General features: G+C 64.3%; 50 protein-coding genes, 3 tRNA genes and 1 pseudogene (1 of these 54 cut by a window edge). 30 read left to right on the forward strand and 24 right to left on the reverse strand.

Going from position 1 to position 56,845, the window contains the following annotated elements; all coding sequences use genetic code 11:
- Positions 1-560: 560 nt before the first annotated feature.
- From AC2FLM_RS11690 to AC2FLM_RS11705, 4 genes are all read right to left on the reverse strand, one after another.
- Complete coding sequence (locus AC2FLM_RS11690) at positions 561-3,536, reverse strand: hypothetical protein (protein ID WP_496858078.1); 2,976 nt, start codon at positions 3,534-3,536, stop codon at positions 561-563.
- A gap of 152 nt (positions 3,537-3,688) precedes the next feature.
- Entirely contained in the window at positions 3,689-3,949 is a 261-nt protein-coding gene (locus AC2FLM_RS11695) for a helix-turn-helix transcriptional regulator (RefSeq protein ID WP_496858080.1), read from the reverse strand.
- 150 nt (positions 3,950-4,099) lie between these two features.
- Positions 4,100-5,308 carry a tyrosine-type recombinase/integrase gene (locus AC2FLM_RS11700; RefSeq protein WP_496858082.1) on the reverse strand — a complete coding sequence of 403 codons (1,209 nt, stop codon included), beginning with the start codon at positions 5,306-5,308 and terminating at the stop codon, positions 4,100-4,102.
- Positions 5,309-5,840: 532 nt separating this feature from the next.
- A complete protein-coding gene (locus AC2FLM_RS11705; protein WP_496858084.1) occupies positions 5,841-9,485 on the reverse strand; it encodes a vitamin B12-dependent ribonucleotide reductase in 3,645 nt (1,214 codons plus the stop codon).
- A 548-nt stretch (positions 9,486-10,033) separates the two neighbouring features.
- Here AC2FLM_RS11705 and AC2FLM_RS11710 point away from each other — a divergent pair.
- Positions 10,034-10,477, forward strand: coding sequence for a hypothetical protein (locus AC2FLM_RS11710; protein WP_234217957.1), 444 nt, complete (start codon positions 10,034-10,036; stop codon positions 10,475-10,477).
- 10 nt (positions 10,478-10,487) lie between these two features.
- Here AC2FLM_RS11710 and AC2FLM_RS11715 read toward each other — a convergent pair.
- From AC2FLM_RS11715 to pdxH, 4 genes are all read right to left on the reverse strand, one after another.
- Positions 10,488-10,564: transfer RNA gene (locus tag AC2FLM_RS11715), tRNA-Pro, on the reverse strand.
- Positions 10,565-10,607: 43 nt separating this feature from the next.
- Positions 10,608-11,075, reverse strand: coding sequence for a DUF192 domain-containing protein (locus AC2FLM_RS11720; protein ID WP_234217956.1), 468 nt, complete (start codon positions 11,073-11,075; stop codon positions 10,608-10,610).
- 10 nt (positions 11,076-11,085) lie between these two features.
- The gene (locus AC2FLM_RS11725) at positions 11,086-11,613 is read right to left on the reverse strand and encodes a cold-shock protein (RefSeq protein WP_234217955.1); all 528 of its coding nucleotides are present in this window, start codon (positions 11,611-11,613) and stop codon (positions 11,086-11,088) included.
- Between the two features lie 119 nt (positions 11,614-11,732).
- The gene (pdxH, locus tag AC2FLM_RS11730; RefSeq protein WP_496858087.1) at positions 11,733-12,338 is read right to left on the reverse strand and encodes a pyridoxamine 5'-phosphate oxidase; all 606 of its coding nucleotides are present in this window, start codon (positions 12,336-12,338) and stop codon (positions 11,733-11,735) included.
- Between the two features lie 134 nt (positions 12,339-12,472).
- Between pdxH and fabI the strand changes: the two genes are divergently transcribed.
- The 6 genes from fabI (at position 12,473) to AC2FLM_RS11760 (ending at position 19,041) form a co-directional block, all read left to right on the forward strand.
- Positions 12,473-13,279, forward strand: a complete 807-nt coding sequence (fabI, locus tag AC2FLM_RS11735) for an enoyl-ACP reductase FabI (RefSeq protein WP_234145196.1) — start codon at positions 12,473-12,475, stop codon at positions 13,277-13,279.
- A gap of 17 nt (positions 13,280-13,296) precedes the next feature.
- Complete coding sequence (gene gpt / locus AC2FLM_RS11740) at positions 13,297-13,812, forward strand: xanthine phosphoribosyltransferase (protein WP_011047866.1); 516 nt, start codon at positions 13,297-13,299, stop codon at positions 13,810-13,812.
- A gap of 72 nt (positions 13,813-13,884) precedes the next feature.
- Positions 13,885-15,060, forward strand: a complete 1,176-nt coding sequence (locus AC2FLM_RS11745; protein WP_496858089.1) for an aminotransferase — start codon at positions 13,885-13,887, stop codon at positions 15,058-15,060.
- A gap of 91 nt (positions 15,061-15,151) precedes the next feature.
- Positions 15,152-16,996 carry a peptidylprolyl isomerase gene (locus AC2FLM_RS11750; RefSeq protein ID WP_496858091.1) on the forward strand — a complete coding sequence of 615 codons (1,845 nt, stop codon included), beginning with the start codon at positions 15,152-15,154 and terminating at the stop codon, positions 16,994-16,996.
- A 9-nt stretch (positions 16,997-17,005) separates the two neighbouring features.
- Positions 17,006-18,517, forward strand: coding sequence for an anthranilate synthase component I (trpE, locus tag AC2FLM_RS11755; protein WP_234136809.1), 1,512 nt, complete (start codon positions 17,006-17,008; stop codon positions 18,515-18,517).
- Positions 18,517-19,041, forward strand: coding sequence for a HutD/Ves family protein (locus AC2FLM_RS11760; protein ID WP_496858093.1), 525 nt, complete (start codon positions 18,517-18,519; stop codon positions 19,039-19,041). The genes trpE and AC2FLM_RS11760 overlap by 1 nt, the downstream gene beginning before the upstream one ends.
- Positions 19,042-19,129: 88 nt before the next feature.
- On the opposite strand, the gene AC2FLM_RS11765 is transcribed toward AC2FLM_RS11760, so the two are convergent.
- A complete protein-coding gene (locus AC2FLM_RS11765; protein ID WP_496858095.1) occupies positions 19,130-20,572 on the reverse strand; it encodes a divergent polysaccharide deacetylase family protein in 1,443 nt (480 codons plus the stop codon).
- Between the two features lie 160 nt (positions 20,573-20,732).
- Between AC2FLM_RS11765 and AC2FLM_RS11770 the strand changes: the two genes are divergently transcribed.
- The 6 genes from AC2FLM_RS11770 to lexA all read left to right on the forward strand — a co-directional run bounded on the left by AC2FLM_RS11770 (position 20,733) and on the right by lexA (position 25,553).
- On the forward strand, positions 20,733-21,314 hold the full coding sequence (locus tag AC2FLM_RS11770) for an anthranilate synthase component II (protein ID WP_496858097.1): 582 nt from the start codon (positions 20,733-20,735) through the stop codon (positions 21,312-21,314).
- A complete protein-coding gene (gene trpD, locus AC2FLM_RS11775; RefSeq protein WP_234136813.1) occupies positions 21,311-22,330 on the forward strand; it encodes an anthranilate phosphoribosyltransferase in 1,020 nt (339 codons plus the stop codon). Before AC2FLM_RS11770 ends, trpD begins: the two co-directional genes overlap by 4 nt.
- Positions 22,327-23,139, forward strand: coding sequence for an indole-3-glycerol phosphate synthase TrpC (gene trpC, locus AC2FLM_RS11780; protein WP_496858099.1), 813 nt, complete (start codon positions 22,327-22,329; stop codon positions 23,137-23,139). The genes trpD and trpC overlap by 4 nt, the downstream gene beginning before the upstream one ends.
- The gene (gene moaC / locus AC2FLM_RS11785; RefSeq protein ID WP_496858101.1) at positions 23,139-23,612 is read left to right on the forward strand and encodes a cyclic pyranopterin monophosphate synthase MoaC; all 474 of its coding nucleotides are present in this window, start codon (positions 23,139-23,141) and stop codon (positions 23,610-23,612) included. Before trpC ends, moaC begins: the two co-directional genes overlap by 1 nt.
- Entirely contained in the window at positions 23,609-24,778 is a 1,170-nt protein-coding gene (locus tag AC2FLM_RS11790) for a molybdopterin molybdotransferase MoeA (RefSeq protein ID WP_496858103.1), read from the forward strand. The genes moaC and AC2FLM_RS11790 overlap by 4 nt, the downstream gene beginning before the upstream one ends.
- Before the next feature lie 79 nt (positions 24,779-24,857).
- Positions 24,858-25,553 carry a transcriptional repressor LexA gene (gene lexA, locus AC2FLM_RS11795; protein WP_496858105.1) on the forward strand — a complete coding sequence of 232 codons (696 nt, stop codon included), beginning with the start codon at positions 24,858-24,860 and terminating at the stop codon, positions 25,551-25,553.
- Here the strand turns inward: lexA and AC2FLM_RS11800 are convergent.
- Positions 25,547-27,589 (reverse strand): ComEC/Rec2 family competence protein, encoded by a 2,043-nt coding sequence (locus tag AC2FLM_RS11800; protein ID WP_496858107.1) that lies wholly within the window; start codon positions 27,587-27,589, stop codon positions 25,547-25,549. The two genes, lexA and AC2FLM_RS11800, sit on opposite strands and share 7 nt — an antisense overlap.
- Before the next feature lie 81 nt (positions 27,590-27,670).
- Here AC2FLM_RS11800 and gltX point away from each other — a divergent pair, with 81 nt between their 5' ends.
- From gltX to AC2FLM_RS11815, 3 genes are all read left to right on the forward strand, one after another.
- Entirely contained in the window at positions 27,671-29,077 is a 1,407-nt protein-coding gene (gene gltX, locus AC2FLM_RS11805) for a glutamate--tRNA ligase (protein WP_496858109.1), read from the forward strand.
- Between the two features lie 123 nt (positions 29,078-29,200).
- Positions 29,201-30,496 (forward strand): citrate synthase, encoded by a 1,296-nt coding sequence (locus AC2FLM_RS11810; RefSeq protein WP_234217940.1) that lies wholly within the window; start codon positions 29,201-29,203, stop codon positions 30,494-30,496.
- A 337-nt stretch (positions 30,497-30,833) separates the two neighbouring features.
- Entirely contained in the window at positions 30,834-32,015 is a 1,182-nt protein-coding gene (locus AC2FLM_RS11815; RefSeq protein ID WP_496858111.1) for a hypothetical protein, read from the forward strand.
- 13 nt (positions 32,016-32,028) lie between these two features.
- Here the strand turns inward: AC2FLM_RS11815 and AC2FLM_RS11820 are convergent, their stop codons facing one another.
- Positions 32,029-33,117, reverse strand: coding sequence for a PA0069 family radical SAM protein (locus AC2FLM_RS11820; protein WP_496858113.1), 1,089 nt, complete (start codon positions 33,115-33,117; stop codon positions 32,029-32,031).
- Between the two features lie 268 nt (positions 33,118-33,385).
- Between AC2FLM_RS11820 and AC2FLM_RS11825 the strand changes: the two genes are divergently transcribed.
- From AC2FLM_RS11825 to AC2FLM_RS11835, 3 genes are all read left to right on the forward strand, one after another.
- Positions 33,386-34,084, forward strand: coding sequence for a corrinoid protein (locus tag AC2FLM_RS11825; protein WP_496858115.1), 699 nt, complete (start codon positions 33,386-33,388; stop codon positions 34,082-34,084).
- A 175-nt stretch (positions 34,085-34,259) separates the two neighbouring features.
- On the forward strand, positions 34,260-35,300 hold the full coding sequence (locus AC2FLM_RS11830) for a Hint domain-containing protein (RefSeq protein WP_496858117.1): 1,041 nt from the start codon (positions 34,260-34,262) through the stop codon (positions 35,298-35,300).
- Between the two features lie 82 nt (positions 35,301-35,382).
- A complete protein-coding gene (locus AC2FLM_RS11835; protein ID WP_496858119.1) occupies positions 35,383-36,048 on the forward strand; it encodes a DUF1638 domain-containing protein in 666 nt (221 codons plus the stop codon).
- A gap of 17 nt (positions 36,049-36,065) precedes the next feature.
- On the opposite strand, the gene AC2FLM_RS11840 is transcribed toward AC2FLM_RS11835, so the two are convergent.
- Positions 36,066-36,695: a glutathione S-transferase family protein gene (locus tag AC2FLM_RS11840; RefSeq protein WP_496858121.1), complete on the reverse strand. Its 630-nt coding sequence runs from the start codon at positions 36,693-36,695 to the stop codon at positions 36,066-36,068.
- A 94-nt stretch (positions 36,696-36,789) separates the two neighbouring features.
- On the opposite strand from AC2FLM_RS11840, the gene AC2FLM_RS11845 reads away from it, so the two are divergent.
- Positions 36,790-37,500: a helix-turn-helix transcriptional regulator gene (locus tag AC2FLM_RS11845; RefSeq protein ID WP_496858123.1), complete on the forward strand. Its 711-nt coding sequence runs from the start codon at positions 36,790-36,792 to the stop codon at positions 37,498-37,500.
- A gap of 6 nt (positions 37,501-37,506) precedes the next feature.
- Here AC2FLM_RS11845 and AC2FLM_RS11850 read toward each other — a convergent pair whose 3' ends face one another.
- A complete protein-coding gene (locus tag AC2FLM_RS11850) occupies positions 37,507-37,917 on the reverse strand; it encodes a SufE family protein (protein ID WP_496858125.1) in 411 nt (136 codons plus the stop codon).
- A 145-nt stretch (positions 37,918-38,062) separates the two neighbouring features.
- On the opposite strand from AC2FLM_RS11850, the gene AC2FLM_RS11855 reads away from it, so the two are divergent.
- Entirely contained in the window at positions 38,063-38,587 is a 525-nt protein-coding gene (locus AC2FLM_RS11855; protein WP_234136829.1) for a hypothetical protein, read from the forward strand.
- Positions 38,588-38,647: 60 nt separating this feature from the next.
- On the opposite strand, the gene rnd is transcribed toward AC2FLM_RS11855, so the two are convergent.
- The 3 genes from rnd to purM all read right to left on the reverse strand — a co-directional run bounded on the left by rnd (position 38,648) and on the right by purM (position 41,565).
- Positions 38,648-39,805 (reverse strand): ribonuclease D, encoded by a 1,158-nt coding sequence (gene rnd, locus AC2FLM_RS11860; protein WP_496858127.1) that lies wholly within the window; start codon positions 39,803-39,805, stop codon positions 38,648-38,650.
- Between the two features lie 120 nt (positions 39,806-39,925).
- Entirely contained in the window at positions 39,926-40,522 is a 597-nt protein-coding gene (gene purN, locus AC2FLM_RS11865) for a phosphoribosylglycinamide formyltransferase (protein WP_496858129.1), read from the reverse strand.
- A complete protein-coding gene (gene purM / locus AC2FLM_RS11870) occupies positions 40,519-41,565 on the reverse strand; it encodes a phosphoribosylformylglycinamidine cyclo-ligase (RefSeq protein ID WP_496858131.1) in 1,047 nt (348 codons plus the stop codon). Before purM ends, purN begins: the two co-directional genes overlap by 4 nt.
- Before the next feature lie 106 nt (positions 41,566-41,671).
- Here purM and AC2FLM_RS11875 point away from each other — a divergent pair.
- Positions 41,672-41,747 (forward strand) — tRNA-Ile (locus tag AC2FLM_RS11875).
- Positions 41,748-41,767: 20 nt separating this feature from the next.
- Here AC2FLM_RS11875 and AC2FLM_RS11880 read toward each other — a convergent pair.
- Positions 41,768-43,093: an ATP-binding protein gene (locus AC2FLM_RS11880; RefSeq protein ID WP_496858133.1), complete on the reverse strand. Its 1,326-nt coding sequence runs from the start codon at positions 43,091-43,093 to the stop codon at positions 41,768-41,770.
- A 41-nt stretch (positions 43,094-43,134) separates the two neighbouring features.
- Between AC2FLM_RS11880 and AC2FLM_RS11885 the strand changes: the two genes are divergently transcribed.
- Positions 43,135-44,052 (forward strand): MBL fold metallo-hydrolase, encoded by a 918-nt coding sequence (locus AC2FLM_RS11885; RefSeq protein WP_496858135.1) that lies wholly within the window; start codon positions 43,135-43,137, stop codon positions 44,050-44,052.
- Between the two features lie 78 nt (positions 44,053-44,130).
- Positions 44,131-44,205 (forward strand) — tRNA-Asn (locus tag AC2FLM_RS11890).
- 159 nt (positions 44,206-44,364) lie between these two features.
- Here the strand turns inward: AC2FLM_RS11890 and AC2FLM_RS11895 are convergent.
- A complete protein-coding gene (locus tag AC2FLM_RS11895; RefSeq protein ID WP_234220130.1) occupies positions 44,365-44,895 on the reverse strand; it encodes a GNAT family N-acetyltransferase in 531 nt (176 codons plus the stop codon).
- 204 nt (positions 44,896-45,099) lie between these two features.
- Here AC2FLM_RS11895 and AC2FLM_RS11900 point away from each other — a divergent pair, with 204 nt between their 5' ends.
- Positions 45,100-45,579 (forward strand): MarR family winged helix-turn-helix transcriptional regulator, encoded by a 480-nt coding sequence (locus tag AC2FLM_RS11900; protein ID WP_496858138.1) that lies wholly within the window; start codon positions 45,100-45,102, stop codon positions 45,577-45,579.
- A 10-nt stretch (positions 45,580-45,589) separates the two neighbouring features.
- On the opposite strand, the gene AC2FLM_RS11905 is transcribed toward AC2FLM_RS11900, so the two are convergent.
- The 5 genes and pseudogenes from AC2FLM_RS11905 to AC2FLM_RS11925 all read right to left on the reverse strand — a co-directional run bounded on the left by AC2FLM_RS11905 (position 45,590) and on the right by AC2FLM_RS11925 (position 51,015).
- Complete coding sequence (locus AC2FLM_RS11905) at positions 45,590-46,417, reverse strand: polyphosphate kinase 2 family protein (protein ID WP_496858140.1); 828 nt, start codon at positions 46,415-46,417, stop codon at positions 45,590-45,592.
- 137 nt (positions 46,418-46,554) lie between these two features.
- Positions 46,555-47,616, reverse strand: a complete 1,062-nt coding sequence (locus AC2FLM_RS11910) for a methyltetrahydrofolate cobalamin methyltransferase (RefSeq protein ID WP_234136763.1) — start codon at positions 47,614-47,616, stop codon at positions 46,555-46,557.
- 10 nt (positions 47,617-47,626) lie between these two features.
- Positions 47,627-48,556 (reverse strand): methylenetetrahydrofolate reductase, encoded by a 930-nt coding sequence (locus tag AC2FLM_RS11915; RefSeq protein WP_234166561.1) that lies wholly within the window; start codon positions 48,554-48,556, stop codon positions 47,627-47,629.
- 26 nt (positions 48,557-48,582) lie between these two features.
- Positions 48,583-48,879, reverse strand: a complete 297-nt coding sequence (locus AC2FLM_RS11920) for a virulence factor (RefSeq protein WP_011047594.1) — start codon at positions 48,877-48,879, stop codon at positions 48,583-48,585.
- 250 nt (positions 48,880-49,129) lie between these two features.
- A pseudogene (locus AC2FLM_RS11925) lies at positions 49,130-51,015 on the reverse strand (PhoX family protein).
- Between the two features lie 169 nt (positions 51,016-51,184).
- Here AC2FLM_RS11925 and AC2FLM_RS11930 point away from each other — a divergent pair.
- Complete coding sequence (locus AC2FLM_RS11930; RefSeq protein WP_496858142.1) at positions 51,185-52,297, forward strand: Ppx/GppA phosphatase family protein; 1,113 nt, start codon at positions 51,185-51,187, stop codon at positions 52,295-52,297.
- Positions 52,298-52,363: 66 nt separating this feature from the next.
- Positions 52,364-53,065 carry an RlmE family RNA methyltransferase gene (locus AC2FLM_RS11935; protein ID WP_234145165.1) on the forward strand — a complete coding sequence of 234 codons (702 nt, stop codon included), beginning with the start codon at positions 52,364-52,366 and terminating at the stop codon, positions 53,063-53,065.
- A gap of 353 nt (positions 53,066-53,418) precedes the next feature.
- Here the strand turns inward: AC2FLM_RS11935 and AC2FLM_RS11940 are convergent, their stop codons facing one another.
- Positions 53,419-54,273 (reverse strand): YihY/virulence factor BrkB family protein, encoded by an 855-nt coding sequence (locus tag AC2FLM_RS11940; protein ID WP_234220125.1) that lies wholly within the window; start codon positions 54,271-54,273, stop codon positions 53,419-53,421.
- Between the two features lie 152 nt (positions 54,274-54,425).
- Here AC2FLM_RS11940 and AC2FLM_RS11945 point away from each other — a divergent pair, with 152 nt between their 5' ends.
- The 3 genes in view from AC2FLM_RS11945 to cls are tightly spaced (at most 50 nt apart) and all read left to right on the forward strand, a layout consistent with a single transcriptional unit that may run on beyond the window.
- Positions 54,426-55,517, forward strand: a complete 1,092-nt coding sequence (locus AC2FLM_RS11945; RefSeq protein ID WP_496858145.1) for an AI-2E family transporter — start codon at positions 54,426-54,428, stop codon at positions 55,515-55,517.
- Positions 55,514-56,644 (forward strand): acetoin utilization protein AcuC, encoded by a 1,131-nt coding sequence (locus tag AC2FLM_RS11950; RefSeq protein ID WP_496858147.1) that lies wholly within the window; start codon positions 55,514-55,516, stop codon positions 56,642-56,644. The genes AC2FLM_RS11945 and AC2FLM_RS11950 overlap by 4 nt, the downstream gene beginning before the upstream one ends.
- Before the next feature lie 50 nt (positions 56,645-56,694).
- On the forward strand, positions 56,695-56,845 hold the start of the coding sequence (cls, locus tag AC2FLM_RS11955; RefSeq protein ID WP_496858149.1) for a cardiolipin synthase. 1,262 nt of this gene lie beyond the right edge of the window; 151 of the gene's 1,413 nt are visible here — the first part of the coding sequence; the start codon lies at positions 56,695-56,697; the stop codon falls past the right edge of the window.

Consider the following 56,845-nt stretch of genomic DNA (forward strand, 5'->3'; position numbering starts at 1 on the left):
GGAAACCTTCTTCTCAGCCATCGCTCTCGCCGCAACCGTTTTGTTCTGGCTATGAAAAAGAACGAGTCTGGAGCCTAAGAGACAACCGAAGGGCACGAAGGCAAAGAGCACTTAGCGCCCAGCAGAAGGCGGTTAGGTGGCATCGGGCATGGACGTAGGGGCGAGGGTCGAGACGGGCGGCGCTCGCCTAGCTGGCTGCGGCTGTCGCGGTGATCGGGGGCCTTCGTAGATTTTTGCTGAGATATTTCCGTGTGTGGGACCGGGTTTCCACGTCAGCAGCAGGGGGTTCCAAAAGGTGCCGTTATGCATATGCGACTCGGTCGCAACTGACTGTTGCAGCGTTGTTGCAGAGCCTGCCCAACCGCTTGATGTGCCACGGCAATTCCCCGGTGGATTTGATCGCCAATCAATTGGTCAGACGCAAAGTATGTCAGCATTGTTGACGTATCTCGGATAGACCGCCGCGAGTGACAGTCGCAGGATCGCGCTGGGCACCGTGCCATGCGGCACCAGTAAGCGACATCTTCCCTATTATAGTACTACATAAGAGAAGATGTCATTTACTCCGCTGACACCGCTTCCCACCACACCGCGCCCAAGTCGGCCATGCACTGATCCACATCCGCGCCAGCCGCTACCGCGCACAGATACGGCTTCGGCTGTGCTGCCTTATCCTTCATGCGGTACTTGTGCGTTGCCGTGACCCGCTTGGCAATCTCCCGCGTGTTGCGCCCGCCAGCCCCGAACACCCGATCCACCTCGGATGCGCTGAGCAAAGTCACATCGCCCGTGCGGCGCATGACCTGCTCGGCTGACACGCACTCATCCACCTCAATGTCGAGGCGCATCGAGTGCATGACAAACACCCGCCCCATCTTGTCCCGGCGCACGGAACGCATCCGCCCAACCGCCTGCATCAGGCTATCGACCGCGACATTCTTCAACACGGCATCGACGCGCGGATCGTCATGGCGCAACCGATACCCGGCGACACCGCCCCCAAGCTCCCAGTTCTCAGTGCGATACCATCCCATCGTCTTCACGGCGTCTTCATCCGCGTGATGCCGCCGCGCAATCGCCTCTAGGTGATATGGCTGCGGTGCATTCCGGCCAAGGATAACCAAGTTATCAACATCGACCCCATGCAGGCGTTTGCCGTCCGGGAAGTCCCAAACGTCCTTGCCCTCGACAGCGCCGTGGTGCGCGAAGGCGACGCGGTCGAACCGATGCTCTTTTTCGATTGCCTCGCGGTGGTCCTTCTTGGTCACGACAACAGTGTATCCCGGCTGCGCCCGAAGCCAATCGGCCAGCCGTTGCCGCGCCTTCTTCACGCGGGTTTCTTCCGCTTTGAACTGCGGATCGGTTTTCGGAAGGTCGTTGATCAATTGGGACCGCTTGCCGACAGCATCCGTGACCTGCACCACCCGCGTATTCAGCTTAGGTGCTTCGACCTCAAACACCTCAAGCTCCGGCCAGTGCGCCCGCAAGGCAACCTCGTTCGGCGTGGCATCGAACAGCAGAACGGTATCCACCTTTTCAAGAAGGCGCGGTTTGCGCCTCCACGCCACATCCACCCACCAGCGCGTTGACTCCTCGCCGTTGTCCTCTTTCTTGGTTTCCGAGAAGACATGAAGATGGTTCTCGCCGCCCTCCATCCGCGCGAGCATCGCCCGCCAGATCGACACGCAGCCAGCCCGGTATGATCCGGGTTCACAGTTCGCGATGATCTGCTCGTCCGTCATGTCCGGCTCAACATGCGGCGTGGGCTTTTCCTCAAGCTCAAGTTCGAGGGCTTCTTGCACCTCATCAAAGGTCAGCGTCTGGGTATCCTCCAACAAGTCGCAATGGGCCTTGCGGGACAATTCGCCAAGGCGACCGGGACGCGGGGCAAGCAGGTCTTCCAGCGGCACAACCTTGTTTCCGGCCAAGTGCTCGACACAGCCCTCGTCAATGATCACAACATCCGCATCGGAGGCAATCCGCGACAGGTGCGAGATCATAGCGACCGGCGCGACCCAGTTATAGCGCCAGAAGTTCATGACCTGATCCGCATAGGCGCAGGTGGCGAAGCGCGGGCAGCGTTTCACATCGCCGTCTTCGTCGGGTGTCGGGAAACCGCAGATGTGCTTGTGAACCGACACGCCCGCGCGGAAGGCGGCGTTGACGGCATCCAGCCGTGAACACATCCCCTCGGCTGACCGGCCACGCCATGACTCCCACGGGCGTTCCAGCCAGCGATCTTCGATCTCTTCAAACTGCCCAACCTGATCGAAGGCATCATAGAGACGCTTCTCCCGCGCATCGTTCAAGCGGTTGACGATCTCGGTGCACCGCTCGTGGTTCGGTGCGAGGATCAGAGCCTTCACATCGCGGGATGTGACAAGTTCGACAATCTCATGGGTTTTGCCGACGCCCAGCGTGACCTTGTTCAGAAACACGCCTTCCCGGTCGATCTGATCCCGCACAGCGCGGCGCAGCGCCTCAGAGGCTGCGGTTAGCGTGGTTTCCGGCTCACGATAGGCAGGCATACCAAACACCAGCGTCTCGCCCGCCCGCATGTCGCGATACATGCGCCGCGCCTCTCCCAAGGCCGGGTCGGTCATGCCATCGGGGCGCTTGATGACTTTGCGCATCCGCTTCCACGTCGCGTTCGGCACGTCCAGCCGGGTGAACTCGTCATGGAGCGCGGCAATCGCATCGTCCTCGGACATGCCCGCCCGCTTGCATGACAAGATGAAGTTCCAGCACTCGCCCGACACGCCGCCTTCTCCCACGTCGAGAGGGCCGGTGTTCATCTTGTAAAGGCCATGTTTGCCACGGCTGAATTGCTTCCTGAGTTCGACAAGGCCTTCGGTCGATTGGACGTCGCCGGACATGTCAACCACTAAGCCATCGCCTTTGAACTCAAAGACACGGGTGGGGAATGGATCGGCTTCAATGTCGGGCGGTGCAGCGAACAGCACCCGGCCAGCTTGGAAAATGCCGGTGTCTAGCCATTCGACTGGCTGCTTCTTTTGGAAAGCGGCAATGTCTTTGGCAGTGCAGCGCGGCGAGACACCGAGCCAAACGTGAGCGCGAAAGTCGCCCGTGAACCCGGCACGCGAAGACAGCGCGACGACAATGTGAAACTGATCGGCAAAAGACCCGAACATCTGGGTCAGTTGCGCCCGGATCGTGAGTTCGGGATCAGCGCGAAGGGTCTCATCCGAGTGACCTTCGACGTAGGGCATTCCGTCCACATCAAGAACCATCAGGTCGGTGGGCGGGAGACGGAAATCGGTGCGGCGAAGCCGGGTGACATAGTGCCCATCAGGTGCGCCGCCGAGGACAAAGCATTCGTGCGGCTCTATGCCGTCATAGAGTGCGGCAACGGTGTCGATTGTGACTTCGCGGGTCGTTCCATACCAATGCGTCGGCCAATCAATTGGCGACACTTCACTGCCGTCAGGCAATTTCTTTTTGATCTCCGCGCCATCGGGTCGGAGGTTTTTTCGAATACTGGGGCGACTTGCTCCATATACGCGAGAAATCCGCATCTGCTTTTATCCTCAATGCAGACGCTATTACCTCGTTTTCCGGTCGGATTCCACCAAAGCGTGTCTTATAAGCGAGTTGTAGATGCGATGGGTTCGCTTGCTTGTGATGGAAACGACTGAGGGACGAGGTATAGCGGCTTCGTCCCTCTTTTTCAGTTCACGCGGTGAGAACGCGCCCATGCGAGAACGTCCTCCCGATCATACAGGATTGTCCGGCTGGAAATGTGCAGGAACGGCGGGCCGCTGTCCTGACCGGCGTTGCGCTCTTTCCGCCAGAGGTAGAGCACTTCCTCGGAACGGTTCAGATACTCGGCGCACTGGGCAGGCGTCATGAGGTCCGGCAAGGTCTGCTTAACCTGCAAGGCCCGCAGTTCGTCGCGCAGCGCACGGATTTCTTGTGTGAGGTCTTCCATCATCGGCTCCCATCTCACATTCAGATAAGACACGGGCCCGTTGATGGCGCTGGCGGGTGCCCTCATGCGATCCGGCACCAGCCCCTGATGGAACGCAATAAGGTCATGCCGGGAGGTTCCGCCGCACAGCGACACCGGCACGCCCCGACGTTATCGCCTGCCGCCCATCTGGACAACATTGGAAGCAGGTACTGCCCCGCATTCCACCTCAATTTGCTTCGCGATGGCGTTCGCGTCGGCATGGCTCATGGAGCCTTGATCGTAAATGTCCTGAACGCCCTTCTCCACATCACCCCGTAACTGGTCGATGATGTAGGATGGCAGGCGCAGGCGGCGGGCAGCGGTCGTGAACAGGCGGCGAGCATCGTGCGGGGTCATGCGAACACCGTCGCCTTTCAACTGCTGCGGATGGTAGATGTGCTTGGCCGTGTCATACTGCGGGAAGACCCATTCGCTATGCTGGGGCAGCGCCCGCAGAGCTTCGACAACGCGGTCAGCAATGGGAAATGCCCCCTCCGTCCCGTTCTTCAATTCTGCGACGCGGAGACGGGCGCTGTCGAGGTCAATATCCTCCCAGCGGAGTTCGATCACGTTCTTGGCGCGGAGGCCGGTGAACAGCATCACCTCCCAAGCCGTGCCGATGATCAGGTTTTTCTGCTTCTTGGCGTCGATCAGATCGAGGGCGGGCCATGCGTCGTCCACATCGAACTTCACCTTGTTGTTCCGCGCCCGGTATTTCACCTTCTTGAGCGCGTCGGCCACGTTCGGGATGCGACGGACAACCGACGCCCGTTTAAACGCGGTCCCGATGATCTGGCGCAGGTGCTGCTGCGTCGAGGTCGGCTTGCCGTTGGCGTCCACATATGGCGCAAGGGCGCGTTCGAGGTCCGGCAGGGTCAACTCGTCGATGGGCCGGTCAAAGAGCTTCGAAAGGTGGCGGTCGATCTGCTCGCGATAGTAGGTCTTCGTCAACTCCGATGCGTCCGACTGTTCGATATGGGAGTCCATCGCATCGCGCAGCGTGTGAATGCCCGTCGAGCGGTCGTCTGTGCGGGTGGTGATCGCCGCCATCTTTTCCTTCGCCACATCGCGGGCGGCATAGACCGTCGGCAGGTCCGGCCACGCGCCCAGCGTGACAGAGCGCACCTTGCCGTCGATGCGCTTGGACAGCACCCACGTCTTTTTCGTGGCCCCAACGGCAAGGCGGATGCCGCGAGCGTCAGGGTCGGGTTTCACCGATGGGTCGGAATACATGATGGTGTTGCCCGGTGCGTGCTTGATCTTGGCAATGGCCGGGCGGGTGGTCAGATTGTGGTTAGGCATCTCTGCAACATCCTCTGCAACATTCAGTGACGCCATGTTCGGTTCTCTACCGGCGGTTGCACAACTTGTTTTTCGTTGCAGAACAGTGCTTTACCTTATTTTGCTGATCAAGTACGGCGAACCACCCTTGGCGAGTCGTTCCCTGTTAATCAATTGGTCGTAGGTTCGATCCCTACCGCCGGAGCCAAAATCCTCGCATAGCGTTGATACATGGTGAAAAAGCGATCCTTTCGGGGTCTCTTTTCGCGTTTTGGTCAGGGTCAAAGAAAAAGGGGGCCGAAGCCCCCTGTAAAGTCTCGCGTACCAGGCTCAATCGTTGACCGCCCGGTGTTTTCTGCCTGCGGCCTGGACGCGTCGGGGGCGAGCGCACCCGCCCCGTGTTCGAGTGAGGGGGCTGGTCACCCCGCCCCACCCGGGACCCGGCAGCCCCAGCAGCTGGGGCCGTCGGCTGGAACGCCGGGCGCGGATGGGCCGCGCCGCCGGTTCCGGATCTCGTCGGGGCCGGATTTCCGAGGGAAGCCCCCGGCCCCTACGCGCCCCGGCGGGGGCGCGATTTGTCGCCCCGTGGTTACGAGCAGCCGCTCGTCGCGCCACAGGTGTTGCACTTCATGCAGGTGCCGTTGCGCACCAGCGTGTAGTTGCCGCATTCGCCGCAGGCCTCGCCCTCGTATCCCTGCATGCGGGCCTTGGTGCGGGCATCCATGCCGGTGGCGGCGACGGTGGCCTGTCCGGTTTCGGGCACCAGCGTCTGCAGCGCCGCGACCGGGTCGCCGGCGCTGTCCAGCGCCACCGCGCCCACACTGGCGCCGCCGTTCAGCACCACCAGTTCCTGCGGCAGACGCTTGCGCAGATAACCTGTCGAGCTGATCTGTTTCAGCACCTCCAGCGATTTCGACGCGGCGCTGTCGCTGACGGTGGTGACGTTCGACACGCCCTCGTCCTCGCCCTTGCCGATATCGTCGAATGTCGCGCCTTCGGGCTTCACATGGGCCAGGTCGGTGCGGTCGAGATAGCTGACCGCAAGTTCCCGGAACACATAGTCCAGGATCGAGGTCGCGTTCTTGATCGAGTCGTTGCCCTGTACCATGCCGGCCGGTTCGAACTTGGTGAAGGTGAAGGCGTCGACGAATTCCTCCAGCGGCACCCCGTATTGCAGGCCGACCGAGACCGCGATGGCAAAGTTGTTCATCATCGCCCGGAACCCGGCGCCTTCCTTGTGCATGTCGATGAAGATCTCGCCCAGCGAACCGTCCTGATACTCGCCGGTGCGCAGATAGACCTTGTGACCGCCCACGATCGCCTTCTGGGTATAGCCCTTGCGGCGATGGGGCAGCTTCTCGCGATGGCTGCGGATCACCTCCTTGACCACGACCTTTTCGATCACCTTCTCGGCCAGCACGGCGGCCTTTTCGGCCGGGGTGCCGGTTTCCAGCACCGCGGCGGCCTCGTCGTCATCCTCGATCAGGGCGGCAGCCAGCGGTTGGCTCAGCTTGGAGCCATCCCGATAGAGCGCGTTGGCCTTCACCCCCAGCGACCAGCTGAGTTCATAGGCCTTCTGGCAATCCTCGATGGTGGCGTTGTTGGGCATGTTGATCGTCTTGCTGATCGCCCCCGAGATAAAGCTCTGCGCCGCCGCCATCATGGTGATGTGGCTGTCGACCGACAGGAAACGCTTGCCCTTCTTGCCGCAGGGATTGGCACAGTCGAAGATCGCGTAATGCTCCTCGGACAGATGCGGCGCCCCTTCCAGCGTCATCGTTCCGCAGACATGGTCGTTGGCCGCGTCGATATCCTTCTTGGTAAAGCCCAGATGCCGCAGCAGGTCAAAGGTGGGGTCGTTCAGCTTGGCCGCCGGGATACCCAGAACGCCGGTGCAGAAATCCTCGCCCAGGGTCCACTGATTGAAGACAAAACGGATGTCAAAGGCGCTTTCCAGCGCGGCGTCGATCTTGCGCAGCTCGTTGGGGCCAAAGCCGTGGCCCGTCAGCGAGGTGTGGTTGATCCCCGGCGCATTGCCGATCGTGCCATGACCCACAGCATAAGACACGATCTCTTCGATCTGGGCGCTGGAATAACCCAGGTTCTCCAGCGCGGCAGGCACCGAGCGGTTGATGATCTTGAAGTAACCACCGCCCGCCAGCTTCTTGAACTTGACCAGCGCAAAATCGGGTTCGATCCCGGTGGTGTCGCAATCCATCACCAGACCGATGGTACCGGTGGGCGCGATCACGCTGGTCTGCGCGTTGCGATAGCCGTTCTTCTCGCCCAGGCTCAGCGCCTCGTCCCACGAGGCCATGGCCAGTTCGACCAGACGCGGGTCGGGGCAGTTGGCGTGATCCAGCGGCACCGGCTTGACGCTCAGCTTTTCATAGCCATTGGCCTTGCCCTGAGCGGCGGTGCGGTGGTTGCGGATAACCCGCAGCATGTTGGCGGCGTTGCGCTCATACCCGGCAAAGGGCCCCAGCTCTCCGGCAATCTCGGCCGAGGTGGCATAGGCCACACCGGTCATGATCGCGGTCAGCGCACCGCAGAGCGCGCGGCCCTCGTCGCTGTCATAGCCATAGCCCATGTTCATCAGCAGGCCGCCAATATTGGCATAGCCCAGACCCAGCGTGCGGAAATCATAGCTGAGCTGCGCGATTTCCTTGGACGGGAACTGCGCCATGGTCACCGAGATTTCCAGCGTCAGCGTCCACAGGCGGGTGGCATGGATGTAATCCTCGGCCTGGAACTCGCCATCCTTGAGGAAGGTCAGCAGGTTCATCGACGCCAGGTTGCACGCGGTATCGTCGAGGAACATGTATTCCGAACAGGGGTTCGAGCCACGGATCGGGCCGTCCGCCGGGCAGGTATGCCACTCGTTCACCGTGTCATGGAACTGGATGCCCGGATCGGCGCAGGCCCAGGCCGCATGACCGACCTTTTCCCACAGATCGCGCGCCTTGACGGTCTTGCAGACCTTGCCGTCGACACGGTTGATCAGTTCCCAATCGGCATCCTTTTCCACCGCCTTGAGGAACGCATTGGTGACCCGGATCGAGTTGTTCGAGTTCTGGCCCGAAACCGAGTTATAGGCCTCGCTGTCCCAATCGGTGTCATAGGTGGGGAACTCGATGCTGGTATGGCCCTGCTTGGCGTAATCCAGCACACGCTTGACATAGGTTTCCGGGATCGCGACCTTTTTGGCCTCGCGGATCGCGGCCTTGAGCCCCTCGTTCACCGCCGGGTCATAGGCATCCACCTCGGCGCCGTCCCAGGCACGGATCGCGGCAAAGATGCCGTTCAGCATCTTTTCATGCATCTTCGAGCCGGCGACGATGCTGGCGACCTTCTGCTCTTCGAGCACCTTCCACTGGATGAACTGCTCGATATCGGGGTGATCGGCGTCGACGATCACCATCTTGGCTGCCCGACGGGTTGTCCCGCCCGATTTGATGGCGCCCGCGGCGCGGTCGCCGATCTTGAGAAAGCCCATAAGGCCCGAGGATTTGCCACCGCCCGACAGGCTCTCGCCCTCGGCGCGCAGATGGCTGAAATTGGTGCCGGTGCCCGAGCCGTATTTGAACAGGCGCGCCTCGCGCACCCACAGATCCATGATACCGCCCTCGTTCACCAGGTCGTCGCTGACCGACTGGATGAAACAGGCATGCGGCTGGGGATGTTCATAGGCGCTGTCCGACTTGGTCAGCTTGCCGGTCTTGTAGTCGACATAGTGGTGCCCCTGCGCCGGGCCGTCGATGCCATAGGCCCAGTGCAGGCCGGTGTTGAACCATTGCGGGCTGTTGGGCGCGGCGCGCTGGGTGGCCAGCATATAGCGCATCTCGTCGAAATAGGCGCGCGCATCCTCTTCGGTGGTAAAATAGCCACCTTTCCAGCCCCAATAGGCCCAGGCGCCCGCCAGCCGGTCGAACACCTGCTTGGACGAGATCTCACCGCCCATTTCGGCGTCGCTGTCGGGAACCGAACGCCACAGGAATTCCGGCACGCCCTTTTCGCGCACCTTCTTGAGACGGCTGGGCACGCCCGCCTTACGGAAGTATTTCTGTGCGATCACGTCGCTGGCGACCTGGCTCCAGCTGGTGGGAACCTCAATATCGTCGAGGCGGAACACGATGGTGCCATCCGGATTGCGAATCTCGGAGGTCGCGGATCGGAACTCCAGATCCGCATATGCATCCTGTCCCGCCGTCGTGAACTTTCTTTCGATCTTCATGTCCCCAGCCCCTGGTCGTTTTTTGGGTCTTGCCGCCCGCAGGCCCATCCCGCTGGCGCTCTCCGCATTGCCGTCAATCGGCCCGTTGCCGGAACCAGAACGAATTCGCCCGTCGCCGCGATGAGTGGCGCGGCGTTCTAAGAACATGGTGATCTGTGGTTTCTTCGTCCCGCCCGTTCCGCCGCTCTGGCTTTGCTACCAGATTTTGTGGCTGTGCAACCGGCCCATACAATCTGACGTATGCAGGCATAGAAGGTCAACGGCATTTTTGCACCCCGGCGGGATTCTTTTCTGTTGACCCGCGAGCCCGTCGGCTCCCCCCGTTCCGACGCCGCGATTCCTCCACAGGGCCATCCCCAGCCCTTGCTGCGACGCAGTCGGGCACAGCATGAAAATTTCCGTTTTTTCACGGCAGCTTTCATCCGGAACTGAAAGTCGACGTTGCTCCAATTTCTGCGTTGCAGCAAGACGAAAGCCCCCCTCGCGCGCGCTTTCGCGATCCGATATGGTGGGTCCGAAATACGCCGCGACTCGGAAAGTTCCGTAAGGTGAAACCCCTGTTTGGCCTGCTGGCCGCCCTGCTGACTGTGGCTTCGTGCACACAAGATATTGCGGTTAACTCTGCGTCAGCCCTGTTCCCGACCCGCCCCAAAGCCCTGATCGAGGGATTCGCCGCGGCCTGTTCCGAACCGAGCGAAACCCTGCGACGTCCCGATCCGGGAACCTGGCAATGCTGGGTCGACCTGCCCGCCGACCTGACCGCAGCGGCAATCGTGGACCATGACGGTACGCTCAAGGCGCTGCCGCAACTGGTGGTTCAGTTGCAGGTCGCCCAAACGACCGATGGCCGCTATCTGGCCACGCTCGAAGATTACCTGAATGTTCCGCAGGCCTCTGGCCCCGCGCGGCGGATCGCCTCGGATGGACCGGGCGCCCAAGAGGCGCGCATCGGCCTGTTGCGCGACATGGGTGGCCAGATCATCGGCGAGTAAGAGAAGAAAGTGGTCGGGGCGGCGAGATTCGAACTCACGACCCCCTGTACCCAAAACAGGTGCGCTACCAGACTGCGCCACGCCCCGGACCGTGCGCCTTCCTATCCGCCGCAATCCGATTTGAAAAGGCCTAACAGGGCCATACGGCGGGTCCGTCCGAAAAAACACGGTGCCGCAACTGGGTGCCCGGCGCGATGCCATACCGCGCGGCCAGCCCGCCATTGATTTCGAGCACCGCAAATACCGCATCTCCACCCGGTATCGGGGTCTCGTCATGTGGAATCGCATTGGGATGCACGCGGGTCACGGTACCACTTCGATCAACAAAGATCAGGTCGAGCGGGATCAGCGTGTTCTTCATCCAGAATGCCACGCGCTGGGGGTGTTCGAATACAAAGAGCATGCCTGCCCCGCGCGGCAGGCTTTCGCGGAACATCAGCCCCTGCGACCGCTCTTGCGGGGTTTGCGCCAGTTCGATGGAGAAACGCAATTCGCTGCCGCCGCCACGCAGCCGCAATTCGTCGTCCCGGCAGGTCTCGGCCCAGAGCGCGCTGGCGCCGATCAGCCAGACCATCAGGCAGAGCGCCGCGCGGATCACCGTCTGCCGCTCATGAATTCAGCGCGGCTTCCCACGCCAGCACCTCGGCCGCCATACGCCCGCGTTTACCGTCGATGACACGCATTGCCAGCGCCTCGCCCGGTTGCAGGTCCGACAGGCCCGACTGGCGCAGCACCTCGATATGCAGGAAAACGTCCTCGTTGCGGCCAAATACATTGGCAAAGCCGAACCCCTTGCCCTTGTCGAACCACTTGACCCGGGCCGGTTCCAGCGGTGCGGCGCGGATCGCGTCGGGGTCCATCTCGGCGAAATCCGACAGCAAGACCGTTTCGGGTCGCTCAGGGGGAACGATGCCGACGACCTCGACTGCCTGCACACCGCGATCGGTGCGGTGGGTCATGATCTCGATGGCGGCGCCGTCGGCAACCGAGCTCTGACCGAAATTCCTGAGCACATTGACATGCAACAGGATGTCCGGCCCGCCCTCGTCGGCGACCACGAAACCATATCCCTTGGCCGGGTCAAACCATTTTACCCGGCCCCGGACCTTGTATGCACTGCTCAATTCTTCGGCCACTTGCTATCCATCGTGGTTTGACGTGAAGTTCAGGCTCTTGATGTGCCGGATTTTAGCTCCGAATTTCAAGTGAAAAAAAGCCCATATTTCACGTACTTGCATTTCACGTTACGCGAATGTCAGGGGTTGAGACGCTGGATATCCCAGCTTTCCCCTGGGTCCGCCCGACGCCAGACAAAGCGGTCGTGCAGTCGGAATGCGCCATCCGCCCAGAATTCGATCTCGACAGGTGTCAGGCGAAACCCGCCCCAGAACGGCGGGCGCGGCGGGTTCGGTCCCTTGGCCGCGGTGATCTTGGCAACCTCGGCCATCAGCGCGGCGCGGCTCGACAGCGGCCTCGACTGGCGTGAGGCCCAGGCGCCCAGCCTGCTCTTGAGCGAGCGCGAGGCATAATAGGCATCGGCCTGCGGCCCCGCTTCGCGGGTGATCGTGCCGCGCACCCGGATCTGGCGGCGCAGCGATTTCCAATGCATCACAAAGGCGGCCTTACCAGCCTGCTCCAGCTCGATCGCCTTGGCGCTTTCGTAATTGGTGTAGAAAACGAAGGCCGCCGGTTCGATCTCTTTCAGCAGCACCATCCGCACATTCGGCAGGCCCGAAGCGTCAACCGTCGCCAGCGCAATGGCGTTCGGATCGTTGGGTTCCGACTGTTCGGCCTCGGCCAACCACTCCCGTGCAATAGCAAACGGGTCATCACCGGCGAAGATGCCAGTCCTGTCACTCATGTCCATCCCCTTGAACAACTGCGACAGAGCCTAGGCCCTCTTCCCGACACGGGCAAGAGCGCGCGCCCTTGAAGGGACATGTTCTATAGCATAAACCACAAGCTCATGACGCGACGACAGGCGGAGAACCGAACATGTCAAATCAGTTGATGGCCGGAAAACGCGGCCTCATCATGGGACTGGCCAATGACAAATCCATCGCCTGGGGCATTGCCCGAGCGCTTGCGGATGCGGGCGCAGAGCTGGCCTTTTCCTATCAGGGCGATGCGCTGAAGAAGCGGGTCGACCCGCTGGCCGCGCAACTGGGCAGCGAGATCGTGCTGCCTTGTGACGTAGGCGACGAGGACTCGATCGACGCGCTGTTCGACGCGCTCGAACAGAAATGGGGCAAGCTCGACTTTGTCGTGCATGCCATCGGCTTTTCCGACAAGAACGAGCTGCGCGGTCGCTACGTCGACACCAGCCGGGCGAATTTCAAGCTGACCATGGATATCTCGGTCTTTTCCTTCACCGCGGTGATGAAGCGGGCCGAAAAGCTGATGACCGAAGGCGGCAGCGCCATCACCCTCACCTATTACGGCGCCGAACAGGTGATGCCACACTATAATGTGATGGGCGTGGCCAAGGCGGCGCTGGAGGCGTCGGTCAAATACATGGCCGAGGATCTGGGCAAGGACGGTATCCGCGTCAACTCCGTCAGCGCCGGGCCGATCAAGACGCTGGCCGCCAGCGGCATCGGCGATTTCCGCTATATCATGAAGTGGAACGAGTATAACTCGCCGCTGCGCCGCAATGTCACCATCGACGATGTGGGCAAGTCGGCGCTCTACCTGCTCTCGGATCTCAGCTCGGGTGTCACGGGCGAGAACCTGCATGTGGACAGCGGCTATCACATTGTCGGGATGAAGGCGGTCGACGCCCCCGACATCGACAAGGGATAACGGGGGGGTAAGTCGGCATGAGCACCAAGGATCCGCATCGCCTGCCCCATGAAAAGGGCTTTCACATCAGCTGGGACCAGATCCATCGCGACAGCCGGGCGCTGGCCTGGCGGCTGGATGGCCAGGGCCCCGACGAGGGCGCCTGGCGCGCGGTGGTGGCGATCACGCGCGGCGGCATGGCCCCGGCGATGATCGTCAGCCGCGAACTGGATATTCGCACCGTCGACACGATCAGCGTGAAATCCTATCACCATCAGGCCCAGGGACAGGCGCAGGTGCTGAAAGCGCCCGACGCCGGTCTGATGGGCGATGGCACTGGTATTCTGGTCATCGACGACCTGGTCGACAGCGGTAAGACGCTGGAACTGGTGCGCGAGATGTATCCCAACGCCCATTTCGCCACTGTCTATGCCAAACCCAAGGGCCGGCCGATGGTCGATACCTTCATCACCGAGGTCAGCCAGGACACCTGGATCTTCTTTCCATGGGACATGGCGCTGCAATATGTCGAACCCTATCGGGGCACCGACTGATCCAACTGCCAGCGCGCCCGAAAGGGCGCGCTTTCTGCACCAAGACCCCACCTCCTGAACAGAGTATCCAAGATGGCCCCGACCCGTACCGCCACCACATTCGCGCCGCCGGTGATGGAGGCGCGACGCTGGCTGGAGGGTGTCACCTTTTCGCCCGAGCGGCCGCTGATCAATGTCAGCCAGGCCGCGCCTGTCGAGCCGCCGCCGCAGGCGTTGCGTCAGGCAATGGCCGATTTCGCCCTGACCGAGGACAGCGCGCATCTCTATGGTCCGGTGCTGGGCAACGCCGATCTGCGCGCCGAGCTGGCCGCCCAGATCAGCCGCCACTATGGCGGCGCGGTCAGACCGGAACAGGTGGCGATTACCTCGGGCTGCAATCAGGCCTTTGCCGCCACCATCTCGGCCATTACCGGCGAAGGGGATGAGGTCATCCTGCCAACGCCATGGTATTTCAACCATAAAATGTGGCTCGACATGGAAGGGGTCACGGCCGTGCCGCTGGCCACCGGCCTTGATCTGCTGCCCGATGTCGAAGCGGCGCGCGCCCTGATCACGCCGCGCACCCGCGCCATCGCGCTGGTGACGCCGAACAATCCGGGCGGCGTGGAATACCCCGCCGAGCTGGTCGGCGCCTTTTACGATCTGGCCGCCGAACACGGGCTGCGCCTGCTGCTGGACGAGACCTATCGCGATTTCGACAGCCGCAGCGGTGCCCCGCATGACCTGTTCACCCGGCCCGACTGGGACCAGACACTGGTGCATCTCTATTCGTTTTCCAAGGCCTACCGGCTGACCGGACACCGGGTCGGCGCGCTGGCCAGCGACACCGGACTGCTGGCCGAGATCGAGAAGTTCCTCGACACCGTCGCCATCTGCCCGGGCCAGATCGGCCAGCATGCCGCACTGTGGGGCATGCGCAATCTGGGCCAGTGGGTGGCAGGTGAACGGGACGAGATCCTGGACCGCCGCGCCGCCATTGCCGAGGGCATGCCCGCGCTCGCGGCCGAGGGCTGGAAACTGCTGGGGCTGGGCGCCTATTTCGCCTATCTTGAACATCCCTTCGATATCCCCTCGGACGAGTTGGCCCGACGGCTGGTGCGGGATGCCGGGGTGCTGGTGCTGCCCGGCACCATGTTCATGCCCGAGGGCGACCCCGCCGGCGCCCGCCAGCTGCGCGTGGCCTTTGCCAATCTCGACCGCGCCGGGATCGGCCAGCTGTTCGACAGGCTCAAAGGGCTCCGCTTCTGACCTTGCCCAGCCCGGGCGCCCGGCGTAGACAGGGCGACAAACGAACGGGCAAGGCGAAATCGCCGCAATCCAGCCGAAACAAGGGGGCGACATGTCCGCAGGTGTCAAAAGCTTATCGAAGACCTTTGTCTGGATCCTGATGGGTCTGCTGATAGCGGGGCTTGCCGGTTTCGGCGCCGTCAACCTCAGCGGCACGGTGCGCACCGTGGCGCAGGTGGGCGAGCAGACGGTCAGCGTCGACGCCTACGCCCGCGAGCTGCAACGCGAGATCCGCGCCATCGAGGCGCAGACCGGTCAACCCCTGCAAATGAGCCAGGTGCGCGATCTGGGTATCGACCAGGCCGTGCTGGCGCGGTTGGTGGCGATTGCAGCGCTCGATAACGAGGTGGCCGGACTGGGTATCTCGATCGGTGACGAGAACCTGAGCCGCGAGATCGTGCAGATCCCCGCCTTTCAGGGCGTCGACGGCAAGTTCGACCCCGAGGGCTATCGCTATGCGCTGGACAATGCCGGGCTGAGCGAGGCCGAGTTCGAGGCCGATCTGCGCCGCGAATCGGCGCGTACCCTGGTGCAGGGCGCGATCATGGAAGGGCTGGTCATGCCCGATACCTATGCCGACACGCTGGCGCAGTTCGTGGGCGCCCGTCGCAGCTTTACCATGGCCACCGTCGATACCAGGTCACTGGACGCCCCGGTTGCCACCCCCGATGTGGCCGAGGTCGAGGCCTATTACGCCGAAAATCAGGACCAGTTCATGCTGCCGCGCAGCAAGCGGCTGACCTATGCGCTGCTGACACCCGAAATGCTGCTCGACCGGGTCGAGCTGGACGAGGGCGCGGTGCGCCGTCTCTTCGAGGAACGCGAAAGCAACTACCAGCAGCCCGAGCGTCGCCTGGTCGAACGTCTGGTCTTTGCCGATCAGGCCAGCGCCGAAAGCGCCATGGCCCAGGTCGAGGTCGGCGGCGCCACCTTCGAACAGCTGGTCGAGGGGCGCGGTCTCTCGCTGACCGACGTCGACATGGGAGACCTGACCGCACAGGATCTGGGTGCCGCCGCCGAGGCGGTGTTCGCCGCCGAGGTCGGTGATGTGGTCGGCCCCCTGCCCTCGGATCTGGGCCCCGCGCTGTTCCGCGTGAACGGCACGCTCGATGCCCGCATCACCGCCTTTGAAAGCGTCGAGGCCGAACTGCGCGACGAGCTTGCCGGCGAACGCGCCCGCCGCCTGATCGAGGCACAGGCCGAATCCCTCAACGACATGCTGGCCGGTGGCGCCACGCTGGAAGAGCTGGCGCAGGATACCGACATGGAACTGGGTCAGATCGACTGGACCGAGGACAGCTCGGACGGGGTCGCCGCCTATGCCGGGTTCCGCGAGGCCGCGACCGAGGTGGCCGAGGGCGATTTCCCCGAAATCGGCTTTCTCGAAGACGGCGCCGTCTTTGCCCTGCGCCTGGACGAAGAGCTGGAGCCACGCCCCGAACCGCTCGACAGCGCCCGCGAGCGCGTGGTCGCCGCCTGGACCGCCGACGCCACCCGCCGCGCGCTTCAGGACAAGGCCGCCAGCGTGGTGACAAGCCTCGCCACCGATGGCGATTTCACCGCCACCGGCCTGTCGCATCGGGTGGAAAACGGGTTGACCCGCACCGCCTTCATCGACGGCACGCCGTTTGACTTCATGGAGCAGGTCTTTGCCATGAGGCCCGGCGACCTCAAGGTGATCGCGGGCGACGAGGCCGCGTTCATCGTGCGGCTGGAAGAGGAACTGCCGCCCGCCGATACCGACGAGCTGACCCAGATGAAACGGGCGCTGAATGCACAGATGAGCCAGGCCTTGGCACAGAACCTGTTCGACATCTATGTCCGCGACGCCCAGACACGGGCACAGCCGACCCTGGACCAGCGCGCGCTGAACGCGGTGCAGGCCAGCTTTCAATAAGGGGTCCCCATGGCGCTGACACCCGATTTCGAAACCTTCGCCCGCGCCTATGAGGCGGGCGAGAACCAGGTCGTTCATACCCGCCTGGCCGCCGATCTCGACACGCCGGTGTCGCTGATGCTCAAGCTGACAGGCGCGCAGAAAGACGCCTTCATGCTCGAATCGGTGACCGGGGGCGAGGTGCGCGGGCGCTATTCGATCATCGGGATGAAGCCGGACCTGATCTGGCGCTGTCATGGCGAACAATCTGCGCTGAACCGGCAGGCGCGGTTCGATCCCGATGGGTTCCAGCCGCAAGAGGGCAATCCGCTCGACAACCTGCGCGCGCTTCTGGCCGAAAGCCGCATCGCGCTGCCCGAGGATCTGCCGCAGGCCTCGGCCGGGCTGTTCGGCTATCTCGGCTATGACATGGTGCGGCTGGTCGAACATCTGCCCGATGTGAACCCCGATCCGCTGGGCCTGCCCGATGCTGTGATGATGCGCCCCTCGGTCGTGGCGGTGCTCGACGGGGTCAAGGGCGAGGTCACCGTTGTCTCGCCCGCCTGGGTCAGCGACGGCCAATCGGCGCGCGCCGCCTATGCCCAGGCGGCTGAGCGGGTGATGGATGCGGTGCGCGATCTGGAACGCGCCATGCCCGCCGAGACCCGCGATCTGGGCGAGGCACATGAGGTCGCGCCGCCGGTGTCGAACTTCACCCGCGAGGGCTATAAGGCGGCGGTCGAAAAGGCCAAGGATTACATCCGTGCGGGCGACATCTTTCAGGTGGTCCCGGCACAGCGCTGGACGCAGGAATTTCCGCTGCCGCCCTTTGCGCTCTACCGCTCGCTGCGGCGCACCAACCCCTCGCCCTTCATGTTCTATTTCAACTTCGGCGGCTTTCAGGTGGTCGGTGCCAGCCCGGAAATCCTGGTGCGCGTCTTTGGGCAAGAGGTGACGATCCGCCCCATCGCGGGCACCCGCCCACGCGGCGCCACCCCGGAAGAGGACCGCGCCAACGAGGCCGATCTGCTCGCCGACAAGAAGGAACTTGCCGAACATCTGATGCTGCTCGATCTGGGCCGCAACGATGCGGGCCGGGTCAGCAAGATCGGCACCGTGCGCCCGACCGAGAAATTCATCATCGAGCGCTATTCTCACGTGATGCATATCGTTTCGAACGTGGTCGGAGAGCTGGCCCCGGACAAGGACGCGCTGGATGCCTTCTTTGCCGGCATGCCCGCCGGTACGGTCAGCGGCGCCCCCAAGGTGCGCGCGATGGAGATCATCGACGAGCTGGAGCCGGAAAAGCGCGGTATCTATGGCGGCGGTGTGGGGTATTTCAGCGCCGGGGGCGACATGGACATGTGCATCGCCCTGCGCACCGCCATCGTCAAGGACCGCAAGCTTTATATCCAGGCCGGCGGCGGCGTGGTCTATGACAGCGACCCCGAGGCCGAGTTCATGGAAACGGTGCATAAATCCAACGCCATCCGCCGCGCTGCGGCGGATGCGGCCCGGTTCACCGGATCGCGCAACAGCTGATGCACCTGCTCGATCCGCGCAGCCTGCCCCCGGTTCCCTGGAAGAACGGCGGCGGCGTGACGCGCGAGATCGCCGGAGAGCCCGGGCACTGGCGGCTCAGCCTGGCCGAGGTTACCGCCGAGGGTCCGTTCTCGGTGTTTCCCGGGCAGATGCGTATTCTGACCGTGGTCCACGGCAGCGGAATGGAACTGCACACCGACGGGCGCGTTTTGCGGGCCCAACTTGGCGCCCCCCTGCCTTTCTCGGGCGATCTCCCGATCACCGGAAGACTGCCCGACGGTCCCGTGCGCAACCTGAACCTGATCTTCGATCCCCGCCGGGTAAGCGGCTCGGTCAGCGTTCTTACCGGGACGCGTACCCTTGCCGCCACCCCCGAAGAAGTCGCGCTCTATCTCCTCAGCGGCACGGCAAGCTGTCAAACAACCGCCATAGCCGCAGGCCAGATCCTGCTCGCCCGAGAGACGCCCCTCAAGCTCGGCCCAGACGCCCTGGCGCTTGGCGTTGCGATTTCACGCCAAACCTGACCCTTCATTCCGCCGCAAATACTCCCGCCGGAGGCGCACAAGAAAAAGAGCGCGCCGCAGGCGCTCCTTTTGGCAACACCTACCGGCCTCAGCCCGGATCGCGTGTCAGCACTGCCGAGACCGGCGCCAGCGCCACCCGGCTGGCGCGGTCCTGCAACCCCCACAGCAACAGCGCCGAGATCGTGTCGGGCCGAAGCCGGCCCAGCATCACTACCGCGCCCTCCTGCCCGGCGCGGAACGCCGCCTGATCGAGGAACCGGCGCATGACCGTGGGGCTTTGTCCGGCCCCGTCGAAATCGCGGAACACCACCGCCGAGGGCACACCGTCGCGCGCGGCCAGTTTCTGCACCGTGTTCAGCCCGTTATCCTGGGTCAGCAGCCCGCGCCCACTGCCACCGACAATGGCGGTGACCTGATCGGACAGCGCCCGGTTGCCCTGGATGCCGGTGCCGGTGCCCTCGAGGATGCCCACCGTTTCGGGCAGCGCCTTCAGCCAGACCGCCATCGAGACCTCGGCATCCTGCGCGCTGGCGGCGGCGGGCAGATCGGCGATCAGCATCACCTCGACCCCGGCGGCGCGGTGGCGGGCCATTTTCTCGGCGGCCTGCGGGTCCGCCGGATCCAGCGCAAAGGTCAACGGATAGGGAAAATCGCGCAACGCCTCACTGCCCAGCCCCTCGGCATCGTCGATCAGGACAATCGACATCAGCGGCTTGTCCTCGGGGTTCTCGAATGTCGCCGCATAGGCCTCGATCGGGCGCGGGCCATCCTCGGTCGGGGCGTCGGTGCCATTGTCGCGCTCTGTCAGCGGCACCACAGGGGTGCCGACGCGTGGTGTCGCGCCCTCTTCGGCCCCACCGATCTGCGGCAGGGCGGCGATGCGCGGCTTCTCTTCTTCCTGCGGCACTGCGGGCGCCGCCGTTGCGGTATCCGGCGCTGGTGCACTGTCTGTCGTGGGCGCCTCGGTCACGCTTCCCCCTTCCTGGGACACCTGCGGATCGGTCGCGACGACGGGTTGCTCTGGTGCGGCCTCCGGCAGGCTGGGCGCGGTCACCTCGGCAGTCACGCTGGTCGAGGGCACGTTGGGTTGCGCGGGGGCTTCGGTATTCACCTCGGGTTCGCTGCGATCCTGCGGAGCGGCGGGGCTCGCCAGTTGCGGCTGGGTCACACCGGCACCCGTCCCCGGCACCTGCACGGCAGCGGTTTCGCTGCCCTCGGGCCGGTCGATGGCATCGGTCGCGCCGCCCACCTGCGGTTTGTCGGCGGGCTGGCGGTCGGCCTCGTCCAGGGCGCCAAGCGTTTCGGCGCCGGGCGCCGCCTCGGGCTGGCGCGGCGCCAGTTCCACCAGATCGGCGTCACGACCGGGGGCCGCGATTCCCCCGTCCTCGGCAGGTTCCGCCGCCGGTTCCGCCGCCGCGGGTGTTGCCGCCACCTCGGGACGCTGCGGCAAAGGTGTCGTCAGCGACAGCCAGGCCGCCGCCGCCAAGACCAACACCGCCCCGGCCAGTAGTCCTCCGATGAATCCGCCCATATCCTCACGCCTCTTGTTGGTCCTGCTTCGACTTTTTGCCCGTTCGCCCCGTCTGCCCTTGACGCTGCCGCGCAAGACTGAACATGTAGGGGCGCGATTACTATACCTTGGCTGGCCCCCGTGCCACCAGCCCCTAATACCCGACGGGACAAGGCTCAAGATGCTGCTCTTGATCGACAATTACGACAGTTTCACCTACAACCTCGTGCACTATCTGGGCGAGCTTGGCGCCGAGATCGAGGTGCGCCGCAACGACGCGCTGGATGTGCAGGAGGCGATGGCGCTGAACCCGGCGGGCATCCTGCTCAGCCCCGGCCCCTGCGACCCTGATCAGGCGGGCATCTGCCTTGCACTGACCGAGGCCGCCGCCGAGACCCGCACGCCATTGCTGGGCGTGTGCCTGGGGCATCAGACCATCGGACAGACCTTTGGTGGCAAGGTGGTGCGCTGCCACGAGATCGTGCATGGCAAGATGGGTCAGATGCATCACAGCGCAAAAGGTCTGTTTGCAGGCCTGCCCTCGCCGTTCGAGGCGACCCGCTATCACTCGCTGGTGGTCGAGCGCGACAGCCTGCCTGACTGTCTCGAGGTCACCGCCTGGCTGGAGGATGGCACCATCATGGGGCTGCAACACAAGGAATTGCCGATCCATGGGGTGCAGTTCCACCCCGAATCCATCGCCTCGGAACATGGGCACGCATTGCTGCGCAATTTCCTCGACGTGATGAAGGTACCGGCATGAGTGATGCGCTGAAACCGCTGATCGGTGCCGCTGCCGACCGCTCGCTGACCCGCGCCGAGGCCGAGCAGGCCTTTACCATCCTGTTCGATGGCGAGGCAACGCCCAGCCAGATCGGCGGCCTGCTGATGGCGCTGCGCACGCGCGGCGAAACGGTCGACGAATACGCCGCCGCCGCCGCCGTGATGCGCGCCAAATGCAACGCGGTGCGTGCGCCCGAGGGTGCGATGGATATCGTCGGCACCGGTGGCGATGGCAAGAACACGCTGAACATCTCGACCGCCACCGCCTTTGTCGTGGCGGGCGCGGGCGTGGTGGTGGCCAAGCACGGCAACCGCAACCTGAGTTCAAAATCCGGTACCGCCGATTTGCAGAGCCAGATGGGCATCAACGTGATGGTTGGCCCGCAAGTGGTTGAAAAGGCTCTGAACGAGGCCGGGATCGGCTTCATGATGGCGCCCATGCATCACCCGGCCACCGCCCATGTGATGCCCACCCGAGCCGAACTGGGCACCCGAACCATCTTCAACATTCTCGGGCCGCTCACCAACCCGGCAGGGGTCAAGCGGCAACTGACCGGCGCTTTCAGTCGCGCGCTGATCCGGCCCATGGCCGAGACGCTGGGCCTCTTGGGCTCGGAGCGCGCCTGGCTGGTGCATGGCTCGGACGGCACCGACGAGCTGACCATTACCGGGGTCAGCTGGGTCGCCGCGCTCGAGGATGGCACCGTCAAGGAGGTCGAGCTGCATCCCGAGGATGCGGGCCTGCCCGTCCATCCGTTCGAGACGATCGTCGGCGGCACCCCCGAGGAAAACGCCACCGCGTTTCGCGCGCTGCTGGATGGCGCGCCCTCGGCCTATCGCGACGCGGTGCTGCTGAACGCCGCCGCCGCGCTGGTGGTGGCCGACCGCGCCGCCGACCTGCGCGAGGGTGTCGCCCTCGCCGCCCAGAGCATCGACAGCGGCCAGGCCCGCGCCAAGGTCGAGGCTCTTTCCCGCATCACACAGGACGCAAGATGACCGATACGATTCTCGACAAGATCAAGGCCTACAAGCTGGAAGAGGTCGCCGCCGACAAGGCCGCCAAACCGCTGGAGGTGGTCGAGGCCGAGGCGCGCGAGGCGGATCCGGTGCGCGGCTTTGCCGATGCGCTGATTGCGGCCACGCGCCAGGGCTATGGCCTGATTGCCGAGATCAAGAAGGCCAGCCCGTCCAAGGGCCTCATCCGCCCCGATTTCGACCCGCCCGTGCTGGCGCGTGCCTATGCCGAGGGCGGCGCGACGTGCCTTTCAGTGCTGACCGACACGCCCAGTTTCCAGGGCGCCAAATCCTATCTGACCGCCGCGCGCGCCGCCTGCAACCTGCCCGCGCTGCGCAAGGATTTCATGTATGATCCCTATCAGGTGGTCGAGGCGCGTGCGCTGGGGGCGGATTGTATCCTGATCATCATGGCCTCGGTCGACGATGCCCAGGCCGAGGAACTGGAACAGACCGCGTTCGACTGGAACATGGATGTGCTGATCGAGGTGCATGACGCCGAAGAACTGGAACGCGCCGAGCGCCTGAAAAGCCCGCTGATCGGTATCAACAACCGCAATCTCAAGACATTCGAGACGACGCTGGATACCACCCGCAAACTGTCGAAACTGGTGCCGCCAGAGCGGATCATCGTCTGTGAAAGCGGGCTGAACACGCCCGCCGACCTGTTCGACATGGCGCGCTATGGCGCCCGCTGTTTCCTGATCGGCGAAAGCCTGATGCGCCAGGACGACGTGGCCGAGGCAACCCGCACCCTACTCGCCGATCCGCTGATGCCCGGAGCGATGTGATGAGCCTGACCCATTTCGACGCCAAGGGCGATGCGCATATGGTGGATGTCACCGACAAGGCGGTGACCGATCGTGTGGCCGTGGCCGAGGGTCACATCAGCATGGCACCGGAAACCTTTGATATCGTGGCAGAGGGACGCGCGAAAAAGGGGGACGTGCTGGCGGTTGCGCGGCTTGCGGGCATCATGGGCGCAAAGCGAACACCCGATCTGATCCCGCTCTGCCATCCGCTGGCCCTGACCAAGGTCGCGGTCGACCTGACGTTGGACCCCGAGCTGCCCGGCGTTCGCATCACCGCCACGGTCCGCACCACCGGCCAGACCGGTGTCGAGATGGAGGCGCTGACCGCGGTGTCGACCGCCGCGCTCACAGTCTATGACATGGTCAAGGCGGTGGACAAGGCGATGCAGATCGGCGGCATCCGCGTGATGCTGAAAGACGGTGGTAAATCAGGGCGTTACGAGGCGACATGATCACTGTCGAAGAGGCCCGCGCGCTGCTGCTTGACCTGGTGGAACCGCTTGGCGCCGAAGAGGCACCGCTGGCGGACGCGGCAGGCCGGGTTCTGGCACACGACGTTGCCGCGACACGGGATCAACCGCCCTTTGCCGCCGCCTCGATGGACGGGTATGCGGTGAAATCCGCCGAGGTCGAACGTCACGCCATGTTCAAGGTGATTGGAGAGGCCGCGGCGGGGCATCGGTTCGATGGCGAACTGGGCCCGGGTCAGGCGGTGCGTATCTTTACCGGTGCGCCAGTGCCAGCAGGCGCGGATTTCGTTGTAATTCAAGAAGATGTGAACCGCACCGGCGACCTGGTCACCATCACGGACGCGCCCGGTGACAAGCCCAATATCCGCCCGGCTGGCGTCGATTTCCGGGTCGGACAGACCCTTGCCGCGCCGCGTATCCTGCGGCCCGAGGATGTGGCGCTGCTGGCCTCGATGAACATCCCGCGCGTGCCGGTACGGCGCCGCCCGGTGGTCGCCCTGATCTCGACCGGGGATGAACTGGTGATGCCCGGTGAAACACCCGGCCCCGATCAGATCATCGCGTCCAACACGTTCGGTCTCAATGCCCTGTTCGAGGCCAATGGCGCGCAGGTCCGGGTATTGCCCATCGCACGCGATACCCGCGCGTCGCTGACCACCGCCTTTGAACTGGCCCGCGGCGCCGATCTGGTGATCACCATCGGCGGTGCCTCGGTGGGTGATCACGATCTGGTCGCTCAGGTGGCCGGGGCTCTCGGGATGGAACAAGCTTTCTACAAGGTGCGGATGCGCCCCGGCAAACCGCTGATGGCGGGCCGGATCGGTGACATGCCGATGGTGGGCCTTCCGGGTAATCCTGTTTCTGCAATGGTTTGCGGATACATCTTCATCCTTCCCATGCTACGACGGATGCTCGACCTTGATCCGGGTATCAGCCTGTGCGAGGCCGTGCTGAGAGCGCCCCTCGGGCCCAACGGACCGCGCGAACACTACATGCGTGCCCGGGTGAACGATGGGCAGATCGCCACCTTTGGTGATCAGGACAGTTCCCTGTTGTCGATCCTGGCCCAGGCCAACGCGCTGCTGATGCGCCCGCCCGAGGACCCGGCCCGCGCCGCCGGCGAGCGGGTTCGATACGTCCCGATCTGATCCTCTGACCTGGATTGTTGACACAAAACAGGAACATGCGTAGAACAAATGTAAACGCGTGACCGGAGAGGTATGGGGAATGCTGACCAAGAAGCAACTCGATCTGCTGGAATTCATTCACAAAAGACTGCAAGCGGATGGTGTGCCGCCCAGTTTTGACGAGATGAAGCTGGCGCTGGATTTGCGCTCGAAATCGGGCATTCACCGGCTGATCACCGCACTGGAGGAGCGTGGATTCATCCGCCGTCTCGCCCACCGCGCCCGCGCTATCGAGATCGTCAAATTACCCGAAAGCCTTGGTGGCGAACCCACGGTGGGCTTTCAGCCCCGCGTGATCGACGGCGACCGGCCCGACCGGCCGCGTCCCGCCAATGCGGAACCGGTGACCATCCACGCGCTGGAACTGCCGGTGATGGGCCGCATCGCCGCCGGTGTGCCGATCGAGGCGATCAGCCAGGTCTCGCATCAGGTGGCGGTCCCCGGCAGCATGGTCGGCCAGGGCGAGCATTACGCGCTTGAGGTCAAGGGCGATTCGATGATCGAGGCCGGGATCAACGATGGCGACGTGGTGGTGATCCGCGAGGCCTCGACCGCCGACAATGGCGATATCGTGGTGGCGCTGGTCGATGACAGCGAGGCGACGCTGAAACGCTTCTATCGCCGTGGCGCCAGTATCGCGCTCGAGGCCGCGAACCCGGCCTACGAGACCCGCGTGCTGCCCTCGGACCGCGTGCGGGTTCAAGGCCGGCTGGTCGGCTTGATCCGCACCTACTGATCCGCGTTTGCGGTCCGATGCGCGGCGCCGTTCCACAGGCGCCGCCCAGCCAGGCGTGCGGCGCTTTCCATTCCCTCTGGTCCGATGCTGAGCGCGCCGGTCAGGGCCAGCCGCTTGGGGTCATAGACCTCGCAAGGTCCGCTCACCGCAAGCGGGACGGCCGAGACGATCAGCTGCGCCTTTACGCAGCCGCTCAGGCTTTGCGCCGCGCGTTTGCCGGTCACATGCACGATCTCGACCCCACCCACGTTTATCCGTCGCATCATATCCGCTCCGGGCCAGCGCGCCGCCGCCGCCATCTGGTCGGCGCCGTCGCCATCGTTTTCCAGCCAGACCCCAGCGATGAAGCCCGCACCGCGCGGCTTGCTCAGCGCGCGGCCCGTTTCGGTCATCACCCCCACCAGCCCACCGGTATCGGCGATCAGCACGCCGGGCCGCTCGGCCCCGGACCAGAGCCAGAAGGCCGCCGCCATCACCGGCACGCCCGCCAACCGCGCCCGCCCGCGCCACAGCACCAGCCAGAGCGCGCCGAGCGAAAGAATGGGCAGCACCACCCAATCGGGCCGCATCACGTAGCCACGCGCGCCCTCCAGCCCCGCAACCCAATCGGCCACGCCCAGGATCCAGCGCAGGCCCAGCCCCATCAGCTCGAGCCCGATCCAGTCGAGCCCGAGCGGCGCCAGCACCAGCGCCAGCACCGCCGCCGGGATCACCACCAGCCCCATCAGCGGCACCGAGAGCAGATTGGCCACCAACCCGTAATGGGCCAGCGTATTGAAATGCGCAGCCCCGATCGGCGCCGTCGCCAGCCCCGCCACAGCCGAGGAAATCACCACCCCCACCACCGGATTCAGCCAGCGCGGCCCCAACCCGATCTCGGCCTCGCGCAGCCAGCCGAACACCGCGACCAGCGCCACAGTGGCGGCAAAACTCATCTGAAAGCCCGGGCCCAGCAACGCCTCGGGTCGCAGCACCAGCACGATCAGCGCGGCCATTGCCACCGCCCGCATCGACAGCGCCCGCCGGTCGACCAGAATGGCGCAGAGCATCACCGCCACCATCACAAAGGCACGCTGGGTCGCCACATTGCCGCCTGACAGCGCCAGATAGCCCGCTGCCACTGTCAAAGCGCCAAGCGCGGCCAGCTTGCGCACCGGCAGGCGCAGCGCCAAAGGCGGGATCAGCGACAGTGCCACCCGCAGCGCGGTAAAGACAAACCCCGCCAGCAGCCCCATATGCAGGCCCGAGATCGCCAGAAGATGCGCCAGATTGCTGGCCCTCAGCGCATCAAGCGCGCCCTGGCTCACGCCGCTACGGTCGCCGGTGGTGACAGCGGCAGCAAAGCCGCCCACATCGCCCGGCAGCCGGGCGCGGATATGAACCGAGGCCGCCATGCGCAGGGCGAACACGCTCATGTCACGCTCGGCCCGGTCTGGCGGACGCGCCAGCAGCACCGGAACGCGGGTATATCCGATCGCGCCCAGACCCTGAAACCAGGCATGGCGGCGGAAATCGAACCCGCCCGGCTCGACCGGCCCCTGCGGCGGGGACAGATAGGCGGTGGTCATGATCCGGCTGCCGGGTTCAGGCACACGCTCGTCACCATGCAGTGAGATCCGCACATGGCGCGGCGACCCTGCCGGCATCCAGCGATCCAGCCGCACCTGATCCAGCGTCACCCTCAGCTTGTCCGAAGCGGACCGGTCCAGCGCGACCACCCGCCCCTCGACCGGTCCGTAATAGCGCCCCTCGATCACAGGGGCGGCAATGGAATGCGCGCGCGCACCCGCCAGAACAAACCCCGCCGCGATCAGCGCCAGCGCCCAGCCCAGCGGCGACCAGGCACCGGGACGGAGCAGCGCCCAGAGGCCTTGCAACAGGCCAATCCCGGCGATCAGAGCATAGTGGATCGGGCCCGGTTCAACGCGCAGCAGGAAATAGCCACCGATCCCCAGCGCCAGACAGACCGGCACCCAGGGAAACAGATACCCCCGCTGCGCCAGCAGCGCGGCCTCGATCCGTGGCAGAACGCGCATGCTTGCTCCCACTCGTCCGGCTCGTTAGACAGACCGCAGAACCCTAGCCCCTTCACGGTTACCAAAAGGTAAATTGCCCTTATGCCGGATCAGGTCGTCACCCGCTTTGCCCCTTCTCCCACCGGTTTCCTGCATATCGGCGGCGCCCGCACGGCGCTGTTCAACTGGCTTTACGCGCGGGGGCGCGGGGGCAAGTTCCTGCTCCGGATCGAGGATACCGACCGGGCGCGCTCAACCCCCGAGGCGACGGCGGCGATCCTTCAGGGCATGGCCTGGCTGGGGCTGGACCATGACGGCGAGGTGATCAGCCAGTTCGAGCGCGCGCCGCGCCATGCCGAGGTGGCGCTGGAGCTGCTGGCCCAGGGCAAGGCCTATAAGTGCTTCTCGACGCAGGACGAAATCCAGGCCTTTCGCGAGGCCGCCCAGGCCGAGAAACGCTCGACCCTGTTCCGCAGTCCCTGGCGCGACGCCGATCCGGCGACCCATCCCGACCGGCCCTATGTGATCCGCATCAAGGCGCCCGAGAGCGGCGAAACCGTGATCCGCGACCGGGTGCAGGGCGATGTGACCATCCGCAACGACCAGCTCGACGACATGGTGCTGCTGCGCTCGGACGGGACACCGGTCTATATGCTGGCGGTGGTCGTCGATGACCACGACATGGGCGTGACCCATGTGATCCGGGGCGACGACCATCTGAACAACGCCGCCCGCCAGATGATGATCTATCAGGCGATGGGCTGGGACGTTCCGGTCTGGGCTCATATCCCGCTGATCCACGGACCCGACGGCAAGAAACTGTCCAAGCGCCACGGCGCGCTGGGGGCGCAGGAATACCAGGCCATGGGCTATCCCGCCGCCGGCATGCGCAACTATCTGGCGCGACTGGGCTGGAGCCATGGCGACGACGAGTTCTTTACCGACGCGCAGGCGCGCGAATGGTTCGATCTGGATGGAATCGGCAAATCCCCTGCCCGGTTCGACCTGAAAAAGCTGGAAAATCTGAGCGGTCAGCACATTGCCGTCTCAGATGACGCTGCGTTGCGGCATGAGATTCAGGCCTATCTTGCGGCAGCAGATCTTCCAGCTCTTACCGACACACAATCCAGTGATCTGGAACGTGCGATGTATTGCCTCAAGGACCGGGCACGCACCTTCCCTGAACTGCTTGAAAAAGCTTCATTTATCCTTTCCACTCGCCCGATCGAGCCAGATGAGAAGGCAGCGGCGGCCCTGACCAGTGTATCCGATGGTATACTGACAGAATTGACGCCGCAGTTGCAAAATGCTAGCTGGACGAGAGAGTGTCTGGAAGAAGCGTTGAACGCTTTTGCCGAGGCGCATGGAACCAAGTTCGGCAAGCTTGCCGCGCCCCTTCGGGCCGCGCTTGCCGGACGGGCCGTGACGCCTTCGGTATTCGACATGATGCTGGTGCTGGGCCGGGACGAAAGTCTGGCCCGTCTCCGGGACGCGGCGAACGCAGCCTGACATTCACGATCAGGCAATGTTGCGCGGTTAAGACCTGGGCTTGCGCGGCTGTGCGCAGGCCCTGACGCATGCGATGCGTGGGACTCCGCCCGTGTCCGTGCCTGCCATGAGGAAGGGAAATCGATGACTGAAGACAAGAAAACCGCCACGCTCAGCCTGAACGGCCAATCCTACGATTTGCCAATCCTTTCGCCCTCGACAGGCCCGGATGTGATCGACATCCGCAAACTCTATGGCCAGGCGGGCGTGTTCACCTATGATCCCGGTTTCACCTCGACCGCCAGCTGCGACAGCACCATCACCTATATCGATGGCGAGCTCGGAGAGCTGTTGCATCGGGGCTATCCGATCGACCAGCTGGCCGCGAAATCTCATTATCTCGAAGTCTGCTATCTGCTGCTGTACGGAGAGCTTCCGACCGCGGCCGATCTGGAAAAGTTCGAGAGCACGATCACCCGCCACACCATGATCCACGAGCAGATGCACTATTTCTTCCGCGGCTTCCGCCGGGACGCGCATCCGATGGCGACCATGGTGGGTGTGGTCGGCGCGATGTCGGCCTTCTACCACGACTCGACCGATATCGCCGACTCGCATCAGCGCGAGATCGCCAGCCACCGCCTGATCGCCAAGATGCCGACCATCGCGGCGATGGCGTACAAGTATTCGATCGGTCAACCGTTCATGTATCCGCGCAACGATCTGGATTACGCGGCCAACTTCCTGCAAATGTGCTTTGCCGTGCCGGCCGAGCATTACCATGTCGACCCGATCCTGGCCCGCGCGATGGACCGGATTTTCACCCTGCATGCCGATCACGAGCAGAACGCCTCGACCTCGACCGTGCGTCTGGCGTCGTCCTCGGGCGCGAACCCGTTTGCCTGTATCGCCGCCGGTATCGCCTGTCTCTGGGGCCCGGCCCATGGCGGCGCCAACCAGGCCTGTCTGGAGATGCTGAAGGAGATCGGCTCGCCCGACCGCATCCCCGAATATATCGCCCGCGCCAAGGACAAGAACGACCCGTTCCGCCTGATGGGCTTTGGCCACCGGGTCTACAAGAACTTCGACCCGCGCGCGACGGTGATGAAACAGTCCGCCGACGAGGTGCTGGACCTGCTGGGCGTGGAAAACAACCCGATCCTGGCCACTGCCAAGGAACTGGAACGCGCGGCGCTTGCCGACGACTATTTCGCCGAGAAAAAGCTGTTCCCGAATGTCGATTTCTATTCGGGCATCATCCTCGAGGCGATGGGCTTCCCCACCTCGATGTTCACGCCCATCTTCGCCGTGTCGCGGACCGTGGGCTGGGTCAGCCAGTGGAAAGAGCAGCTGGCCGACCCGCAGCACAAGATCGGCCGCCCGCGTCAGCTGTACCTCGGCTCGACCGCGCGCGACTATGTGGATATCGAAGACCGCTGATCCGCGGTCGATCCGGTTTCAAGCCCCGGCGGATCCCTGCGCCGGGGTTTTTCTGTGCCTGCCGGTTCCGCTCGGCCCGGTCCCGCGAAGACGGCAGGTCTCGGGCAGATGCGAATCCCCGGCCTGCGCTGCCACAGCCACGCCAGGTTTCTGTTTCGGAAATCTCGGCTATCCGTTTCGCCCCGCGACATCGTTGACGCCTCGTAAACGCCGCACCCCGCAAAACCCGCCATCCAGCAGCAAATGCGTCAATTTCATGGCGGGAATATGGCGTGACGGGTAGCGTCGGCTTCGGAATTCGAAAGCGGCTGGTAACGCGGGTTAGTAGGGGGTTTTCATGACCGGAACCATTGGCGAAAAAACAGAAATCACCGTGACACTGGGCTGCGAACCGCGCCTTCTGGTCACCATCGTGGAAAAGCCCGACGGCGGGCTGTTCATCGACATCAAGTCAGAGGACCCTTCGGTCGAGGTGGGCGATCTCGACGGGTTCTTCTTCAATTTCAACGATGATGCGACACTGGACGGATTGCATATCTGGCCCGCCGAGAACGAAGGCACGCAATGGTCGCCGGTCACCGATGTTCAGCTGAACCCGGATGCCGTCGACAGCCTGAGCAACGGCGCCCAGCTGGTCGAAGGCTATGATGCGGGCATCCAGTTCGGGACAACCCCGGATTCGACCGAAGGCCATGTCAGCGCCGCCAATTTCACCATGTGGTCCGAGAACGGGCCACTCAGCATCTCGGATATCGACCTCGACAGCCTGGCCGCGGTGGTGGATTCCGACACCGGCAATGGCATCGTCAAGACCGTCAGCGACAGCACCGGCGACACTGGCGATGACGGGGAAGACCATGACGAGGACGAATGCGCCTTTGTCATCGAGGGTCCGGTCAACACCGAGGTGGTGCTGACCCAGCTCGAGAATGGTGAGATCCGCGTCGATCTTGAAGTGCTCGAGGGCGACGATCCCGACGCGACGGGGCAGATCGGCGATATCACCGGCCTGTTCTTCAATGTTGGCGATGACAGCCTGCTGGACGGTATGACGGTGACCGGCGACGATGTCACGGGATCGAAATTCGACGCTGGTTCGGTCAACGATCTGGGCAACGGTGCCAATATGGAGGGCGCCCAGGATGGCGAGACGGGCGAGACTGCAAACGGCTTCGATGCCGGCATCTCGATTGGCAAGAACGGCATCGGGCATGGCGACGATATCCGCGCCACCAGCTTTACGCTGTCGCATCCCGACGGGCTGAGCCTGGAGGATTTCAGCGGCGAGTATTTCGGGTTGCGCCTGACCTCGGTCGGGGACGAGGGCAGCGATGACCGCGATGGCTCGTTGAAGCTGATCGGCCAGTGCGGGGACGACCCGCAGCCGCCGATCTGCGACGACGAGTATTACCTGAACGATGTCATGGCGCTGATGACCCAGCCCATGCATGACGAACTGGCCTATGAGATGATGGCGAGCGACCCGGTCGAGGACACGGAACTGGTCGAGACCTACTGAGCACCCTGCCCGCTCAGAACAGGCTCAGCTGATCGCCGGGCTGCGGGGGCACCCGGAACAGATCGCATCTCAGGGCTGGCGCCTCTTGCGCCAGCCCGATGCGTTTGCAGGCGGCGCGGAACCGTTTCGCGATCATCTGGGCATACTCGCCCTCGCCCCGCATCCGGTGACCCCAGCGCGGGTCATAGTCGCGCCCGCCATGCATCTCGCGCAGGCGGGCCATCACCTTGGCCGCGCGGGCGGGCGCGTGTTCGGCCAGCCACTCCTGCCACAGCGGCGACACCTCGCGCGGCAGCCGCAGCATGATCCAACTGGCGGTATCGGCGCCCGCCTCGGCCCCGGCAGCGAGCAGCGCCTCAAGCTCGTGATCGGTCAGGCCGGGAATCAGCGGCGAGGTCATCACCCGCACCGGCACCCCAGCCCCGCTGAGCGCCCGGATCATCGCAAGACGCCGCGCAGGCGATGGTGCGCGCGGCTCCATCCGGCGGGCCAGCCCCGCATCCAGCGTCGTGAGCGAGATCCCCACCCGCACCAGCCCACGCGCCGCCATCGGCGCCAGAATGTCCAGATCGCGTTCGATCAGCGCCCCGCGCGTGACGATGGCAACCGGATGGTTGAACGCATCCAGCACCTGTAGACAGGCACGGGTGATCGCATGTGTCTTTTCCAGCGGCTGATAAGGGTCGGTATTGGTGCCGATGGCGATGGGCGCCACCTTGTAGCGGCGCGCGCTCAACTCGGCCCGCAGCACTTCGGCCGCGTTGGGCCGGGCCACCAGCCGGGTTTCGAAATCCAGCCCCGGCGACAGGCCCAGATAGGCGTGGCTGGGCCGGGCGAAACAATAGGAACACCCGTGTTCGCAGCCCCGATAGGGGTTGATCGAGCGATCAAAGGGCAGATCGGGCGAGCGGTTATAGCTGATCAGGCTACGCGCGGTTTCCAGCAAGACCTGGGTCCTGAGCGGCGGCAGATCCTCCTCCCGATCCCAACCATCAGGTTCGGCCACCCGATCCAGAGGCTCGAACCGGCCCGCATCGTTGCTGCGCGCGCCACGCCCGACGGGCCGGGCCGAAATCAAGGGGGGTACGGGGTGAGTCTGCATGCCCAAAACTAGAACATTAAGCGAACATTCAGCAAGGCGAAAGATGCTGCCGATCTGGTCGCAAGCGACCTGTCCGACAGCAGGTATATGCGGGACATTGATGATCTAGCTGCGCAATACTCATTATCATTCGGGCATTTTTCATCCTATAGGTCGGTTGCAACACCGCCCATGTCGCAATCAACGCAGTCGAAAAGTGACCTTCGGGCAAAAAGGAAAAAAACGGCACCCCCGGGGCCCGCCCCGCCCAAGATTGAGGAATTGCGCCATGTCGGAAGAAGAAGACATCATCCTGTCGGAACTCGACGACGAAGAACTTGTCCAGCAGATGTTCGACGACCTTTACGACGGTCTCAAGGAAGAGATCGAAGAAAGCGTCAACATCCTGATCGAACGCGGCTGGGCGCCCTATGACGTTCTGACCAAGGCTCTGGTGGGCGGCATGACCATCGTCGGCGCCGACTTCCGCGACGGTATCCTCTTCGTTCCCGAAGTGCTGCTGGCCGCCAACGCGATGAAGGGCGGCATGGCCATCCTGAAACCGCTGCTGGCCGAAACCGGCGCACCGCGCGTAGGCAAGATGGTGATCGGCACCGTCAAGGGCGACATTCACGACATCGGCAAGAACCTTGTGTCGATGATGATGGAAGGCGCCGGTTTCGAGGTGGTCGATCTGGGCATCAACAACCCGGTCGAGAACTATCTGGAAGCGCTGGAAAAAGAAGAGCCCGATATCCTCGGCATGTCCGCCCTGCTGACCACTACCATGCCCTATATGAAGGTGGTGATCGACACGCTGGTCGAACAGGGCAAGCGCGACGACTATATCGTTCTGGTCGGCGGCGCGCCGCTGAACGAGGAATTCGGCAAGGCGATCGGTGCCGACGCCTATTGCCGCGATGCCGCCGTTGCGGTGGAAACCGCCAAGGATTTCGTCGGTCGCAAGCATAACCGCATGGCCGGCTGAGCACGCCAGCGGGTACAGTCAGGGCCGCCCTTCGGGGCGGCCCTTTGCGTTTGGGTGCACGGGTTCGCTTGGCCCGTTTCCGCCGACGACACGAAACCGCCAACATTCCCCCTGACTTTGGCCACCATCACAGCCTAATTTTCGTCAGTGCCCCAAAGCTGCTGACAGGTGCCCAATGCCAACGACCTTTACCGCGCTGTTTCTCGGCAATCTGGCCGATATCGACACGTTCGAAGGCAACAACTCTGCCGAAAACGCCGGGGCGCTGGTGGGCCTGACCTTTGGCAGCGTTGCCAATCCGCTGGTGGACAGCGCCGTGACCTGGAGCGCGGTAGGGAATCCCGGCAGCTTCTTTGACATGGACAACAATCCGGCCGAGCAGTTCTCGATCGACGGCGGCCCGGCGCAAACCTTTGACGGCACTGCCGTTTACGATGCCACCATCACCTATACCGATGGCAGCACAGCGACCATCACCGCAGTGCTGGCACAGGATGTGAACGGCAACACCTATCTGGTGCCGGAATTCAACGCGAATGCCGACCAGACCGCGCTCGAGGCGGGAATCATCGAGTCGATCACACTTGATGCCGTCACCGGCGGAGGCGCCAATTATTCCGGTCTGACCGCAAATCGGCAGGACTGGCAGCTGGTGACCTGCTTCACTCCCGGCACCATCATCGATACCGCCCAGGGTCCGCGCCTGATCGAAGAGCTAAGGCCCGGTGACCTGATCCGCACACTCGACCATGGCGATCAGCCGCTGCGCTGGATCGGACATACCACCGTGCGCGCCACCGGTGCGCTGGCTCCGATCCTGATCCGCGCCGGGGCGCTGGACAATCGCCGCGACCTGATCGTGTCACCGCAGCACCGGATGCTGATCGAAGGCTGGCGGGCCGAGCTGATCACCGGCCATGCCCAGGCGCTTGTCACCGCCAAGCATCTGGTCAATGCGCGCGACATCCTTGTCGCGCCGGGGGGCGAGGTCACCTATATCCACCTGCTGTTCGACCGGCATGAAATCATCTGGGCCGAAGGCTGCGCGACCGAAAGCTTTCATCCCGGCCAGATGGGCTGGTCCGGCCTGGAAAAGGCAGCGCGCGATGAAATCCTGACGCTGTTCCCGGAACTGGCGGCGATGGGCCTTGCCAGCTATGGCCCGCTGGCACGGCCCGCCATCCGCCAGCACGAGGCGCTGTTGTCGGTAGCCTGACACGACCTGTCGCAGCCGCACTTGCCTTTCCGCGACGGCGCCGGGCATTCTGCCGCCACCACAACCGGTAAAGGCGCCCGATATGACCACCGCCCCAGATGACGCCCAGCTGACCCGCAGCGGCCTGAGCCTGACCACCGGCGGGGCGCGGGTGCTGCTCATTGCCTGCGGCGCCCTGGCGCGCGAGATTCTGGACCTGCGCGACCGCAACGGCTGGACCCATATGGATCTGACCTGCCTGCCCGCCATCCTGCATGTCTATCCCGAACGGATCACCGCGGCTGTCGAGGAAGCAGTGGCGCGCCACCGCGGCACCTATCAGCATATCTTCGTCGTCTATGCCGATTGCGGCACCGGTGGCCTGCTCGAGGCCGCTTGCGCGCGGCTTGGGGTCGAGATGGTCAAGGGTCCGCATTGCTATTCCTTCTTCGAAGGCAACGCGCGCTTCGCCGAGGTCTCGCAGGACGAGATCACCGCCTTTTACCTGACCGATTTCCTGGTCCGGCAATTCGATGCCTTTGTCTGGAAACCGATGGGGTTCGACCGCCACCCCGAGCTGATCCCGATGATGTTCGGCAATTACACCAAGCTGGTGTACCAGGCCCAGACCGACGATCCGGCCTTGACAGAAAAGGCGCGTGCCTGTGCCGAACGGCTGGGCCTCGCCTTCGAGCGTCGTTTCACCGGCTATGGTGATCTGGAAACCACGCTCGCCGGCTGGGCGGACGGTAACGCGCGCGGCGACTAGCGCCGCGCGCTCCTTGCTCAGGCCTCTTTCAACGTAGCCAGACCTGCCATGGCACGGGCCTCATAGGCGGCGATTGCCGCGCCATCCAGGCTGTTGCCGACGCGCTCGACCCAGGCCTTGATCGCCGGAGTGTCGGGCATCAGGTGCGGCGCCCACTGAAAGGGCGAGGCCAGCAGGATATCCGCGACACTCACCGTGTCGCCCAGCAGGAACGGCCGATCTTTCACCCCCCTCTCCAGCACGGCGCAGACCTCATCCATGCCGCGAAAGGTCTCGGTCAGCGCCGGGTGATCCAGCCCGGAAAACGCGGCCACCAGAACCGGCTCCAGCACCCCGCCCGAATAGGCCATCCAGCTCAGGTAAGCGCCGCGCCCCGGCGCGCCGATAGCGGGGCTCAGGGGCTGGCCGAACAGTTCGTCCAGATACATCATGATGGCCGCGCTTTCGCGCACCTCTTCACCGTCATCGGTGACCAGAAAGGGAACCTTGCCCTCGGGGTGGGGATTGCGCGGGTCGCGCCGCCCGCTGCCGTCAAAGCGCGGAACCTCGACAGTGACCACCTCGACCTGATCCAGTTTTCCCATCAGCATCAGCTGTGCGATCACGCGCGAGGCACGGGTATTTGGCGAGTAGTAGAGCGTTGGCATGTTTCTGACCTTTCACATGTCGGGTTGATGATGCCCCCATGTGCCCGTACCCTCTTGCCAGTTCCTGTCAGGATGTTTCCGGCCATACTCTGCCATGCCCAAGACCGACCGCCTGTTCCGACTGCTGCACCTGATCCGGGGATTGCGCCCGCCGGTGACCGCCGCGCGGCTTGCCGCCGCGATGGAGGTGTCCGAGCGGACGATCTATCGCGACATTGACAGTCTGCGGGCAGCGGGCGCCCGGATCGAGGGCGCGGCGGGGCTTGGCTATTCCATGGTCGAGGACCCGGCCCTGCCGCCGCAGACCTTTACCCAGATCGAGATCGAGGCACTGACACTGGGGCTTGCCGACGTGACCCAGCGCGGAGACAGCGACCTGGCACAGGCCGCGAGCGACGCGCTGGTCAAGATCCTGGCCACCCTGCCCGAACGCCAGCAACGTCAGGCCATGCACGCGGTCAACTTGGTGCAACGCCTGATCACCCCCGCGACACCCACCATCGACATGACCCTGCTGCGCGAGGCGATGTGGGCTGAAGAGGCGCTGGACATCGGTTATCGCGACCTGAAACAGGACCGGACCCGGCGCCGCATCTATCCGCTTGCGCTGTCCTATCACGACCGCAGCGTGATGCTGCTGGCCTGGTGCTGCAAGCGACAGGATTTTCGCAGCTTTCACGTCACGCGTATCGAAGGCTATCAACGGACAGGCGAAAGCTTTCGCCCGCGCCGGGTGACGCTGTTGCGGAACTTTCTCGAAAAACTCCGCCTACGGGATCAAGCCTGCCTGGCCGACCTTGCGTGACGCGGATTACGCGGCGGCGGCAGCCGTTTCGCGAATCCGCTCGATCATGGATCGCAGCCCGTTCGAGCGCTGCGCCGACAGATGGTCGTTCAACCCCAGCCGGGCCAGCTCGGCGCGCGCATCGATCCGCGCCACCTCGGTCACCGGCACCCCGTTATAGAGCGCGCGCAAGACCGCGATCAGCCCGCGTACGATCATCGCATCGCTGTCCCCGTCAAAGCGGAACACGCCATCCTCGATCACCGGATGCAGCCAAACCTGGCTGGCACAGCCATGCACCCGCGTGGCAGGCACTTTCAGCGCCTCGTCCAGCGGGTCCATCGCCTTGCCCTGCTCGATCACATGGCGATAGCGGTCTTCCCAATCGTCGAGAAACTCGAAATCCTCGACAATCTCCTCAAAGGCGGGGCTGGCCATGTCTCGCTCCTGCTCAGGTCATATGCGGGTCAGCAGTGACCTAAGCCCCGTCCGACCCGCTGTCCAGACCTGCCATGGCTTTTCAAGCGTGCCGCGATGCGCTAACCGATAGACAGGAAAACACCAAGGACTTGCGGGGCACCCCATGCTGAAACCACTGATTGCTCTCGTGACCGCCGGATCGGTGCTGACGGCCTGTGGCGGCTGGCGCGACTCGCGGGTCAATCCGTCGAACTGGTTCGGCCCCTCGACCCCGGCACCGGTCGAGGCTGCCGCGTCCGAGGACGTCAACCCGCTGATCCCCAACAGTTCCGGCAAGGGGCTCTTTGCGCGCCCCGACCCCAAGGACCGCAGCATCCTGATCACACAGGTGACCGAGCTGAAAGTCGAGCCCACCACCACGGGGGCCATCATTTCGGTCGTCGGCGTTGCCAATCGCCAGGGCGCGTTCAATACCGAACTGCGCCCGATCGTGACGCCCGAGAATACCGAGGCCGGCATCCTCGCCTATGCGTTCCGTGTGGTCTATCCCGAGGACGCGACACCACAGGGTCCGGTCCAGACCCGCACCATCCGCGAAGCGGTCAGCGTGTCCCGTCAGGATCTGGCCGGGATCAAGGTGATCCGGGTCGAGGCGAAGGAAGGTGCTCTGGAAACCCGGCGCCGCTAAGGCCCGGCGGCGGCGTCTCGGGCAGAGCCTTTGTTCGGATAAGGGCGGGCGACGCTGGCGTTACAGCGACACCACCTCGACATTCTGACCCTTGGCGGCCAGCGCGATCTCACCCTCGCACAGCCGCAACGCATCGGCGCCGAACACTTCCAGCCGCCAACCGGTCAGCGACGGCACGTCGCGTTCGCCGGCCGCAATCAGGTCCAGCTCGGCGCTGTTGGCGATCAGCTTGGCGGCAACGCCCACATTCTCGGTCTTGGCCTTCAGCAGCACCCGCAACAGATCGGCCAGCGCCGGGTTCACCTGCAGGTTCTCGCGCCCGTTCTTCACCTTGGGCATCCGCTCGGGCGGGCAGTCGATCCCGCGCCCCACGGCCGCCAGAATACCGTCGGCGATCGCCCCCTTGCGTGCCTCGCGCAACAAGAGCCGCGAGCCCCCCAAATCGGCATGGGTGCGCGGCTTGGTCGAGGCCAGCTCGATCAGCGCGTCATCCTTGAACACCCGGTTGCGTGGCACGTTGTTGTCCTGGGCATAGCTTTCGCGGAACTGCGCCAGTTCGCGCACCACCGCGAGGAACTTGCCCGAGTTGGTGCGGGTCTTGATGCGGCGCCAGGCCTCTTCGGGGCGAATGTCATAGGTTGCCGGGTCGGTCAGCGTGCGCAATTCCTCGGCAACCCAGTGGCTGCGCCCGGTCTTGGCCAGATCAGCGGCCAGATGTTCATAGATCTGGCGCAGATGGGTGACATCGGCCAGGGCATAGGTCTTCTGCGCATCGGTCAGCGGACGGCGCGACCAGTCGGTAAAGCGCGAGGTCTTGTCCAGCCCCTGCCGGCAGATCTTGCGTACCAGCGTTTCGTATCCGACCTGCTCGCCAAAGCCACAGACCATGGCCGCGACCTGGGTGTCGAACAGCGGTTCGGGAAACACTCCCGCATCCACCCAGAAAATCTCGAGATCCTGCCGGGCGGCATGGAACACCTTGACCACCGAGGTATCGCGGAACAGCGTGTAAAGCGGTTCCAGCTCCAGCCCCTCGGCCAGCGGATCGACCAGAACGGCGCAGTCGTCGCCGTCACCGGGATAGGCCAGCTGGATCAGGCAGAGTTTCGAGTAATAGGTCCGTTCCCGAAGAAACTCGGTATCGACGGTCACATAAGGTTGGCTGGCGGCCGCCGTACAGAACGCGGCCAGTTCTTGAGTGGTTGTCAGGGTCTTCATACGGTTTTTATCTTGTTCTTTTCCTTGGCTCCGACCGTGCCCCCGGAACGGGTCGGTTTCGCTCACCTTAGGGCCAACACCCCTGCTCTGCAAACCCCCTATGGCGCGCCCGTCCCTGCGTCAGGGCAGCCAGACAGGGCGGCGGTCGCCACCGGCAAAGCGGCGCAGGACCGCGGGATAGAGTTTGTGTTCCCAGGTCAGCACACGGGCGGCAAGCGTTTCCGGCGTGTCGCCCGGTTCGATCGAGACACGGGCCTGACCCAGGATCGGGCCGTCATCCAGCTCGGACGTCACCTCGTGCACCGTGCAGCCATGTTCGGTTTCACCCGCGGCCAGCGCACGGGCATGGGTATGCAGCCCCTTGTACTTGGGCAACAGCGAGGGGTGAATGTTCAGCATCCGACCCTGAAAGCGGTCGGTGAAACCGGCGGTCAGCACCCGCATGAACCCGGCAAGGCAGACTATATCGGCCCCCGCGTCGAGGATCGGCTTGATCAGTTCGGCCTCGAACGCGGCGCGGTCCTTGCCATAGGGGCGGTGATCGGCCACTGCGGTGGCCACGCCGCGCGCGGCGGCCTTGGCCAGCCCGCCCGCGTTTGCGTCATTGGACAGCACCAGACAGGGCCGCGCCGGGTGGTCGCCGGTCATGCTGTCGACCAGCGTGACCATGTTCGACCCGCCGCCCGAGATCAGGATCGCGACGCGCTTTGGGCTCACAGCAGCTTGCCCGTGTAGGCAATGCCGGGCGTGGTGGTGACAGTGCCGATGCGGGCGACAGTTTCGCCCTCGGCCCTCAGCAACTCGGTCAGCGCCTCGGCCCGGTCGGCGGCACAGACCACGATCATGCCGATACCGCAGTTGAACGTCTTGAGCATTTCACCCTCGGCGATGCCGCCGGTTTCGGCCATCCAGCGGAACACGGGCGGCAGTTCCCATGTGTCGAGGTCGATGTTGGCACCCATGCCCTCGGGCAGGACGCGCGGCAGGTTCTCGGTCAGGCCACCGCCGGTGATATGGGCCAGCGCATGTACGCCACCGGCGCGGATTGCCGACAGAACCTGGGTCACATAAAGCCGGGTCGGCGCCAGCAGCGCCTCACCCAGCTTGCCGGGGCCAAAGGGGCAATCCGATTCCCAGCTATTGCCCGAGATTTCCACCAGTTTGCGCACCAGCGAATAGCCGTTGGAATGCACCCCGTTCGAGGCGAGACCCAGCAGCACGTCACCCTCTGCCACGCCTTCGGGGAGCGCGGTGCCGCGCTCCATCGCGCCGACGGCAAAGCCCGCCAGATCGAAATCGCCTGCCGGATACATGCCGGGCATTTCCGCCGTTTCGCCGCCGATCAGGGCGCAGCCGGACTGAACGCAGCCCTCGGCAATGCCTTCGATGATGCGGGCGGCAGTGTCGGTTTCAAGCTTGCCAGTCGCGAAATAATCGAGGAAAAACAAGGGTTCGGCGCCTTGGCAAACCAGATCGTTGACGCACATGGCAACCAGGTCGATGCCGACCCCGTCGACCAGCCCGGTGTCGATCGCGATGCGCAGCTTGGTTCCGACCCCATCGGTCGCGGCCACCAGGACCGGATCCTGATACCCCGCCGCCTTGAGGTCGAAGAGCGCACCAAAGCCACCCAGCCCGCTGGCCACGCCGGGGCGGTTGGTGCGCTTGGCGGCCGGCTTGATCCGGTCGACCAGGGCGTTGCCCGCGTCGATATCCACACCCGCCTCGGCATAGGTCATACCGTTCTTGCCCGCTGTCATCGGTTCATCCTCACGATTGCTTGCGCGCGGAGTTAGTGCATTGCGCCCTTGCATGCAACGGTCAGGCTTGACGCGGGTGCGGATCGTGTTAGGCATGGCCCATGGCGGGCCTGTAGCTCAACGGTTAGAGCAGAGCGCTCATAACGCTTTGGTTGCGGGTTCAAATCCTGCCGGGCCTACCACATTCTCCGCATTCGTCCGGTCAGCGTCCGATCACGATATCGGCGCAGAGCCCCCCCAACCGTTCACTGTCGCCCAGCCGGAGCGCGCCGCCATGGGCGCGGGCAATATCGGCAACGATGGCAAGGCCCAGGCCCACGCCGCCGCCCTGGTTCTGGTTGCGCGACGCATCCAGCCGCTGGAACGGTTTCACCGCCTCGGCGCGCTTGTCGGCGGGAATACCGGGACCGTCATCCTCGACCCGGATGCGCAGGAACTTTGGCGTGACCGCCAGACTGACCTCGACCCTGGTTCCATAGCGAACCGCGTTGGCAATCAGATTCTCGACCGCGCGCCGGATCGCTGTGGGCCGCAGGGTGACGGTATCGCCCTCGGGCACCTCGCAGGCCACCAGCGCGACATTGCGGTCGGCGCGACGCGCATCCTCCACCACCTGCTTCAGCAAGGCGACCGGATCGACCTTTTCGGGTGTGCTTTCAGACACTCCACGCGAAAAATCGAGGAACGCGTCCAGCATCTGCTGCATCTCGGCCACGTCCTGCAACATGGGCGCGGCATCCTCTTCGTCGATCATCGCCAGTCCCAGTTTCAACCGGGTCAGCGGTGTGCGCAGATCATGGCTGACCCCTGAGAGCATCAGGGTGCGCTGTTCGATCTGCCGTTCGATCCGCGCGCGCATGTCCAGAAAGGCGCTGCCGGCTGCCCGTACCTCGATGGCGCCCGAGGGGTAATAGGGAACCGTATGTCCCCGGCCAAAAGCCTGCGCCGCATCGGCCAGCCGTTTGACCGGCCTGAGCTGGTTGCGCATGTAGAGAAAGGCAATCACGGTCATCAACAGACCAAAGGCGACCATCGTCACGATCAGCTGGTGCGGCGCGGCGGGCGACATGCGGCGGCGGTCGAAGATGAGCTCGACCGGACCCAGCGCGCTGCCCAGATAGAGCCGCACCACCCGGGTATCGGGCAGTTCCACCGCGATCACATCCTGTACCCTGCTGCGCAGAACGTGTTCAACCTGTCGGCCGGTATAATCATACCAGGGTCGCAGATCGTCTGAGGGCACGTCGCCGTCATTCACGAATCGCAGACTGACCTGCAAGGCGTCGAGAGCCGGCCGCAGCCGCACCTGAACCTGGGCCTGGGTTTCGGTGCCGGCGACCTGGCGCATGATCAGTTCGATCTCGCGCACGGCGGTCAGCGTCATCTGGGTGGTCACATCCTCCAGATGCCGTTGCAGAAACACGACAGAAACCACGATCTGCACCGCGATCACCGGTACGACGATGATGATCGCCGCGCGGGCATAGAGGCTGCGCGGCATATAGTGTTTGAGCCAGCGGAATGTCATGGCTAAACCTACCCCGGTGCCAGAGCGAGAAAAAGAGACAGATGACCCAGCCGCCCGACGATTTCGACCCGCCCATCGGCACCCCCATCGAGCTGGAGCCCGGGATACGGCGGATCGTGGCGCCTAACCCCTCGCCGATGACCTATCGCGGCACCAATACCTATCTGGTGGGCACAAGAGAGCTGGCGGTGATCGACCCCGGCCCGCTGAGCGAGGCGCATCTGGAGGCGATTCTGGCCGCGCTTGGCCCGGGCGAGAGCATAAGCCATATCGTCGTGACCCATACGCATCTGGACCACTCGCCGCTGGCCCGTCCGCTGGCCGAGCGCACCGGCGCGCCGGTTCTGGCCTTTGGCGGGCCCGAGGCCGGGCGCAGCGCGGTGATGCGCGATCTGGCCGCACAGGGGCTGGCGGGGGGTGGCGAGGGTATCGACACCGGATTTCTGCCCGATCACACGGTCGCCGATGGAGCGCGAATCGAGGGCGATGGCTGGCAACTGGAGGTGATCCACACACCGGGGCATCTGGGCAACCATATCGCGCTGGCCTGGCAGGATGTGTGTTTTACCGCCGATCACGTGATGGGCTGGGCCAGTTCGCTGGTCTCGCCCCCCGATGGCGACCTGACCGATTTCATGACCGCCTGCCGCGACCTGCGCGCCCGCGATTGGCGGCTGTTCCATCCGGGCCATGGTGCCGCCGTGACCGAGCCAGGAGCGCGGCTCGACTGGCTGATCAGTCACCGCCTCGGGCGCGAAGGCGCGATCCTTGCGGCGTTGGCCGACGGTTCCGCCACCGCCGAGGCGCTGGCCCGGCGCATCTACACAGAAACGCCCGCTGCGCTGCTGCCCGCCGCCACACGAAACGTGTTCGCCCACCTGGTCGATCTGACCGGTCGCGACCGGGTTGCGCCCGAGGCAAAGCTGGCCGTGTCGGCCCGGTTTCACCGTCGTTCCTGAACGCCCGAGAAAATTCGACGAATTTTCTCTCCCCCCTCTGGACGCGGTGAATCGGGATTGCTATACGGCCCGCACCGTTCCGGCGTAGCTCAGCGGTAGAGCAGTTGACTGTTAATCAATTGGTCGTAGGTTCGATCCCTACCGCCGGAGCCAAAACTCCCATAAATCAGATATTTATGGGAACTTTCTCACCTGAAGGCTTCCATCGCCCTGCGTGCCCGGCATAGCACTGGGACGCCTGCAGCAAGACGCCCCGTTGCGTTCGCAGCGCAGCGTTAAGCAGCCTTAATAGGGCGGACAAGACACAGGCGATCAGGCGACCTGGCCAAGTGGTTCGGTGAGGTCAATGGTGATCAGGTTTTCGGCTTCGTTGCGCCGGAACGGAGACAGGGCCTGCGTCACATAAGGTTCGATTCGCATGCGCGTCCGCTGCCAACCGGCAAAGCGCCGGAACAACGCCCATGATATCTCGTCGCTGGCCGGAATCGCCGTCTGCACACGGGTCACCCCGACACAGGCTTCGCGCCGCAGCAATTGCCCCAACATCAGCGATGCCAACCCCTTGCCCTCTTCGTTCTCTGCCACGTTGACCTGCCAGACAAACAGCGTCTGCGGATCATAAGGCAGGATATAGGCCAGCACCGCGCCGGCAACCTCGCCGTCAAGCTCGGCCACGACCGAGGTTTCGACGAAATCATCGCACCCTGCCAGATCGCCCAGAAGCGTTCCCACCAGTTCCTGCTTGTCGCAATGGGCCAGGGCGGCAACGGCCGCTCCATCCTGCTGCACGGGTGCGCGCAGCACGGGAATGGGTTGCTCGAACAGGTCCAGGGAATGCTTCATTAGTGACTCCTCTAAAAGCTTCGATTAACTAAGTATCATACAGATCCGCACAATTCAAATCTCACCCATAATTGCGCGCTTATGTCACAATTTCCACCTATGAGGCTGCAGTACAAACTTAGTTTATCGTTGGATATTCGATACCCTCCGCTTGTCATCCTCTGGTGAAATTGCCATTCTGGCTGAATTGCGCCTGGAGTCCTCATGAACCGGATCGACAGCAGCCTGATCGCCTTGCGCCGCATCCTGCGCGCCACCGACATGTTCGGGCGCGAGCTGGCGCAATCGGCCGGATTGACGGCGGTGCAACTGCGGGTGTTGCAAGTGGTGGGCGAAACCGGCCAGAGCACCGCCACCGCCATTTCGAACCGGATGCGCGTCAGCCAGGCCACTGTCACCGTGCTGGTAGACAAGCTGGTTGCCCGAGGCATGGTACAGCGTGAAAAGTCGCAATCCGACCGACGCCAGACCGACATCCTGATCACCAATCTTGGACAGCAAACGCTGGCGACCGCACCCGACCCGCTGCAACAGCGCTATGTCAGCCGGTTCCTGGCGATGCAGGACTGGGAACAGGCAATGCTGGTGGCGGCGCTGGAGCGGGTTGCCGCGATGCTGGATGCCGAGGACATGGATGTGGCCCCGGTGCTCGACAGCGGTGAAATCGGGCGCACCGCGCCCTGAGCTCCTGCCCTCACTCGGTCCGGGCGCGCAGGCTGTCGATCAGGTCCTGTTCCACGTTCAGATGCTGATCGGCCGCCTCGATGGTGCGGCGGTCCAGGTGCTGCGGGTTCAGGTCCACCCCCTGCGCCAGCGTCGCCGTCACCGCCCTGAGCGCTGCGACACGGGCATATTTCTTGTTGTTGGCGGGGATCAGCGTCCAGGGGGCGCGCGCGGTCGAGGTGCGGGCGAACATCTCGTTCACCGCCTCTTCGGTCTCGGTCCAGCGGGCGCGGTTGCGGAAATCCTCGTATGTCAGTTTCCAGCGCTTGAGCGGATTGCGCAGACGCTCCTCGAACCGGCGCATCTGCTCGTCAGCCGAGACGTGAAAGAACAGTTTCACGATCCGGGTGCCATCGTCGATCAGCATTCGTTCGAACTCGTTGATCTCACGATAGGCCGCGCGCCATCGGTGTTCGGGCGTCAGCCCCTCGATCCGTTCGACAAGAACGCGGCCATACCAGCTGCGGTCAAAGGCGCTGATGGCGCCCTCGGGCGGCAGGCGCTCGAAAAAACGCAACAGGTAGTGGCGGTTGAGGTAATAGTTGCGGGGCGCCCCGATCGGCCAGACCTTGAAACTGCGCGGGTCGAGAGCCTGGCTGATCCGGCGAATGGCACCGCCCTTGCCCGCCGCATCCCAACCCTCGAACACCAGAACCGCCTTGTGCCCATGAAACAGATAGGCCTGCTGGATGCGGGACAGCAGCAACTGCTGCTCTTGCAAGCGGGACAGATACTTTCGCTTCGACAGCGACAGGCTCAGGTCCGCGTCGGCGAGAGTCAGGGTCTTTTCAGGTGCCATATCCAACCTTTGCAGGGATCGGCGCGCGTGTTCCGGGGATCAGTCTTTGGTCTGACGCCGCAAAAATCAACCCCGTTGGCCAGAATGCAAAAGGCCGGGCAACCGGCCCGGCCTTTCGGCTGTTATCTGGAAGGCGCTCAGGCGCGGCGGCGACGGCCTCCGGCGCGGCCACCCCGGCCCCGGCCTTCGTCCCCCTCGGCCGCGGGCGCTTTGTTGGAGCGGATCCATTCGGCGCCGTGAGGGTCGTTATTGGTCAGCAGGTTGGCGGCGCGAATGGCCTCCATTTCCTTGCCCGCGCGCGGCAGGGTCGAGCCCAGACCGAACATGGTCACAAAGGTCTCGTCATCCATGCCCTCGGGCAGGATGATGCCGGCGGCGGCGACGGCCTCGCGCTTTTCAGCAATGGCCTTTTGCGTCACCGGCAGCGCCACCGGGTTCATGATCGCGCTGGTCATGCCCGCACCCATTGCCATCGGCAGGAAGGCGTTGTTGATGCCATGCCGGTTGGGCAGGCCGAACGAGATGTTGGAGGCACCGCATGTGGTGTTCACGCCCAGTTCCTCGCGCAGGCGACGCACCAGGGCAAAGACCTGCTGGCCGGCGGTTGCCATGGCGCCGATCGGCATCACCAGCGGGTCGACCACGATGTCATGGGCCGGGATGCCGAAATCGGCGGCGCGCTGCACGATCTTCTTGGCGACGGCAAAGCGCACGTCCGGGTCTTCGGAAATGCCGGTATCGTCGTTCGAGATCGCCACCACGGGCACGTTGTATTTCTTGACCAGCGGCAGGATCTGCTCCAGCCGTTCCTCTTCACCGGTGACCGAGTTCAGCAGCGGACGACCCTCGGCCGCCGCCAGCCCGGCCTCGAGCGCACCGGGCACCGAACTGTCGATGCACAGCGGCACGTCGACCAGCCCCTGCACCAGTTCGACGATCTTGCGCATCAGCGGCGGTTCGGTCTCGTTGGGGTTGGGGTTGGAGTTGTAGACAACACCCGCGTTGATATCGAGAACGGTGGCCCCGGCCGCAACCTGGGCGATGGCGTCCTTTTCCACGGTCGAGAAATCGCCCGCTTCCAGCTCGGCGGCCAGTTTCTTGCGGCCCGTGGGGTTGATCCGCTCGCCGATCACGCAGAACGGCTGGTCAAAGCCGATGATCGCGGTTTTTGTTTTGCTTTCAACGATGGTGCGGGTCATGTCTGGCCTTTCAGGTCGGGTTTACGGGGCGGGTGCTGGCACCGCCGTTATTGATCGCCCAGGTGGCATTGGTCTTGATGCCGCCCAGCGGGAAGAAGTGCACATTGGTGATGTTGAAATCGGGGTTGGCGGCCTTGTGGGCGGCCAGTTCGGTCACGACATCATTGGGTTCATAAGGCAGCAGCAGCTTGGACACGTCCATCGCGCGCTTTTGCAGCACTTTCAGCGAGGGGCCGACGCCGCAGGCGATGGCGAACTTGATCAGGGTCTGCAGCTTGGCCGGACCGGCGATGCCGATATGGATCGGCAGGTCGATGCCGGCATCCTTGAGCCCGTTGGCCCAGGCGATGATCGGCTTGGCCTCGAAACAGAACTGGGTGGCCAGCGCCATCTGGGCATCGGTGGTCTCGTTGAACTTCTGCTTCCAGCGCAGCGCGTCCATCACGTTGGCATCGCCGCCCTTGGGGTCGATATCCTTGTTGCCCTCGGGGTGGCCCGCGACGTGCAGACGCTTGAACCCTGCCTTGTCAAACAGGCCGGTTTCCATCAGTTGCATCGAGCAGTGGAAGTCGCCATGCGGCTCTGCCACGCCCCCTGCAAGCAGCAGCGCCTGCTCGACCCCGGCTTCGCCCTGGTACATGGCGATCCAGTTTTCCAGCGTCTTTGCGTCCTTGATGATACGCGCCGGGAAATGCGGCATGACCGGATAGCCCTCGGCGGCCAGCCGCTTGGCAGTTGCTACCATGTCCTCGATCGGCGTGCCCTCGATATGGGCGATATAGACGCGGGTGCCCTCGGGCAGCAGGGCGCGGAAATCCTCGACCTTTTCCGCGGTGCGCGGCATCACCTCGATCGAGTAATCCTTGAGAAAGGCCTCGACGGTGGGGTTCACGGGGCCGTTTTCGACCGTCTCGCGTTTCTTGAAGTTCAGCAAAGCCATCACGGCCTCCCATATGCTCTGAGGGCTCATGCCCAACCGTCGTTTGCGATCAGCGCCTTGATCCGGTCGCGATCGTATTCCCGTTCCAGACGCTGGGCCTCGGCCTCGACGATATCCGCCGGGTCACCGGCGACCTCGTAAGGTTCGGCCTTGCGCCACTCGGCCAGATAGGCATCGGTGTCCTGCGCGCCCACTTTCATCGCGGCGCGGTCGATGGCCTGCTCGAACCGCTCCTCCAACTGACGCTTGGCGCCGCGGCGGCCTTTGCCGACAATGACCTGAGCCGGGATGTCCCGCCAGTAGACGATGGTAACCTCGGGCATGCAGTCGATTCCTCCTGATCCGGTGAGCCGGTTCTAGCGGTCAATATGGGGCGGGGTCGGTCCGATTTCGACACGTGCGCGATGTGCAGCGACCTTTGTCGTTTTCGGACCTTCCGCGCAACAGGGCTTAACCCGGATCGCGCGCCCGCGCCCGCCCGAATTCTTCAGCAAGATGATGAGCCGCGATCATGTCACGAAAAACCCCGGGGCCTTGCGGCGCCCGGGGCTCTGGTTTGCAAAGTGAGCTGTATCAGCCGATCAGGCCGCCATCCTCGCGCGTGACGGCGATGATCGCCGAGCGCGGCACGCTGTCACCACCATCGGGCCAGTGGCTGTCGCCATCCTCGCCCGGGTGCTGCACGCCCACGAACATGGTGCGGCGGTCGCCCGACCAGCACAGGCCGGTGATCTCGGCCTCGCGCGGGCCGACCAGAAAGCGGCGGATCTCACCGGTCACCGGATCGCCCGCCAGCATCTGGTTGTTGCCATGACCGGCAAAGTCGCCCTCGTTCGAATACTTGCCGTCGGTCTGGATCCAGAGCAGCCCGTTGCTGTCGAATGCCAGCCCGTCAGGCGAGTTGAACATGTTGCCCGCGTTGACGTTTTCCGACCCGGCGTAAGTGTCGGAATGCACCGTCGGATTGCCCGCAGATCCCAATCGAACCCTTCGGCGGTGTGGTCGCCGCCTTCGGGGCGCCAGCGCACGATCTGGCCATAGTTGTTCTTTTCGCGCGGATTGGGCCCCTCGGCCGGGGTCTCGTCGCCACCCTTGTTCGGTTTGACGCCGCGGTTCTTGTTGTTGGTCAGCGCGCAATAGACCTCGTCCGCGTTCGGATTGGCCGTGACCCATTCGGGGCGGTCCATGGTGGTGGCGCCCAGTTTCGAGGCCGCGATCCGGGTATGGATACAGATCTCGGCCTGGCTCATACCGGTGGCCTCGGGCGTCAGCGCCAGCCACATGCCCTTGCCCGAGGCGTCGAACCTGGCCGCGTAAAGCGTGCCATTTTCCATCAGCGCGTCGGTATCGACACCGGCGGCATAGACCCCGTCCGAGACATAGCGGTACAGGAACTCACCCCGCTCGTCATCGCCCATATAGATCACAAGTCGCCCGTCGCGATTGACGACACATTCGGCATTCTCGTGCTTGAACCGGCCCAGCGCGGTGCGCTTCTTGGGGGTCGAATTCGGGTCACGCGGGTCGATCTCGACCACGTAGCCGGCACGGTTGGGCTCGTTGGGGCTCTTTGCGACGTCAAAGCGCTCATCCACCCGCGCCCAGCCATAGCCCCAGTCCTTGGCCGAGACACCATAGCGTGCAAGTTCGGCTGAGACCTCATGCGCCTCGTCAGAGGCGGAGAAGTAACCGTTGAAATTCTCTTCGCAGGCCAGATAGGTGCCCCATGGGGTCTTGCCTGAACCACAGTTGTTCCAGGTGCCGAAGGTCACCGTACCGGTCGGATCGGCGGCGGTCTTCATCAGGTCGTGGCCTGCGGCGGGGCCGGTCAGCGCCATCTCGGTACGCGGCGTGATGCGGCGGTTATAGGGGCTGTCGGTGACCACCTGCCAACGGCTGCCGTCATGGGCCACTTCGACCACGGTCACGCCATGGGCCAGCAGGCCCTTTTCCACGTCGTCATCGGTCTCGGCCTTGCCGTCGGCGCGGTTGCCCCAGATGATCTCGCGGTTGGTGTATTCGTTGTTCACCACCAGCAGCGTGCGGCCCTGGTGATGGAACACCTCCATCCCGTCGGTATTGTCGCCAAAGGCGCGCGCCTGGCTGGCGGCGGTGCCGCGCGTCGCCTGATCGAAGGCCACGCCATCAGACCACAGCGGGTCGGCCCAGCGCACCAGAATCTCGGCCTTGAACCCCTTGGGCACGACGATCTCGTCGGCGGTCGAGGCGGCCACCGCCTCGAAGGCAAAGCGGTTGGTCGCAGCCTCGGCCCCACGCGGCAGAACCGCACCGCCAAGGGCGGCAAACCCGCCCATTGCCAGCACCCCGCCCAGGAAGCCGCGGCGCGACAGCGCCTCTTCGACCACATGGTCGAAATCGCAGTCCTCGGGGCGCGGGTTCACCGCCTCGTCAAATTCGTCGAATGTCAGGGTAGCGTCGTTTTTCACAGCGTGCTCCATGGCTTGCCAGCAGAATCCGGACCGGCACGAGGGCCGGCGATCGCGGATGCTGTCGCATGGGAGTGTTAAACCTGTGTGACGGTTCTGCCCCTGATCGCAGGGAAATCTCTTGCGCCGCGCCGGATCGGATCCTAGGTTCAGGCTAACACGAAATCGGAGGGCGTGAAACATGGCGCCCAAGCGTCCCAAAGGTGCGGGCGCGTTCCCGAAAGCGGTCGAAAGCCCCGCGCCGAACCGGCCGGATCCGGACGCCCTTTATGCGGCGCTCGATCTTGGTACAAACAGTTGCCGCATGCTGATCGCCCAGCCCAAGGGCAGCGGTTTCCATGTGGTCGACAGCTTCTCGAAATCCGTCCAGCTCGGGGCCGGGCTGGAACGCACGGGGCGTTTGTCTCGTTCGTCGATGGCGCGCACCATTCAGGCGCTGCGCATCTGCCAGCAGAAGATCAAGCGCAACAAGGTGCACCGGATGCGGCTGGTCGCGACCGAAGCCTGCCGCCGCGCCAAGAACGCGCGCGAGTTCATCCGCGACGTGCGGCGCGAGACCGGCCTGACACTTGAAATCATCCAGCCCGAGGAAGAGGCCCGGCTGGCAGTGATCTCCTGCGCGCCGCTGGTCTCGACCCGCTCGGAGCAGCTGTTGGTGGTGGATATCGGCGGTGGCTCGACCGAGCTGGTCTGGATCGACCTCACTTCGGTGCCGCGCCGTGACCGACCCTCGGCCATCATGCGGCTGCACGCGGGGTTTCACCCGCCCGAGAGCCCCTTTCCCGCCGCCAAGGTGGTGGACTGGATCAGCGTGCCGCTGGGGGTCGCGACCCTGCGCGACCAGTTCAACGATGTCGAAGATGATTCTGCGCGCTTTGCGCTGATGAGCTGGTTCTTCGAAGAGCAGCTGGCCGATTTCGTGCCCTATAGCAGCCAGCTGGGGCGTGACCGGTTCCAGATCGTCGGCACCAGTGGCACCGTCACCACGGTGGCGGCGAGCCATCTGGGGCTGAAACGGTATGACCGGACCAAGGTCGACGGGCTGCGCATGACCAGCGAGCAGATCGACAAGGTGATCCGGGGTTATCTGGACCTGGGTCCGCAGGGACGCCGCCGCGACCCGCGCATCGGCGAAGACCGCCATGCGCTGATCATGTCGGGTTCGGCCATTCTTCAGGCGCTGCTTCGATGCTGGCCCACCAACCGGCTGTCGGTGGCCGACCGGGGCCTGCGCGAAGGCTTGCTCTACGCGCAGATGAGCGCCGACGGGGTACTGGAGGATGGACCGTTCTAGGCGTGTCCGGCTTGAATCCGGCGGCCAATCGCCGTATCGCCCAGAGCGAAAGAGAGGCCAGACGACATGGCAAAGAACACATCCGGACGCGGACAGCGTGACCTCAAGGTCAAGGTCAAGACCGCCCGCGGGCGCAAGCTCAGCTCGACCCGCTGGCTGCAACGCCAGTTGAACGACCCCTATGTCAAGCGGGCGCAGGCCGAAGGCTATCGCGGGCGCGCGGCCTTCAAGATTCTCGAACTGGACGACAAGTTCCGCTTTCTTGTGCCGGGTGCGCGGGTGGTCGATCTGGGTTGCGCCCCCGGCGGCTGGTGTCAGGTGGCGGTCAAACGTGTCAACGCGCTGGGCGAGCGCAGCGACAAGCGCGTGGGCCGGGTGCTGGGCATCGACCTGCAAGAGGTCGAACCGATCGCGGGGGCCGAGATCCATCAGCTCGATTTCCTCGACGACGGTGCCGATGACCGGATCAAGGAGTGGCTGGGCGGCAAGGCGGATGTGGTGATGTCGGACATGGCGGCCTCGTCTTCGGGCCACAAGCAGACCGATCACCTGCGGATCATCGCGCTGTGCGAGGCGGCGGCCTATCTGGCCTTTGACGTGCTCGAAGAGGGCGGAACCTTTGTGGCCAAGGTACTGGCCGGGGGGGCCGAGGGCGACCTGCAAAAACTGCTCAAGCAGAAATTCACCAAGGTCGCCAACGTGAAACCACCCGCCTCACGGTCGGACAGTTCCGAAAAGTTTGTGGTGGCCACCGGCTTTCGCGGCTAGGCGGGCGCCGTTTTCCGTGACGGAAAACGGCCCGGAAAACACCTGTTTTCCGGCTCCTGCCGCGCGCAAATACCCTGAATTCAGTCGCTGCGGTTGAAACGATGCCGCAGCACGCGACTGAAGGCGCAGCGCATCGCCGGCAGTCAGCGCCTGGGGGTACAGCCTGTCACAGACCGCTCCGGCTCGGTTCTGCTGGTGCAGCAAGGCGAACAGGCGGTCATGTCTCGTGTTGTCGCGGATTGCGGGCATACGATCTCTCCGGCAGCCGGAACCTGATGTCCCCGGAACGCTCATCCTGCCACGCGGGTTGGCCGTTCCGATGGCGCAATCGGGGCCGCTTCGGGGCAGCCCCTTCAGCCCGCGTCCTGCGCCAGATCCATCAACGCCCCGTTGAACTCGGCCCCCAGGATCAGGATCGCGGCATTCAGATACAGAAAGATCAGCGCCGCCATCGCCCCCGCCAACCCGGCATAGGTCGCTGAATAGCTGGCGAAATTGGCGATATAGAGCGAGAAACCCCAGCCGCAACCGGCCCAGAGCACTAGCGTCAGCACCACCCCCGGCAGGATCCGCCTGAGCGGATGCCGCCGCGCGGGCAAGAGCGCATGGCAGGCCAGAACCGCGCCCGCCGGCATCGCAACCACGAAAATCCAGCTCAGCCGTTCGACCGACAGCCAGTCCGGCGCCTCTCCCGGCAGGGCCTCGGTGACCAGCCGCGTATAGATCGGCATCACCACCTCGAACGCGGCCACCGCCAGCACGATGGCGCCGCCCCCCACCACGATCCCGATGCACAGCAGCCGGGTCTTCCAGAAGGGCCGCGTTTCCGCGTCGTGATAGGCCCGCGACATCGCCTCGCGCACCGCATCCACCCCGTTCGAGGCAAAATAGACCGCCAGCACGCCACCCAGCGTCATGACGCGCGAATTCGCACCCTCCAGCACCGCGTTCAGCTCGGCCACGATGGGGGTGGCAACCTGTTCGGGCCAGGTGCCAAAGATCAGTTGGATCAGGTCATCTGTCACCAGATTCTGGCTGAGACTGCCCGCCAGCGCCACGGTGAAGAGGATGAAAGGAAACAGCGCCATCATCATCGACATCGCGACATGGCTGCTCATGACGAAACCGCTTTTGGCCTGAAACCGGCTCAACGCCAGCCAGACCGCGCGCAGCGGCAGGGAAAGAGAGGGATTCGCCGGACGCGTCATGGGGGCAATCTAGCCGCTGGCGGTACCGGGTTCCAGCCGTGCCACGGTCGCGCGGGTACCGAAGGTCCCTTCCGCGCCAATGACGCATCGCTGAGCACGGTCGGCCCTGCCCGTCCGCCATGGTGTCCGCGATTGCAGCCGGGAGCAGGTCCGTGCAACATGGCCGCGACATGTCACAGCCCGATCCCGCCCCCGCCCCGACGCGCCCGCAGCTGGCCCAGTTGCGCGACATTGCCATCCTGCTGGCACTGGCCGTACTGGCGCTTTATGCCGGAGCGGGATTTCTGATCCCGCTGGCGCTGGCCTTTCTGGTCTATGTTCTGGTCACCGCGATCAGCGACCGGGTCCATGCCGCGACCGGCGCGCCGGTCTGGCTGACCACGCTTGCGGGGATCACGGTGGTTCTTGCCGGTCTCTTCGTCATGATCGCGGTGATCGGGGGGCAGGCCACGCAATTCGCCCGCGCCATCGCAAGTTACGAGAATGCCTTTGACGAGGCGGTGACCCGGGTTGCCGCGCTCTTGGGCGAAGAGGTCACCGGGTTCGTGCGCGACAACCTGATCCGCATCGACCTGTCGGCCCTGACCCGAACGGCGCTGGGCAGCGCCACCTCGCTGCTCAACACTTTCCTGCTGGTCTCGCTCTATGTGGCGTTCCTGCTGGCCGAGCGGCGGGTGCTTGGAATCAAGCTGCTGCTGGCGGCCCGTGACCCCCAACTGGGCCGGGACATGAGCCAGGTGATGGAGGCGATCTCGCACAATCTGCAAAGCTATCTGGGCGTCAAGACATTCGTCAGCCTGCTGACCGCCGGCATCAGCTATGCCGTATTCACGCTGCTGGGTCTGGAATTTGCCGAGACCTGGGCGGTGCTGACATTCGCGCTGAACTTCATTCCCTCGATCGGGTCTATCGTGGCGGTGATCTTTCCGGCGCTTGCCTCGCTGGTGCAGTTCGACACCATCACGCCCTTTCTGGTCATCGTTTTCTTTTGCGGCACGGTGCAATTCCTGATCGGCAATTTCCTCGACCCGGCGCTGTTGGGGCGGTCGCTGAACATGTCCACCTTCATGGTGATCCTGGCGCTGACCTTCTGGACGGCGGTCTGGGGGCTGATCGGTGCCTTTCTCAGCGTGCCGCTCACGGTCTGCATGCTGATCGTGTTCCGCCATGTCCCCGCGCTGCGGCCGGTGGCGGTGCTGATGTCCAAGGACGGCCACCCCGAGGCGCAGGGCCCAAACGCGTGACAGCCCCCCTGCCCGAGGCCCTGTTCATCGGTTCCGAGATCTATCGTCGCTCGACCTATGGCGCGGTGCATCCGCTGGCGATCCCGCGCGTGTCCACCGTGATTGATCTATGCCGGGCGCTGGGCTGGTTCGCACCGGGCCAATACCGCACCAGCCCGCGCGCGCGTCCGGCCGCGCTCACCGCGTTTCACACGCCCGACTATATCGCCGCGCTGCAACGGGCCGAGGCTGAACAGGCGGTGAGCGAGGAGACCCGCACCCGCCACGGGTTGGGCACCCTGCCCAACCCGGTCTTTGCAGAGATGTTCCGGCGCCCGGCCACGGCGGCGGGCGGCTCGCTCTTGGGGGCCGAACTGGTGGCGCAGGGCCATCGCGTGTTCAACCCCGGCGGCGGCACGCATCACGGCTTTGCCGACCGCGCGGGCGGCTTCTGCTATCTCAATGACCCGGTGCTGGCGATCCTGGCGCTGCAACGGCTGGGCTGCACCCGCGTCGCCTATGTCGATATCGACGCGCATCATTGCGACGGGGTCGCCTCGGCCTTTCACGGGTCTCAGACGGTGCGCATGATCTCGGTCCACGAGGCGCGGCGCTGGCCCTTTACCGGCGCGCTCGAGGAGGACGCGGGCGGCGCGGCGCTGAACCTGCCGGTGGCACGCGATCTCAATGACAGCGAGTTCGCGCTAATCCTAGATCACTTGATCCTGCCTGCGGTCTCCGGTTTCCGCCCCGACGCGGTTGTGTTGCAATGCGGCGCCGATGCGGTGGCCGAGGACCCGCTGTCGCGGCTGGCGCTGTCCAACTGCGCGCACCGGGACACGGTGCGGGCGCTGGCGGCACTCTGCCCGCGCCTGCTGGTGCTGGGCGGCGGCGGCTACAACCCGTGGAGCGTGGCGCGCGCCTGGACCGGGGTCTGGGCCACGCTCAGCGGCGCCGAGATCCCCGACCGCCTGCCGCCTGAGGCGGAGGCGGTGCTGCGCGGCCTCACGTGGCAGCGGCAACGCCACGCGCCCCGCCCCGAGACCTGGTTCACCACGCTGGCCGACACGCCGCGCCCCGGCCCGATCCGGCCTGAGCTGCGCGCAGACCTGCTCCAGCTGGAACACCGGATGCGGGCCGAGGTCTGAACCGGCATCCGGGGCTATGCCAACGCGCGTGCGCCTGCTAAGGCTTTGACATGTGGACCGCTCTTCTGTCGCTGATCGTGTTCTGCCTCTACGGGGCATCGATCGTCTGCGCGGTGCAGGCAGCGCGCACCGCGCGCACACCGCAGGGCGCGGTCGGCTGGGTGGTGTTCCTGCTCACCCTGCCCTGGGCCTCGGTGCCGC

The organism is Ruegeria sp. SAZD011, from assembly GCF_059612545.1.

What these genes read in the sequence shown, in the direction of transcription:
- AC2FLM_RS11840 (WP_496858121.1), bottom strand. Translation starts at nt 36,695, where the DNA reads ATGCCAACGCTCTACTACTCGCCAAATACCCGTGCCTCGCGCGTGATC.
- AC2FLM_RS11830 (WP_496858117.1), top strand. Translation starts at nt 34,260, where the DNA reads ATGCCAACGACCTTTACCGCGCTGTTTCTCGGCAATCTGGCCGATATC.
- AC2FLM_RS11910 (WP_234136763.1), bottom strand. Translation starts at nt 47,616, where the DNA reads ATGACCCGCACCATCGTTGAAAGCAAAACAAAAACCGCGATCATCGGC.
- AC2FLM_RS11760 (WP_496858093.1), top strand. Translation starts at nt 18,517, where the DNA reads ATGCACCTGCTCGATCCGCGCAGCCTGCCCCCGGTTCCCTGGAAGAAC.
- AC2FLM_RS11845 (WP_496858123.1), top strand. Translation starts at nt 36,790, where the DNA reads ATGCCCAAGACCGACCGCCTGTTCCGACTGCTGCACCTGATCCGGGGA.
- moaC (WP_496858101.1), top strand. Translation starts at nt 23,139, where the DNA reads ATGAGCCTGACCCATTTCGACGCCAAGGGCGATGCGCATATGGTGGAT.
- trpD (WP_234136813.1), top strand. Translation starts at nt 21,311, where the DNA reads ATGAGTGATGCGCTGAAACCGCTGATCGGTGCCGCTGCCGACCGCTCG.
- AC2FLM_RS11705 (WP_496858084.1), bottom strand. Translation starts at nt 9,485, where the DNA reads ATGAAGATCGAAAGAAAGTTCACGACGGCGGGACAGGATGCATATGCG.
- AC2FLM_RS11825 (WP_496858115.1), top strand. Translation starts at nt 33,386, where the DNA reads ATGTCGGAAGAAGAAGACATCATCCTGTCGGAACTCGACGACGAAGAA.
- AC2FLM_RS11895 (WP_234220130.1), bottom strand. Translation starts at nt 44,895, where the DNA reads ATGAAGCATTCCCTGGACCTGTTCGAGCAACCCATTCCCGTGCTGCGC.
- trpC (WP_496858099.1), top strand. Translation starts at nt 22,327, where the DNA reads ATGACCGATACGATTCTCGACAAGATCAAGGCCTACAAGCTGGAAGAG.
- AC2FLM_RS11765 (WP_496858095.1), bottom strand. Translation starts at nt 20,572, where the DNA reads ATGGGCGGATTCATCGGAGGACTACTGGCCGGGGCGGTGTTGGTCTTG.
- AC2FLM_RS11855 (WP_234136829.1), top strand. Translation starts at nt 38,063, where the DNA reads ATGCTGAAACCACTGATTGCTCTCGTGACCGCCGGATCGGTGCTGACG.
- AC2FLM_RS11915 (WP_234166561.1), bottom strand. Translation starts at nt 48,556, where the DNA reads ATGGCTTTGCTGAACTTCAAGAAACGCGAGACGGTCGAAAACGGCCCC.
- trpE (WP_234136809.1), top strand. Translation starts at nt 17,006, where the DNA reads ATGGCGCTGACACCCGATTTCGAAACCTTCGCCCGCGCCTATGAGGCG.
- AC2FLM_RS11920 (WP_011047594.1), bottom strand. Translation starts at nt 48,879, where the DNA reads ATGCCCGAGGTTACCATCGTCTACTGGCGGGACATCCCGGCTCAGGTC.
- AC2FLM_RS11750 (WP_496858091.1), top strand. Translation starts at nt 15,152, where the DNA reads ATGTCCGCAGGTGTCAAAAGCTTATCGAAGACCTTTGTCTGGATCCTG.
- lexA (WP_496858105.1), top strand. Translation starts at nt 24,858, where the DNA reads ATGCTGACCAAGAAGCAACTCGATCTGCTGGAATTCATTCACAAAAGA.
- AC2FLM_RS11835 (WP_496858119.1), top strand. Translation starts at nt 35,383, where the DNA reads ATGACCACCGCCCCAGATGACGCCCAGCTGACCCGCAGCGGCCTGAGC.
- AC2FLM_RS11940 (WP_234220125.1), bottom strand. Translation starts at nt 54,273, where the DNA reads ATGACGCGTCCGGCGAATCCCTCTCTTTCCCTGCCGCTGCGCGCGGTC.
- purM (WP_496858131.1), bottom strand. Translation starts at nt 41,565, where the DNA reads ATGACAGCGGGCAAGAACGGTATGACCTATGCCGAGGCGGGTGTGGAT.
- gpt (WP_011047866.1), top strand. Translation starts at nt 13,297, where the DNA reads ATGAGCACCAAGGATCCGCATCGCCTGCCCCATGAAAAGGGCTTTCAC.
- AC2FLM_RS11885 (WP_496858135.1), top strand. Translation starts at nt 43,135, where the DNA reads ATGACCCAGCCGCCCGACGATTTCGACCCGCCCATCGGCACCCCCATC.
- AC2FLM_RS11790 (WP_496858103.1), top strand. Translation starts at nt 23,609, where the DNA reads ATGATCACTGTCGAAGAGGCCCGCGCGCTGCTGCTTGACCTGGTGGAA.
- rnd (WP_496858127.1), bottom strand. Translation starts at nt 39,805, where the DNA reads ATGAAGACCCTGACAACCACTCAAGAACTGGCCGCGTTCTGTACGGCG.
- AC2FLM_RS11700 (WP_496858082.1), bottom strand. Translation starts at nt 5,308, where the DNA reads ATGGCGTCACTGAATGTTGCAGAGGATGTTGCAGAGATGCCTAACCAC.
- AC2FLM_RS11745 (WP_496858089.1), top strand. Translation starts at nt 13,885, where the DNA reads ATGGCCCCGACCCGTACCGCCACCACATTCGCGCCGCCGGTGATGGAG.
- AC2FLM_RS11690 (WP_496858078.1), bottom strand. Translation starts at nt 3,536, where the DNA reads ATGCGGATTTCTCGCGTATATGGAGCAAGTCGCCCCAGTATTCGAAAA.
- gltX (WP_496858109.1), top strand. Translation starts at nt 27,671, where the DNA reads ATGCCGGATCAGGTCGTCACCCGCTTTGCCCCTTCTCCCACCGGTTTC.
- AC2FLM_RS11815 (WP_496858111.1), top strand. Translation starts at nt 30,834, where the DNA reads ATGACCGGAACCATTGGCGAAAAAACAGAAATCACCGTGACACTGGGC.
- fabI (WP_234145196.1), top strand. Translation starts at nt 12,473, where the DNA reads ATGTCAAATCAGTTGATGGCCGGAAAACGCGGCCTCATCATGGGACTG.
- AC2FLM_RS11800 (WP_496858107.1), bottom strand. Translation starts at nt 27,589, where the DNA reads ATGCGCGTTCTGCCACGGATCGAGGCCGCGCTGCTGGCGCAGCGGGGG.
- AC2FLM_RS11695 (WP_496858080.1), bottom strand. Translation starts at nt 3,949, where the DNA reads ATGGAAGACCTCACACAAGAAATCCGTGCGCTGCGCGACGAACTGCGG.
- AC2FLM_RS11880 (WP_496858133.1), bottom strand. Translation starts at nt 43,093, where the DNA reads ATGACATTCCGCTGGCTCAAACACTATATGCCGCGCAGCCTCTATGCC.
- AC2FLM_RS11850 (WP_496858125.1), bottom strand. Translation starts at nt 37,917, where the DNA reads ATGGCCAGCCCCGCCTTTGAGGAGATTGTCGAGGATTTCGAGTTTCTC.
- AC2FLM_RS11905 (WP_496858140.1), bottom strand. Translation starts at nt 46,417, where the DNA reads ATGGCACCTGAAAAGACCCTGACTCTCGCCGACGCGGACCTGAGCCTG.
- AC2FLM_RS11900 (WP_496858138.1), top strand. Translation starts at nt 45,100, where the DNA reads ATGAACCGGATCGACAGCAGCCTGATCGCCTTGCGCCGCATCCTGCGC.
- pdxH (WP_496858087.1), bottom strand. Translation starts at nt 12,338, where the DNA reads ATGAGTGACAGGACTGGCATCTTCGCCGGTGATGACCCGTTTGCTATT.
- AC2FLM_RS11820 (WP_496858113.1), bottom strand. Translation starts at nt 33,117, where the DNA reads ATGCAGACTCACCCCGTACCCCCCTTGATTTCGGCCCGGCCCGTCGGG.
- AC2FLM_RS11930 (WP_496858142.1), top strand. Translation starts at nt 51,185, where the DNA reads ATGGCGCCCAAGCGTCCCAAAGGTGCGGGCGCGTTCCCGAAAGCGGTC.
- AC2FLM_RS11810 (WP_234217940.1), top strand. Translation starts at nt 29,201, where the DNA reads ATGACTGAAGACAAGAAAACCGCCACGCTCAGCCTGAACGGCCAATCC.
- AC2FLM_RS11770 (WP_496858097.1), top strand. Translation starts at nt 20,733, where the DNA reads ATGCTGCTCTTGATCGACAATTACGACAGTTTCACCTACAACCTCGTG.
- AC2FLM_RS11935 (WP_234145165.1), top strand. Translation starts at nt 52,364, where the DNA reads ATGGCAAAGAACACATCCGGACGCGGACAGCGTGACCTCAAGGTCAAG.